The 56,738-nt window shown below is 64.0% G+C and carries 52 protein-coding genes and 1 tRNA gene (1 of these 53 running past the window's edge); 32 read left to right on the forward strand and 21 right to left on the reverse strand.

Going from position 1 to position 56,738, the window contains the following annotated elements; translation table 11 throughout:
* Window positions 1–276 precede the first annotated feature (276 nt).
* The gene (locus RM190_RS20905) at window positions 277–1,764 is read left to right on the forward strand and encodes an aldehyde dehydrogenase family protein (protein ID WP_311761419.1); all 1,488 of its coding nucleotides are present in this window, start codon (window positions 277–279) and stop codon (window positions 1,762–1,764) included.
* Here the strand turns inward: RM190_RS20905 and RM190_RS20910 are convergent.
* Window positions 1,761–3,152: an amidase gene (locus RM190_RS20910; RefSeq protein WP_311761420.1), complete on the reverse strand. Its 1,392-nt coding sequence runs from the start codon at window positions 3,150–3,152 to the stop codon at window positions 1,761–1,763. The genes RM190_RS20905 and RM190_RS20910 overlap by 4 nt on opposite strands.
* A gap of 109 nt (window positions 3,153–3,261) precedes the next feature.
* Here RM190_RS20910 and RM190_RS20915 point away from each other — a divergent pair, with 109 nt between their 5' ends.
* The 10 genes from RM190_RS20915 (at window position 3,262) to xylB (ending at window position 14,148) form a co-directional block, all read left to right on the forward strand.
* Window positions 3,262–4,167, forward strand: coding sequence for a LysR family transcriptional regulator (locus RM190_RS20915; protein WP_311761421.1), 906 nt, complete (start codon window positions 3,262–3,264; stop codon window positions 4,165–4,167).
* A gap of 98 nt (window positions 4,168–4,265) precedes the next feature.
* On the forward strand, window positions 4,266–5,573 hold the full coding sequence (locus RM190_RS20920; protein ID WP_311761422.1) for an ABC transporter substrate-binding protein: 1,308 nt from the start codon (window positions 4,266–4,268) through the stop codon (window positions 5,571–5,573).
* A gap of 69 nt (window positions 5,574–5,642) precedes the next feature.
* On the forward strand, window positions 5,643–6,512 hold the full coding sequence (locus RM190_RS20925; protein WP_311761423.1) for a carbohydrate ABC transporter permease: 870 nt from the start codon (window positions 5,643–5,645) through the stop codon (window positions 6,510–6,512).
* 4 nt (window positions 6,513–6,516) lie between these two features.
* Window positions 6,517–7,347 (forward strand): carbohydrate ABC transporter permease, encoded by an 831-nt coding sequence (locus RM190_RS20930; protein WP_311761424.1) that lies wholly within the window; start codon window positions 6,517–6,519, stop codon window positions 7,345–7,347.
* A gap of 10 nt (window positions 7,348–7,357) precedes the next feature.
* Window positions 7,358–8,356, forward strand: coding sequence for an ABC transporter ATP-binding protein (locus RM190_RS20935; protein ID WP_311761425.1), 999 nt, complete (start codon window positions 7,358–7,360; stop codon window positions 8,354–8,356).
* Window positions 8,353–9,117 carry an L-iditol 2-dehydrogenase gene (locus tag RM190_RS20940; RefSeq protein ID WP_311761426.1) on the forward strand — a complete coding sequence of 255 codons (765 nt, stop codon included), beginning with the start codon at window positions 8,353–8,355 and terminating at the stop codon, window positions 9,115–9,117. The genes RM190_RS20935 and RM190_RS20940 overlap by 4 nt, the downstream gene beginning before the upstream one ends.
* 1 nt (window position 9,118) lies before the next feature.
* Window positions 9,119–10,582 carry a mannitol dehydrogenase family protein gene (locus RM190_RS20945; RefSeq protein WP_311761427.1) on the forward strand — a complete coding sequence of 488 codons (1,464 nt, stop codon included), beginning with the start codon at window positions 9,119–9,121 and terminating at the stop codon, window positions 10,580–10,582.
* A 3-nt stretch (window positions 10,583–10,585) separates the two neighbouring features.
* On the forward strand, window positions 10,586–11,245 hold the full coding sequence (locus RM190_RS20950; RefSeq protein ID WP_311761428.1) for an HAD family hydrolase: 660 nt from the start codon (window positions 10,586–10,588) through the stop codon (window positions 11,243–11,245).
* 9 nt (window positions 11,246–11,254) lie between these two features.
* Window positions 11,255–12,709, forward strand: coding sequence for an FGGY-family carbohydrate kinase (locus RM190_RS20955; RefSeq protein WP_311761429.1), 1,455 nt, complete (start codon window positions 11,255–11,257; stop codon window positions 12,707–12,709).
* A 2-nt stretch (window positions 12,710–12,711) separates the two neighbouring features.
* Window positions 12,712–14,148, forward strand: a complete 1,437-nt coding sequence (xylB, locus tag RM190_RS20960; protein WP_311761430.1) for a xylulokinase — start codon at window positions 12,712–12,714, stop codon at window positions 14,146–14,148.
* Here the strand turns inward: xylB and RM190_RS20965 are convergent.
* Complete coding sequence (locus RM190_RS20965) at window positions 14,145–15,080, reverse strand: sugar-binding transcriptional regulator (protein WP_311761431.1); 936 nt, start codon at window positions 15,078–15,080, stop codon at window positions 14,145–14,147. The genes xylB and RM190_RS20965 overlap by 4 nt on opposite strands.
* A 171-nt stretch (window positions 15,081–15,251) precedes the next feature.
* Here RM190_RS20965 and tpa point away from each other — a divergent pair, with 171 nt between their 5' ends.
* Both tpa and pdxR read left to right on the forward strand, forming a co-directional pair.
* Complete coding sequence (gene tpa, locus RM190_RS20970) at window positions 15,252–16,613, forward strand: hypotaurine--pyruvate aminotransferase Tpa (protein ID WP_311761432.1); 1,362 nt, start codon at window positions 15,252–15,254, stop codon at window positions 16,611–16,613.
* Between the two features lie 22 nt (window positions 16,614–16,635).
* The gene (gene pdxR, locus RM190_RS20975) at window positions 16,636–18,114 is read left to right on the forward strand and encodes a MocR-like pyridoxine biosynthesis transcription factor PdxR (RefSeq protein ID WP_311761433.1); all 1,479 of its coding nucleotides are present in this window, start codon (window positions 16,636–16,638) and stop codon (window positions 18,112–18,114) included.
* Here the strand turns inward: pdxR and RM190_RS20980 are convergent.
* Window positions 18,111–18,761, reverse strand: a complete 651-nt coding sequence (locus tag RM190_RS20980) for a GntR family transcriptional regulator (protein WP_311761434.1) — start codon at window positions 18,759–18,761, stop codon at window positions 18,111–18,113. The two genes, pdxR and RM190_RS20980, sit on opposite strands and share 4 nt — an antisense overlap.
* A 252-nt stretch (window positions 18,762–19,013) precedes the next feature.
* Between RM190_RS20980 and RM190_RS20985 the strand changes: the two genes are divergently transcribed.
* From RM190_RS20985 to RM190_RS21005, 5 genes are read left to right on the forward strand one after another with little or no spacing between them, the layout of a single operon-like run.
* Entirely contained in the window at window positions 19,014–20,243 is a 1,230-nt protein-coding gene (locus RM190_RS20985) for an NRAMP family divalent metal transporter (RefSeq protein ID WP_311761435.1), read from the forward strand.
* A gap of 54 nt (window positions 20,244–20,297) precedes the next feature.
* Window positions 20,298–21,068 carry a LamB/YcsF family protein gene (locus RM190_RS20990; protein WP_311761436.1) on the forward strand — a complete coding sequence of 257 codons (771 nt, stop codon included), beginning with the start codon at window positions 20,298–20,300 and terminating at the stop codon, window positions 21,066–21,068.
* A complete protein-coding gene (locus RM190_RS20995; protein ID WP_311761437.1) occupies window positions 21,065–21,856 on the forward strand; it encodes a putative hydro-lyase in 792 nt (263 codons plus the stop codon). The genes RM190_RS20990 and RM190_RS20995 overlap by 4 nt, the downstream gene beginning before the upstream one ends.
* Window positions 21,853–23,415: a 5-oxoprolinase subunit B/C family protein gene (locus tag RM190_RS21000; protein ID WP_311761438.1), complete on the forward strand. Its 1,563-nt coding sequence runs from the start codon at window positions 21,853–21,855 to the stop codon at window positions 23,413–23,415. The genes RM190_RS20995 and RM190_RS21000 overlap by 4 nt, the downstream gene beginning before the upstream one ends.
* The gene (locus RM190_RS21005) at window positions 23,412–25,187 is read left to right on the forward strand and encodes an acetyl/propionyl/methylcrotonyl-CoA carboxylase subunit alpha (protein WP_311761439.1); all 1,776 of its coding nucleotides are present in this window, start codon (window positions 23,412–23,414) and stop codon (window positions 25,185–25,187) included. The genes RM190_RS21000 and RM190_RS21005 overlap by 4 nt, the downstream gene beginning before the upstream one ends.
* On the opposite strand, the gene RM190_RS21010 is transcribed toward RM190_RS21005, so the two are convergent.
* Window positions 25,184–25,843, reverse strand: a complete 660-nt coding sequence (locus tag RM190_RS21010) for a GntR family transcriptional regulator (protein WP_311761440.1) — start codon at window positions 25,841–25,843, stop codon at window positions 25,184–25,186. The two genes, RM190_RS21005 and RM190_RS21010, sit on opposite strands and share 4 nt — an antisense overlap.
* 98 nt (window positions 25,844–25,941) lie before the next feature.
* Between RM190_RS21010 and RM190_RS21015 the strand changes: the two genes are divergently transcribed.
* Complete coding sequence (locus tag RM190_RS21015; protein ID WP_311761441.1) at window positions 25,942–26,967, forward strand: AbrB family transcriptional regulator; 1,026 nt, start codon at window positions 25,942–25,944, stop codon at window positions 26,965–26,967.
* Here the strand turns inward: RM190_RS21015 and RM190_RS21020 are convergent.
* Entirely contained in the window at window positions 26,964–28,865 is a 1,902-nt protein-coding gene (locus RM190_RS21020; protein ID WP_311761442.1) for a potassium transporter Kup, read from the reverse strand. The genes RM190_RS21015 and RM190_RS21020 overlap by 4 nt on opposite strands.
* 159 nt (window positions 28,866–29,024) lie before the next feature.
* Here RM190_RS21020 and RM190_RS21025 point away from each other — a divergent pair, with 159 nt between their 5' ends.
* Genes RM190_RS21025 through RM190_RS21035 form a run of 3 tightly spaced genes read left to right on the forward strand, consistent with a single transcriptional unit; the run spans window position 29,025 to window position 31,854 of the window.
* On the forward strand, window positions 29,025–30,596 hold the full coding sequence (locus RM190_RS21025) for a sensor histidine kinase (RefSeq protein WP_311761443.1): 1,572 nt from the start codon (window positions 29,025–29,027) through the stop codon (window positions 30,594–30,596).
* 2 nt (window positions 30,597–30,598) lie between these two features.
* Complete coding sequence (locus tag RM190_RS21030) at window positions 30,599–31,291, forward strand: response regulator (RefSeq protein WP_311761444.1); 693 nt, start codon at window positions 30,599–30,601, stop codon at window positions 31,289–31,291.
* Entirely contained in the window at window positions 31,288–31,854 is a 567-nt protein-coding gene (locus RM190_RS21035; protein WP_311761445.1) for a HutD/Ves family protein, read from the forward strand. The genes RM190_RS21030 and RM190_RS21035 overlap by 4 nt, the downstream gene beginning before the upstream one ends.
* Here RM190_RS21035 and RM190_RS21040 read toward each other — a convergent pair.
* The 3 genes from RM190_RS21040 to RM190_RS21050 form a co-directional block, all read right to left on the reverse strand.
* Window positions 31,851–33,620: a monovalent cation:proton antiporter-2 (CPA2) family protein gene (locus tag RM190_RS21040; RefSeq protein WP_311761446.1), complete on the reverse strand. Its 1,770-nt coding sequence runs from the start codon at window positions 33,618–33,620 to the stop codon at window positions 31,851–31,853. The two genes, RM190_RS21035 and RM190_RS21040, sit on opposite strands and share 4 nt — an antisense overlap.
* A gap of 109 nt (window positions 33,621–33,729) precedes the next feature.
* Window positions 33,730–34,749 (reverse strand): LLM class flavin-dependent oxidoreductase, encoded by a 1,020-nt coding sequence (locus RM190_RS21045; RefSeq protein ID WP_311761447.1) that lies wholly within the window; start codon window positions 34,747–34,749, stop codon window positions 33,730–33,732.
* A 1-nt stretch (window position 34,750) separates the two neighbouring features.
* Window positions 34,751–35,761, reverse strand: a complete 1,011-nt coding sequence (locus RM190_RS21050; protein WP_311761448.1) for a LysR family transcriptional regulator — start codon at window positions 35,759–35,761, stop codon at window positions 34,751–34,753.
* Between the two features lie 63 nt (window positions 35,762–35,824).
* Between RM190_RS21050 and RM190_RS21055 the strand changes: the two genes are divergently transcribed.
* Window positions 35,825–36,769, forward strand: coding sequence for a ring-cleaving dioxygenase (locus RM190_RS21055; protein ID WP_311761449.1), 945 nt, complete (start codon window positions 35,825–35,827; stop codon window positions 36,767–36,769).
* Between the two features lie 18 nt (window positions 36,770–36,787).
* On the opposite strand, the gene RM190_RS21060 is transcribed toward RM190_RS21055, so the two are convergent.
* Complete coding sequence (locus RM190_RS21060; protein ID WP_311761450.1) at window positions 36,788–37,540, reverse strand: gamma-glutamylcyclotransferase; 753 nt, start codon at window positions 37,538–37,540, stop codon at window positions 36,788–36,790.
* A 254-nt stretch (window positions 37,541–37,794) separates the two neighbouring features.
* Here RM190_RS21060 and RM190_RS21065 point away from each other — a divergent pair.
* The 4 genes from RM190_RS21065 to RM190_RS21080 all read left to right on the forward strand — a co-directional run bounded on the left by RM190_RS21065 (window position 37,795) and on the right by RM190_RS21080 (window position 39,112).
* Window positions 37,795–37,884, forward strand: a tRNA-Ser gene (locus RM190_RS21065).
* A 213-nt stretch (window positions 37,885–38,097) separates the two neighbouring features.
* Window positions 38,098–38,328: a helix-turn-helix transcriptional regulator gene (locus RM190_RS21070; protein ID WP_311761451.1), complete on the forward strand. Its 231-nt coding sequence runs from the start codon at window positions 38,098–38,100 to the stop codon at window positions 38,326–38,328.
* A gap of 155 nt (window positions 38,329–38,483) precedes the next feature.
* A complete protein-coding gene (locus RM190_RS21075; RefSeq protein WP_311761452.1) occupies window positions 38,484–38,708 on the forward strand; it encodes an AbrB/MazE/SpoVT family DNA-binding domain-containing protein in 225 nt (74 codons plus the stop codon).
* The gene (locus tag RM190_RS21080; RefSeq protein ID WP_311761453.1) at window positions 38,705–39,112 is read left to right on the forward strand and encodes a type II toxin-antitoxin system death-on-curing family toxin; all 408 of its coding nucleotides are present in this window, start codon (window positions 38,705–38,707) and stop codon (window positions 39,110–39,112) included. Before RM190_RS21075 ends, RM190_RS21080 begins: the two co-directional genes overlap by 4 nt.
* A 19-nt stretch (window positions 39,113–39,131) precedes the next feature.
* Here the strand turns inward: RM190_RS21080 and RM190_RS21085 are convergent, their stop codons facing one another.
* The 5 genes from RM190_RS21085 to RM190_RS21105 all read right to left on the reverse strand — a co-directional run bounded on the left by RM190_RS21085 (window position 39,132) and on the right by RM190_RS21105 (window position 46,553).
* Window positions 39,132–39,302 carry a hypothetical protein gene (locus tag RM190_RS21085; RefSeq protein WP_311761454.1) on the reverse strand — a complete coding sequence of 57 codons (171 nt, stop codon included), beginning with the start codon at window positions 39,300–39,302 and terminating at the stop codon, window positions 39,132–39,134.
* Entirely contained in the window at window positions 39,299–39,697 is a 399-nt protein-coding gene (locus RM190_RS21090) for a helix-turn-helix domain-containing protein (protein WP_311761455.1), read from the reverse strand. Before RM190_RS21090 ends, RM190_RS21085 begins: the two co-directional genes overlap by 4 nt.
* A 345-nt stretch (window positions 39,698–40,042) precedes the next feature.
* On the reverse strand, window positions 40,043–42,673 hold the full coding sequence (locus RM190_RS21095) for an AAA family ATPase (protein ID WP_311761456.1): 2,631 nt from the start codon (window positions 42,671–42,673) through the stop codon (window positions 40,043–40,045).
* On the reverse strand, window positions 42,670–43,797 hold the full coding sequence (locus RM190_RS21100) for a metallophosphoesterase family protein (protein WP_311761457.1): 1,128 nt from the start codon (window positions 43,795–43,797) through the stop codon (window positions 42,670–42,672). The genes RM190_RS21095 and RM190_RS21100 overlap by 4 nt, the downstream gene beginning before the upstream one ends.
* Window positions 43,798–43,892: 95 nt before the next feature.
* Window positions 43,893–46,553: an AAA family ATPase gene (locus RM190_RS21105; RefSeq protein WP_311761458.1), complete on the reverse strand. Its 2,661-nt coding sequence runs from the start codon at window positions 46,551–46,553 to the stop codon at window positions 43,893–43,895.
* Window positions 46,554–46,568: 15 nt separating this feature from the next.
* Here RM190_RS21105 and RM190_RS21110 point away from each other — a divergent pair, with 15 nt between their 5' ends.
* On the forward strand, window positions 46,569–46,829 hold the full coding sequence (locus tag RM190_RS21110) for a hypothetical protein (RefSeq protein WP_311761459.1): 261 nt from the start codon (window positions 46,569–46,571) through the stop codon (window positions 46,827–46,829).
* Window positions 46,830–48,233: 1,404 nt separating this feature from the next.
* The gene (locus tag RM190_RS21115) at window positions 48,234–49,049 is read left to right on the forward strand and encodes a hypothetical protein (RefSeq protein WP_311761460.1); all 816 of its coding nucleotides are present in this window, start codon (window positions 48,234–48,236) and stop codon (window positions 49,047–49,049) included.
* A gap of 230 nt (window positions 49,050–49,279) precedes the next feature.
* Here RM190_RS21115 and RM190_RS21120 read toward each other — a convergent pair whose 3' ends face one another.
* Window positions 49,280–49,483, reverse strand: coding sequence for a hypothetical protein (locus tag RM190_RS21120; protein ID WP_311761461.1), 204 nt, complete (start codon window positions 49,481–49,483; stop codon window positions 49,280–49,282).
* Window positions 49,484–49,882: 399 nt separating this feature from the next.
* Between RM190_RS21120 and RM190_RS23450 the strand changes: the two genes are divergently transcribed.
* The gene (locus RM190_RS23450; RefSeq protein ID WP_390908803.1) at window positions 49,883–50,143 is read left to right on the forward strand and encodes a hypothetical protein; all 261 of its coding nucleotides are present in this window, start codon (window positions 49,883–49,885) and stop codon (window positions 50,141–50,143) included.
* A 103-nt stretch (window positions 50,144–50,246) separates the two neighbouring features.
* Here RM190_RS23450 and RM190_RS21125 read toward each other — a convergent pair whose 3' ends face one another.
* The 4 genes from RM190_RS21125 to RM190_RS21140 all read right to left on the reverse strand — a co-directional run bounded on the left by RM190_RS21125 (window position 50,247) and on the right by RM190_RS21140 (window position 54,426).
* Complete coding sequence (locus RM190_RS21125) at window positions 50,247–50,780, reverse strand: hypothetical protein (RefSeq protein ID WP_311761462.1); 534 nt, start codon at window positions 50,778–50,780, stop codon at window positions 50,247–50,249.
* 8 nt (window positions 50,781–50,788) lie between these two features.
* A complete protein-coding gene (locus RM190_RS21130; protein ID WP_311761463.1) occupies window positions 50,789–51,274 on the reverse strand; it encodes a hypothetical protein in 486 nt (161 codons plus the stop codon).
* Window positions 51,275–51,351: 77 nt separating this feature from the next.
* Window positions 51,352–52,605, reverse strand: a complete 1,254-nt coding sequence (locus tag RM190_RS21135) for a DNA methyltransferase (protein WP_311761464.1) — start codon at window positions 52,603–52,605, stop codon at window positions 51,352–51,354.
* 594 nt (window positions 52,606–53,199) lie between these two features.
* Complete coding sequence (locus tag RM190_RS21140) at window positions 53,200–54,426, reverse strand: tyrosine-type recombinase/integrase (protein ID WP_311761465.1); 1,227 nt, start codon at window positions 54,424–54,426, stop codon at window positions 53,200–53,202.
* 415 nt (window positions 54,427–54,841) lie between these two features.
* On the opposite strand from RM190_RS21140, the gene RM190_RS21145 reads away from it, so the two are divergent.
* Together RM190_RS21145 and RM190_RS21150 are read left to right on the forward strand one after the other, a co-directional pair.
* Window positions 54,842–55,447 carry a hypothetical protein gene (locus tag RM190_RS21145; RefSeq protein WP_311761466.1) on the forward strand — a complete coding sequence of 202 codons (606 nt, stop codon included), beginning with the start codon at window positions 54,842–54,844 and terminating at the stop codon, window positions 55,445–55,447.
* Window positions 55,448–55,619: 172 nt separating this feature from the next.
* On the forward strand, window positions 55,620–56,075 hold the full coding sequence (locus RM190_RS21150) for a YbjQ family protein (protein ID WP_311761467.1): 456 nt from the start codon (window positions 55,620–55,622) through the stop codon (window positions 56,073–56,075).
* Here the strand turns inward: RM190_RS21150 and RM190_RS23455 are convergent.
* Both RM190_RS23455 and RM190_RS21155 read right to left on the reverse strand, forming a co-directional pair.
* Window positions 56,059–56,136 (reverse strand): hypothetical protein, encoded by a 78-nt coding sequence (locus tag RM190_RS23455; RefSeq protein ID WP_390908805.1) that lies wholly within the window; start codon window positions 56,134–56,136, stop codon window positions 56,059–56,061. The genes RM190_RS21150 and RM190_RS23455 overlap by 17 nt on opposite strands.
* A 4-nt stretch (window positions 56,137–56,140) precedes the next feature.
* Window positions 56,141–56,738: the 3' portion of a recombinase family protein gene (locus RM190_RS21155; protein WP_311761468.1), read on the reverse strand. Its footprint extends 50 nt past the window's final position; the window shows 598 of its 648 coding nt (coding positions 51–648); the start codon falls outside the window, past its right edge; its stop codon occupies window positions 56,141–56,143.

Below are 56,738 nucleotides of genomic sequence, written 5' to 3' on the forward strand. Positions count from 1 at the left end.
GCCCGGTAGCTCGTCAGGCTCATAACCTGAAGGTCGCAGGTTCAAATCCTGCTCCCGCAACCAAATCTCCTACACTCTCCACAACCTCCTGTGCGCAGGAGGCGTTCTGCTGTCCGGACACCAGTCCGCATTCAGGCTCAAGGACAGAATCCCCGCAACGCGAAGCAATGCGCCGGGCCAATTCCGCCGCCGCCAGAAACCACGCGGTGATGCCAGCAGCCCTTGAGCCATCCCCCCGATCCTCTCAATATCCAGATCGCAAGGCGGAGGATGGGCATGGCAGAATGGGGAACACGCGGCGACGCGCTTTATGATGGTGGGTTCCTGCCCATGTTCGTCGGGGGCAGATGGATACCGGCGCTTTCGGGCGCGGTGATCGAGGCACGCAATCCCGCGAATGGCAGGCTTCTTGCCACCGTGCCACGCGCCGACGGGGCCGATATCGACCAGGCGGTCGCCGCGGCCCGACGCGCTTTCGAAGGGCCGTGGTCGCGCTGGACCCCGTTCGAGCGCCAGGCTCTGCTGCTGCGCATTGCCGAGCGCTTCGAGGCCGAATGGGAAAGCCTGTGCCTGTCGGATACCCTGGACATGGGCATGCCGATCACCCGCACGCTGGCCAACAGCCGGCGCGTCCTGGGGATGCTGCGCTTTTATGCCGGACAGGCGGTCGCGCTGCACGGCGCCACAATTCCGAACTCGTTCCCCGGAGAGATCCTGTCCCAGACGGTAAAGGAACCGATCGGCGTGGTTGGCGCGATCATCCCCTGGAATGCACCCATTGCGGGTTCGGTCTGGAAGATTGCGCCCGCGCTTGCGACCGGCTGCACGGTGGTTCTGAAGCCCTCGGAGGAAGCCTCGCTGACCGTGCTGATGATCGCCCGCCTGATGGCCGAGGCCGGATTGCCCGATGGCGTCCTGAACATCGTCACCGGAACCGGGGCCGAGGCGGGTGCGGCGCTGGCCGCCCATCCGGGTGTCGACAAGATCGTCTTCACCGGATCGACCGCGACCGGGCAGGCCATCGCCCGCGCGGCGACCGGAAATCTCAAGCATGTCTCGCTGGAACTGGGGGGCAAGTCGCCGGTCATCGTCTGCCGGGATGCCGATCTCGACAAGGCGGTTCCGGTCGCCGCCATGTCGGTCTTTGCCAATTCGGGCCAGATCTGCATCGCGGGGTCGCGGTTGTTCGTCGCGCGCGAGATTCATGACGAATTCCTGACCCGCCTGGCGGCATTTGCAGGGGCATTGAAGATCGGCGATGGGGTGCTGCCCGAAACCGAGTTGGGGCCGATCATCTCGAACCGCCAGGCCGAGCGTGTCGAGCATTTCCTGGGTGTGGGCCGGGACGAAGGCGCGCGGCTGGTGACCGGGGGCGCCCGCTTGCAGGGTGAAGGCTATCACGGCGGGAATTTCATTGCCCCGACCGTCTTTGGCGATGTTACCGACGACATGACCATCGCGCGTCAGGAAATCTTTGGGCCTGTCATCTCGGCCCTGCCCTTCGATGATCTGGAAGAGGTCGTGCGGCGCGCGAATGATACCCCCTATGGCTTGGCCGCGGGGATCTTCACCAACCATCTTGGCACGGCGCATAAGCTGGCGCGGCGGATCAAGGCGGGGACGGTCTGGGTCAACATGTATCACGCCATCGACCCCGCCGTTCCCTTTGGCGGGGTCCGAATGTCCGGCTATGGCCGCGAGGGCGGGATCGAACACATGCAGGAATACCTGGACACCAAGGCGATCTGGATCAACACCGACTAGCGGTCGTGCCGCGGCCAGGTGGTGATCGGGCCGCGCCATTCCTCATAGGCGCGCGCCACCCGCATCACGCCCAGATCGTCGAAGCGGTGTCCGACGATCTGCAGCCCGATCGGGATTCCGGTCGAGGTCATACCACAATGGATCGACGCAGCCGGTTGCTCGCCCATGTTCCAGGCCACCGTGAAGGCGATATGCTCGAAGGGTCGCGCCGGATCGTTGGTGGGCGAGGGCCAGTCGGCCGGATAGCTTTGCATCGGGTTGACCGGGGACAGGATGAAATCCAGCCCGTGCAGCGCCTCGTTTGCGGCACGGCGCATGGCAAAAGTCTGGTCGAATCCTTCAGCCACCGCGACCGGAGAGGCGCTGGCCCCGACCTCGGCCCATTCGCGGATATAGGGCAGGATCTTCTCGCGCGCCTCGGTGGGCAGCTTCAGCATCTGGCCCCAAAAGCGCGCGCGCCACGCGATGTCCAGCCCATCCAGCATCTCGCGCGTCAGCACGCCCGGAAGCGGGACGATGATTGCGCCATTCGCCTCGAACTGCCGGGCGGCGGCGGCGATGGCGGCGGCGACCTCGGGATGGACCGGCAAGCCGCAGCCGGCATCGACCATCAGGCCGATCCTCATGCCCCGGACATCGGCTGGACCGGCATCCCAGTCGATCTCTTCGGGTTTGACAGCGGTGGCGTCGCGCCAGTCGGGGCGGGTCACGGTCCGCATCAGCAGCGCCGCATCATCCACCGCGGGGGTCATCGGCCCCACCGCGCGCCCGGTGTAATAGGGATCGATCGGCACGCGACCCAGCGACGGCTTCAGCCCGAACAGGCCCGTCCACCCCGCCGGAAGCCGGATCGAGCCACCGATATCGGTTCCCAGGTGCAGCGGTCCGTAACCCGCCGCGCCAGCCGCAGATGATCCCGAGGAGGAGCCGCCGGGGTTCTGGCTCAGATCCCACGGGTTCCGGCTGAGATGGTGGAACGAGGACAGGCCCGAGGTCAGCATCCCGTAATCGGGGCAGGTGGTCTTGGCGAACATGATCGCCCCATCCTCGCGCAGGCGCGCGGCCGATGGCGCGTCTTCGGCAGCCGGACTGTGCGGCGTCGCCGCGGTGCCCAGGGGCACATGATCCCCCTGCGTCGCGATCAGTTCCTTGACCGTGACAGGCATTCCGTCCAGCAGGCCCAGCGGCACCCCCTGCGCATAGCGCGTCTCTGACGCCCGCGCTTCGGAGAGCGACCGTTCGGGACGGAACAACCACAGCGCCTGAACCCAGGGCTCGGACGCCTCGACCCGCGCGATCAGTGCCTGCATATATTCCACCGGCGACAACTCGCGCGATCTGAACGCGTTCAGGATCTGGCGCGCGCCAAGGTCCAGGATCTGGGACATGTGGGTATTCTTCCTGCTGGTTTTTGCCCATGAACGGCCAGCGCCGGGCGAAATGGAAGTCGCCATGTTGTGCACACGCTGCTACGCTTTCCGTTGCACTGGGGGCGCCATGGATCTGAACAGCATTGCGACTTTCAACGAACTTGTCCGGTCCGGCTCAATCCGGCAGGCGGCCGAGGGGTTGAACACGTCGCCCACCGCCGTCGTCCGTCAGCTCGACAAACTGGAACATGCGTTCGGGACCGCACTGGTCGAACGCTCACCCAGGGGGATCCGGTTGACTGCGGCGGGCGAAGTTCTGGCCGAACGGGCGCGTTTGGTGGCACGCGAGATGACTGCGGCGCGACGTCAGATCGACGATCTGCGCGGGCTCAAGCGCGGTTCGGTCTCGCTGCACCTGCCGGGGGTCGCGGCAAGTTCGATGCTGGCACCCGCGCTGGCCGAATTTTCGGCGCTGCATCCCCATATCCAGATCGAGATCACGGTGACTTCGGCCGCCGCGGCCTTCGAGGCGGCGGCGACGGGCGTATCAGAGATTGCGGTCGCGATGTTCATGCCACCCGATCCGCGGGTCGAGGTGCTGTTGCGACTTCCCATGCGGCATGAGCCGGTCATGGCTTCGACCCATCCGCTTGCCGCCTGCGAAATGGTCACGCTTGAGGATCTGCTTCACCATCCCTTGACCCTGCCGGACCGGGCCTTTGGCGTGCGCCGCGCCTTTGATGCCCGCGTGCGCGCGGCCGGGCTGGACGCGCCCGAGATCGCATTCACCACCTCATCGCTGGAACTTCAGAAGGAATTGGCCTGCCGTGGGGCTGCGGTGATGATCCTGCCCCGCCAGACCGTCGCGCGCGAAATTCTGGCCGGACTGCTGGTCCTGAGGCCCTTTTGCGCCCGCGACCGGATCGAGACCAACCTGGAACTGTGCCGCCCGCTGGGCCATCACCAAAGCGCCGCGGCCCGCCAGCTTTCCGACTTCCTTGTCGATCACCTGCGCCGCCTGAAGCGGGACTGAAAGGCGTGCCCGCGCACGCTTCTTGACAGAATTGCGACTCTGTGTGAGCATTTGCCCATCGAATTGGCAAATGCCGATCCGCAGGGAGGAAGATCAGAATGAGCATGATGATGCGCGGCCTGCTGGGGGCATGCGCCCTTTCGGCCCTTGCCGTGCCCGCCACGGCCGAGACCCTGACCATCGCCACCGTGAACAACGGTGACATGATCCGCATGCAGAAGATGACCAAGCCCTTCACCGACGCGAATCCCGACATCCAGCTGGAATGGGTCACGCTGGAGGAGAACGTCCTGCGCCAGCGCGTGACGACCGACATCGCCACCAAGGGCGGGCAATATGACATTGTCACCGTCGGCAATTACGAAGTGCCGATCTGGGCCAAGCAGGGCTGGCTGATGCCCTTGGACGACATGGGCGCGGATTATGACGCCGATGACATTCTGCCGCCGATCCGCGATGGGCTGTCGCAGGACGGCAAGCTTTATGCGGCGCCTTTCTACGGCGAATCCGCGATGATCATGTATCGCAAGGACCTGTTCGAGAAAGCCGGGCTGACCATGCCCGAGCGTCCGACATGGGATTTCGTCTTCGACGCTGCGCGCAAGATCACCGACAAGCCGAACGAGGTCTATGGCATCTGCCTGCGCGGCAAGGCCGGCTGGGGCGAGAACATGGCCTTCATCACCTCGATGGCGGCCAGCTATGGCGCGCCGTGGTTCGACATGCAGTGGAAGCCGCAATTCGGGTCGGAGGCGTGGAAGAAGGCGCTGACCGACTATGTCACCATCATGACCGAGGCCGGACCGCCCGGCGCGTCCTCGAACGGTTTTAACGAAAACCTCGCGCTGTTCCAGACCGGCAAATGCGGCATGTGGATGGATGCGACGGTCGCCGCCAGCTTCGTGTCGAACCCCAAGGAATCGACGGTGGCCGACAAGGTCGGCTATGCGCTGGCACCCGAGGGTGAAAAGCCCGCGATGTGGCTTTGGGCCTGGACGCTGGCGATCCCTTCCTCGACCGATGCGCCGGACGCGGCCAAGAAGTTCGTCGCCTGGGCGACTTCCAAGGCCTATACCGAACAGGTTGCGGCAGCCGAAGGCTGGGCCAACGTGCCCCCGGGCACCCGGACCTCGCTTTACGAGAACCCGGAATACCAGAAGGCCGCGCCCTTCGCCAAACCGACGCTGGACAGCATCATGTCGGCCGATCTGAAGAACCCGACCACGGTCCAGGTTCCCTATATCGGCACGCAATGGGTCGGGATCCCCGAATTCCAGGCGCTTGGCACCGCGGTCGGCCAGCAATTCTCGGCAGCACTTGCCGGGCAGGCCAGTGTCGAGCAGGCGCTGCAAATGGCCCAGCAGAGTTCCGAGCGTGAAATGGCGAAGGCCGGCTACCCGAAATAGCCTCCCCGGCTAGGCGGGGGACGATCAAGCCCCCCGCACTCCATTCCCCCGCGACAGGGAGGCGCGGTCATGGCGACGAGACACCAGAAAACCCTTGCGCGCTTCATGGTTGCGCCCTCGGTCCTGCTGCTGCTGGGCTGGATGATCGTGCCGCTGGCGATGACGCTGTGGTTCAGCTTTCAAAGCTACAACCTGCTCTCGCCCGGCATGGAGCAGTTCATCGGCTTCACCAACTACAAGTATTTCCTGTCCGACCCAGCCTTCTGGACGGCGATGGCGAATACGCTGATGATCGTGGGCGGCGTCCTTGCGATCACCGTGATCGGTGGCGTGGTGCTGGCCCTGCTGCTGGACCAGCCGATCATGGGGCAGGGGATCGTACGGATCCTGATGATCGCTCCCTTCTTCATCATGCCGACCGTGTCCGCGCTGGTGTGGAAGAACATGTTCATGAACCCGGTGAACGGGCTTTTCGCGTGGATGGCCAAGGCTGTGGGCGCGCAGCCGATCGACTTTTTCGCGCAATACCCGCTGATGTCGATCATCCTGATCGTCGCCTGGCAATGGCTGCCCTTCGCGACGCTGATCCTGCTGACCGCGCTGCAATCGCTGGACAGCGAGCAGATGGAGGCGGCCGAGATGGACGGCGCCGGCGCATGGTCCAAGTTCACCCATCTGGTCCTGCCGCATCTGTCCCGCGCGATCACCGTGGTCATCCTGATCGAGACGATCTTCCTGCTTTCGGTCTTTGCCGAGATCCTGGTCACCACCAATGGCGGGCCGGGCTATGCCTCGACCAACCTCACCTATCTCGTCTATTCGCAGGCGCTTCTGCAATACGACGTGGGCGGTGCATCCGCCGGCGGCATCATCGCCGTCATCCTGGCCAATATCGTCGCGATCTTCCTGATGCGGATGATCGGAAAGACGCTGGAGTAGCGCCATGACCCGCCGAGTTTCCGAACGCCGCCGCTGGTCCTTCACCATCCTCGCGTGGCTGGTGGCGCTGGTGATCTTCTTCCCGATCCTGTGGACCATCCTGACCAGCTTCAAGTCCGAGGCCGACGCCATCGCCAGTCCACCGAAGTTCCTGTTCTTCGACTGGACGACCGAGAATTATGCCGAGGTTCAGGCGCGCTCGCCCTATTTCCGGCACTTCACCAATTCGGTCATCATCTCGATCGGATCGACGCTTCTGGGCCTGCTGATCGCGATTCCGGCGGCATGGTCCATGGCCTTCCAGCCCGGCAAGCGGACCAAGGATCTGCTGATGTGGATGCTGTCGACCAAGATGATGCCGGCGGCGGGCGTGCTGATCCCGATGTATCTGCTGTTCCGCTCCTCGGGGCTGCTCGACACGCGCTTCGGGATCACCTTCGTCCTGATGCTGATCAACCTGCCGATCATCATCTGGATGCTCTACACCTATTTCCGCGAGATCCCGTCCGAGATCCTTGAAGCCGCGCGCATGGACGGGGCCAGCCTGAAGAACGAGATCGTTCACGTCCTGACGCCGATGGCGGTGCCCGGCATCGCCTCGACCATGCTGCTGAACGTGATCCTGGCCTGGAACGAGGCCTTCTGGACGCTGAACCTGACGACCAGCAAGGCGGCGCCGCTGACGACCTTCATCGCCAGCTATTCCAGCCCCGAAGGGCTTTTCTACGCGAAACTTTCGGCGGCGAGCACGATGGCCATCGCCCCGATCCTGATCCTTGGCTGGTTCAGCCAGAAGCAACTCGTGCGCGGCCTGACCTTCGGCGCGGTGAAATAGGGGGAGAATGATGGGTAGCATCACCTTGAAGCAGGTCCGCAAGGTCTTTGGCGAGGTCGAGGTCATCCCCGGCGCCGATCTCGAAATCAACGACGGCGAATTCGTCGTCTTTGTCGGCCCCTCGGGTTGCGGCAAATCCACGCTTCTGCGGCTGATCGCGGGGCTGGAGGACGTGACCTCGGGGCAGGTCCTGATCGACGGGCAGGACATGACGCAGGCGGCGCCGGTCCGGCGCAAGCTGGCGATGGTGTTCCAGTCCTATGCGCTTTACCCGCATATGTCGGTCCGGAAGAACATCGCATTTCCCCTGAAGATGGCGGGAATGGCCGCGGACGAACAGGCGCGGCGCGTCGCCCATGCCGCGGGCATCCTGAACCTGACCGACTACCTCGACCGCAAACCGGGGCAGCTGTCGGGCGGGCAGCGACAGCGCGTCGCCATCGGCCGTGCCATCGTGCGCGAACCGGTCGCCTTCCTGTTCGACGAGCCGCTGTCGAACCTTGACGCGGCCCTGCGGGTGAACATGCGGGTCGAAATCTCCGAACTGCACAAGAAGCTGGCGACGACGATGATCTATGTCACGCATGACCAGGTCGAGGCGATGACGATGGCCGACAAGATCGTCGTCCTGCGGGCGGGACGGGTCGAGCAGGTGGGAAGTCCGCTGGAACTTTACCGCAGCCCCGCCAACCGTTTCGTGGCCGGTTTCATCGGCAGCCCGAACATGAACTTCCTTGAGGGCGAGGTGGCGGCCCGGCATGGCGCCCATGCCATCGGCGTGCGTCCCGAGCATTTCCAGATGTCCACATCCGAGGGGCTGCTGCCCGGCACCGTCGGCGTGGCCGAGCATCTGGGATCGGACACCTTCCTGCATGTCGATCTGGACAGTGGCGAGCATGTCGTCGCCCGCGCCGCCGGAGAGTTCCCGATCAGCCACGGCGACCGCATCTGGCTGACGCCGGTCGATGGACGGATCTATCGTTTCGATCAACAGGGGCTCGCGCTATGAGACTTTCTGGCAAGTCCGCCATCATTACCGGGGCCGCGCGCGGCATCGGACGCGCCTTTGCCGAGGCCTATATCCGCGAGGGCGCGACGGTCGCCATCGCCGACATCAACGAAGCCGCGGTGCGCCAGACCGCCGCCGAAATCGGCGCGCATCCCGTCGTCATGGACGTGACCCGGCAGGACAGCATCGATGCGGGCGTGGCCGAGGCGGTGCGGCTGATGGGTGGCATCGACATCCTGATCAACAATGCCGCGTTGTTCGATCTGGCCCCGATCACCGGCATCACGCGGCAAAGCTATGACACGCTGTTCGCGATCAATGTCGGCGGCACGCTGTTCGTGATGCAGGCGGTCGCGCGGCACATGATCGACACCGGTCGCCGCGGCAAGATCATCAACATGGCCTCGCAGGCCGGAAGGCGGGGCGAGGCGCTGGTCGGGGTCTATTGCGCGACCAAGGCCGCCGTCATCAGCCTGACCCAGTCGGCCGGGCTGAACCTGATCCAGCATGGCATCAATGTGAACGCCATCGCGCCGGGTGTCGTCGATGGCGAGCACTGGGACGGGGTGGACGCGAAATTTGCAGAATACGAAGGCAAGCCGCGCGGCCAGAAAAAGGCCGAGGTTGGTGCCGCTGTGCCCTTCGGCCGCATGGGCACTGCCGCGGACCTGACCGGCATGGCGATTTTCCTGGCCACGCCCGAGGCCGATTACATCGTCGCACAGACCTACAACGTCGATGGCGGGAACTGGATGAGCTGACATGACCAGATTGAACCAAGCCAACCTGTCCCGCCTTCCCGTCGCCGCGCCCGGCTATGACCGTGGCGCGCTGTCGGGGGGCATCGTCCATTTCGGGCTGGGGAATTTCCACCGCGCGCATCAGGCTGTTTACCTGGACCGGCTGATGAACCTGGGCAAGGGCCATGACTTCGCCATCGTCGGCGCGGGCGTCATGCCCTCGGACGCGAAGATGCGCGAGGTGCTGGCCGCGCAGGATTGGCTTTACACGGTGGTCGAGCAATCCGCCGAGGCGTCCGAGGCGCGGGTGATCGGCGCGATGATCGACCATCTGCCCGCCGCCGATGCAGTCGCCATCGTCGCGAAGCTGGCAGACCCGGCAATCCGCATCGCCAGCCTGACCATCACCGAGGGCGGCTATTTCATCGACGCCACAACCGGTCATTTCGATCCTGCCCATCCCGCGATTGCCGATGATGGCAGGAACCCCGACACACCGAAGACGGTCTTCGGCATGCTGGTCGCGGGACTGAAGGCGCGCCGCGATGCGGGCGTTCCGCCTTTTACCGTCATGTGCTGCGACAACATCCCCCATAACGGCGTTGTCACGCGCGAGGCGGTGGTCGAGACTGCGCGCCTGTCCGACCCCGCTCTGGCCGAATGGATTGCCGCGAACGTGGCCTTTCCGAACGGCATGGTCGACCGCATCACACCCGCGACCAGCGACCGCGAGCGCCGCATGATCCGCGAGGATTTCGGAGTCGAGGACGACAGTCCGGTCTTTGCCGAGGATTTCATCCAATGGGTGCTTGAGGACAACTTCCCCCAAGGCCGCCCCGCGCTGGAAGAGGTCGGCGTCGAGTTCGTCGAGGACGTGACCCCGTGGGAACTGATGAAGATCAGGATTCTGAACGGCGGGCATGCAGTCATCGCCTATCCCTCGGGGCTGATGGACATCCATTTCGTGCATGAAGGAATGGAAAACCCGCTGGTTCGCGCATTTCTTGACAAGATCGAGGCCGAGGAGATCATCCCTGTCGTGCCGCCGGTTCCGGGCACCGACCTGCATGGCTATTACCAGAAAGTCGCCGAACGCTGCGCCAATCCCAAGATCGGCGACACCATCCGCCGGCTTTGCCTTGACGGGTCGAACCGACAGCCGAAATTCATCATCCCGACCATCAAGGACCGGCTGGCCCGGGGGCTGACGGTCGAGGGGCTCGCACTGGAATCGGCGCTGTGGTGCCGTTACTGCGCGGCCACGACCGACAGCGGCGCGGTGATCCAGCCAAACGATCCGAACTGGGACCGCCTGACCGCTGCCGCCCGGGCAGCCCGGACCGATCCCGGAGCATGGCTTGGCATGGCCGAGATATATGGCGCGACGGGGCTGGACCCTCAGTTTGCCGAACCGTTCGCGCGCTGGCTGGGAATGCTGTGGCGCGAGGGTACGGCAGCGACCCTGACCGCCTATCTCAGGGGATGACAGGTGGCGGGCGCGGTGATCTTCGACTGCGACGGCGTGTTGGTCGATTCCGAGCCGCTGGCCGTGATCGAACTGGTCGCGATGTTGGACGCAATCGGCGCGCCGGTCGATGCAACGCGGATCTATGACGAATTCCTTGGCCGCTCGGTCCAAACCATCATCGACACAGTGTCGCGCGATCACGGCATTGATATCCGCCCGGCCTTGCCCGGATACGGTGACGCTCTTGCCCGACGCTTTCGGGCCGAGCTGCGCGCCGTGCCCGGTATGGCCGAGGTGATCGGCGGCATCGTCGGTCCGCGCGCCGTCGCCTCGTCCAGCGCGCCGGAACGGTTGGCTTTGTCGCTGGGGCTGACCGGGCTGGCGCCATTGTTCGGCGCGCATGTCTATTCCGCCGCGCAGGTGACGAACGGCAAGCCCGCACCCGACCTGTTCCTGCTGGCGGCGCGAGGCCTTGGGGTGCCGCCCGGTGACTGCGTCGTGGTCGAGGACAGCCCCGCGGGCATCCTTGCCGCGCAGGCGGCGGGAATGCGGGTCATCGGCTTTCTGGGCGGCAGCCATGCTGCCCCGGCGCGGCTGCGGGACCGGCTTGCCGAATTGCGGCCCGACGCGCTGATTGAACATGCGCGCGATTTGCCCAACACTCTGGCTCGACTGGGCTAGGGGGATTTCGTGCTGATTGCTGCCGTTGATGTGGGCTCGGCGCGGGCGCGCGCGGGATTGTTCACGACCGATGGGCGCCTGGTCGCACGGGCCAGCCGCGGTTTTGCGACGCTTTCGCCTGAATCCGGCCAAGCCGGGTTCGATTTTGCCGAGATCTGGCAGGCCGTCGCCGATGCCCTTGCCGAGGCGCGGCGGATGGCGGGCGCAAGCCCCGCGCAGGTGCAGGCGCTGGCCTTTGATGCGACATGCTCGCTTGTGGTCGACGCGCCGGGATTCGCCCCTGACGTGATCGCCTGGCATGATCACCGCGCCGTGGCCGAGGCCGAGGAACTGGGCCGCCTAGCGCATGAGGTGGTGGTCCGGGCCGGTGGCTCGGTCTCGCCCGAGATGCAGACACCGAAGCTGATGTGGCTGGCCCGCAGGCGTCCCGAGGCCTGGCGGATGCTTCGCGGGGTGCGCGACCTTTGCGACCACCTGGCGTTTCGCGCGACCGGAACGCCCGCCCGGTCGCTGTGCGCGACGGCGGCGAAATGGCCCTATCTGCCTGATCGCGGCGGCTGGGCCGAGGATCTTTTGGCGGCGCTGGGTATCGCGGGCTTCCCGCATGACGATCCGGTCCTGCCGCCGGGCGCGGCCATCGGCCCCCTGTCCCGGCAGGGCGCGGCCGAACTGGGGTTGGACCGCGAATGCGTGATCGCCGCCGGGTTGATCGACGCCTTTGCCGGCGCCCTGGGCGCGGCCCCCGACATGCCCGCGTTGATCGCGGGTACATCGAACTGCGTGATGGCGGGCGGGGTCGCGGCTGCACCGGCGCTTTGGGGACCCTATCCCGGCGCGATCATGCCCGCCGAGGCGGTCAGCGAGGGCGGTCAATCCGCGACCGGCGCGCTTCTGGAATCGATCCGGCGGCAATATTCTCAATCAACGACGCATGACGAGATCGTCGCCCGCATTGCCGCGGGGCCAGAGCCGGGGCCGGGGATGCATGTCCTGCCCGATTTCAAGGGCAACCGGGCGCCCTTTGCCGATCCACTGATGCGCGGCGTCATCCACGGCTTGTCGCTGGAGCGCGGGGTCGCGGCGATGGATGCGCTTTACTGGCGTGCAGCGGTGGGGATCGCGCTGGGCACGCGGCAGGTCATCGGGCATATGCGCCTTTGCCCACAACGCATCGCGATGGCTGGCGGGCAGGCGCGCGCGCCGCTTCTTCGCCAGCTTTACGCCGATGCGACCGGGGCCGAGATCCATTGGCAACCCGAGGATGCGGTCCTTCGCGGCACCGCCATTGCCGCCGCCGCCCCGCAGGCGGGCGGGCTTGCCGCCGCGCGGGCGCGCTTTGCCCGCGACGTCGAGATCACGCGCCCCGACCCCCAGGCCAGACTGCGCCGCGAACGGGACTGGAGCGTCTTCCTGCGAATGCAGGAACAGCGCGCGGAAATCACCAAACTTACCGCAGGGGATTGAGCATGTATCTGGGCATCGATCTGGGCACCTCCGGCGTCAAGGCGACGCTGATCGACGACAACCAGCAGGTCTTGGGGTCCGAGACTGCGGGCCTGACCGTCAGCCGACCGCATCCGAACTGGTCCGAGCAGGATCCCGCGGACTGGATCCTTGCGACCCGGCATGCGGTGGGCGCGCTTGCCCGGTCCCATGACCTGTCATCCGTTGGCGGCATCGGGCTTTCCGGGCAGATGCATGGCGCGGTGGCGCTGGATGCGGCGGGCGCGGTCCTGCGCCCCGCGATCCTGTGGAACGATACCCGCTCTCATGCTGAGGCGGCAGGGCTGGACGCGAAGCCCGAGATGCGCCGCCTGTCGGGCAATATCGTCTTTCCGGGCTTTACCGCGCCCAAGCTGGTCTGGATGGCGCGGCACGAGCCCGATCTGTTTGCCCGCGTGGCCTGCTTGCTGCTGCCCAAGGATTATCTGCGGCTGTGGCTGACGGGCGAGCGGGTCAGCGAGATGTCGGACGCCTCGGGGACAAGCTGGCTGGATGTGGCCGGGCGCGACTGGTCCGGGGCGCTGCTGTCGGCCAGCGGCATGAGCCGGGCACAGATGCCCGCGCTGGTCGAGGGGTCCGAGGTCTCGGGGGTGCTTCGCCGCGAACTGGCCGCGGAATGGGGCATCACCGGGTCGGTCGTCGTCGCGGGTGGCGCCGGGGACAATGCCGCGACAGCCATCGGCGCGGGTACCGTGGCCAAGGGGCAGGGCTTTGTCAGCCTTGGCACGTCAGGCGTGGTCTTCGCCGCCTCGGACCACTTCCTGCCAGCGCCGGAAACGGCGGTCCATGCCTTTTGCCACGCGCTTCCGGGACGCTGGCACCAGATGGGGGTGATCCTGTCGGCCTCGGCTGCGCTGGAATGGCTGGCCGGCGTCCTGGACACCAGCCCGGCCGAACTGACTTCGGATCTGGGACCGCTTCACCCTCCGGGCAGCGCGATGTTCCTGCCCTATCTCTCGGGCGAGCGCACGCCGCACAATGACGCGCTGGCCAAGGGGCTGCTGGCGGGGCTGACGCCGCTAACCGACCGCGCCGCGCTGACCCGGGCCGTGCTGGAGGGCGTGACCTTTGCCCTTGCGGACAACCTGACCGCCCTGCGCGCAGCGGGGGCGGAACTGGACGGGCTTCTGGCGCTTGGCGGGGGTGCGCGGTCGGATTACTGGCTGCGGCTGATCGCCTCGGTCCTTGACCTGCCGGTGATGCTGCCGGTCGGGGGCGATTATGGCGCGGCCTTTGGCGCGGCGCGGCTGGGGATGATGGCCGCGACCGGGGCAGGCAGCGACGAGATCTGCGCCATGCCCGCGATTGCTGCCGAGATCCGGCCCGATCCCGCGCTGGTGCCAGCCTTTGCCGAAAGCCATGCCCGTTTCCGCGCGCTTTACCCCGCCAGCCGGGCCTAGCCCTCGCGCATCAGGCGTTCTGCGGTGGCGGCATCCGTGATCAATCCGCTAATCAGTCCGCCTCGCAACGCGCCCAGCAGGGCTGGCAGCTTTTCGGGGCCAAAAGCCGCGCCGATCACCAGGGTCGTGTCGCGCGGGGGGATCGGGGCCGAGGCAACGCGGTCATTGGTCAGGCCCTGGATCACCCTGCCGTCGCGGTCATAGGCCCAGCCGGTGATTTCGCCCACTGCGCCCGCGGCGATCATGCGGTCAAGGTCGGGGCGCGTCATGAAGCCGTCCAGCATCAGCGCGGCGCTGTCGTTCATGGTCCCGATGCCGACGAAGGCCACGGCGGCCTGCGACGACATCTCGATCACGCGCTGGATGCCGGGCTGCCGCATCATGGCGTGACGCTCCTCCTCGGTCGGGACAAGCACGGACAGCGGCAGGGGAAAGCTGCGCGCCGTGACCAGTTCGGAAAGCGAGAAGAGTACGTTGTAATAGGCTGTCGACCCATCTGTCGCGATATTGCCGGTCAGCGACACGATGCGATGCTGCGGGCAGTCGATATGCGGAAGCCGCGCCACGCCGGCGCGCAGCGTCCGTCCGGTGCCGATGGCCAGCGTCAGGGGGTCTTCGCGCCGCAGCCAGCGTTCCATCGTGTCGGCAAGGTGATGGGCGACGCCGGCCTCGGGTGCATCGGCGGGTGCGATTTCGCAGAATTGCAGTCCCCAGCGGGCGCGCAATTCGCGTGCAAGCTCCATGCAGTCGGCAAAAGGGTGGTCGATGCGGATCTTCACCAGCCCTTCGGCCATGGCCTGCGCCACAAGCCGCTGTGCGGTCTGGCGCGAGACGCCCATGATCCCCGCGATCTCGTCCTGGGTCCGGCCCGCGACATGGGCAAGCCATGCGGCGCGTGCGGCCTGTTCCAGCTTGCGGCCCTGATCGGACATCCGCCCCCCAATGCGTTCATCTGGATCCGGTCTAGTCCGGCCCGGCCCACCCTGTCCAGCAGCGCCGATCTGGACCTATAGATGACCTGATTTTGGATCTATTGCGTCCCCGCCGCCAAGCGTAGTCTCGGCCCGTCAATGAAGCCCCCCTCCTATCGTCAGAGGCCCAAAATGAACGACCTCAGCCCGGTCATCGCCGCCGACAAGGCCCATGTCTGGCACCACCTGAGCCAGCACAAGCAATACGAAACCATCGACCCGCGCGTCTTTGTCGAAGGCAAGGGGATGCGGCTTTGGGACGCCACCGGGCGCGAGTTCCTGGACGGGGTCTCGGGCGGGGTCTGGACCGTGAACGTGGGCTATGGCCGCGAAAGCATCGCAAATGCCGTGCGCGACCAGCTGCTGAAGCTGAACTATTACGCGGGAGCCGCCGGGACCGTCCCGGGCGCGATCTTTGCCCAGCAGCTGATCGAGAAGATGCCGGGCATGAGCCGCGTCTATTATTCGAACTCCGGCTCGGAGGCGAACGAGAAGGTCTACAAGATGGTGCGCCAGATCGCGGCGCGCCATTACGGCGGGAAGAAATGGAAGATCCTGTATCGCGACCGCGACTATCACGGCACGACCATCGGCACGCTTGCGACCTCGGGGCAGGACCAGCGGGCGATGCAATACGGTCCCTATCCCGATGGGTTCGTGCGCGTCCCGCATTGCCTTGAATACCGCAAGCAATGGGATGTCGAGAATTACGGCGAGCGTGCAGCGGATGCCATCGAAGAGGTGATCCTGCGCGAAGATCCCGACACCATCGGTGCGCTGGTGCTGGAACCCGTGACGGCGGGCGGCGGCGTCATCACCCCGCCCGAGGGGTATTGGCAGCGCGTGCAGGAAATCTGCCGCAAATATGACATCCTGCTGCATATCGACGAGGTCGTCTGCGGCGTCGGCCGCACCGGCATGTGGTTCGGCTATCAGCAATACGGGATCGAGCCGGATTTCGTGACCATGGCCAAGGGCGTCGCCTCGGGCTATGCGGCGATTTCCTGCACGGTCACGACCGAGCGGGTCTTCGACATGTTCAAGGACGATGCCAGCGATCCGATGGGCTATTTCCGTGACATCTCGACCTTCGGCGGCTGCACCTCGGGTCCGGCGGCCGCGATCGAGAACATGCGCATCATCGAGGAAGAGGGCCTTCTCGACAATTGCACTCGCATGGGCGCGCGGCTGGTGGGCAACCTGAACGCGCTGATGGAGCGGCACCGGATCATCGGCGACGTGCGCGGCAAGGGGTTGTTCTGCGGCGCGGAACTGGTCGCCGACCGCGCGACCAAGGAACCCGCGGACGAAAAGAAGGTCCAGGCTGTCGTGGCAGATTGCATGGCGCAAGGCGTCATCATCGGGGCGACCAACCGCTCGGTTCCGGGCTTCAACAACACGCTGTGCCTGTCGCCCGCGCTGATCTCGACCGAAAGCGACATCGATGCGCTGACGGATGCGATCGACGGGGCGCTGACCCGGGTCTTTGGTTAAGGCAGGATGGCGGCCGACAGCCATGGCCGCCATGCAGATCCCGCCCGAGACATTCCTGATCGACCGCAAGTCGGTCCTGCCGCTGCAAGTTCAATTGCGGCGGCAGATCGTTCTGGCCGTCCATGAGCGCCGCCTTCAACCCGGCGAGCGGATGCCGTCAAGCCGCGCGCTTGCGACCCATCTGGGGGTCGGGCGGATCACCGTCACGCAGGCCTATGGTGATCTGGTTGCGACCGATTACCTGAGCGCGCGGGGCAGGTCGGGCTATTTCGTCTCGGACCGGGTCGAGGATCTGGCCGACGACCCGGCCCCCGCGCCGCCTCTTGCGCGTTTCGACTGGGCCGCCCGGCTGGATGGCCGCAACCTTGCCGCGCGGCGAAAAGACCGCCCGACCGACTGGCGCAGCTATCCCTTTCCCTTTCTTTACGGGCAGACGGACGACCGGCTGATCGATCTTGCCGCCTGGCGTGAATGCGCGGTGCGCGCGCTGGGCCGTCGCGATTTCGGCGCGCTGTCCCATGACCAGTATGACGGCGACGACCCGGAACTGGTCGATTTTATCATCCGCCACCTTCTGCCCCGGCGTGGCATCAAGGCCCGGCCCGAGGAAGTGCTGCTGACCATGGGGGCGCAGAATGCGCTGTGGCTGATCTGCGCGATCCTGCTTGGTCGCGGCGAGACGCTGGCGATGGAGGAACCGGGCTATCCCGGCCTGCACGAGATCCTTGCCACGCTGCGCGCAAATCTTGTGCCGGTGCCGATCGATCAGGACGGCCTGCCACCCGAGGCCGTGCCCGAGGGTGTCTCGGTCGTCTTTACCTCGCCCAGCCACCAGTGCCCGACCAACCGCACCATGCCCCGCGCCCGGCGCGAGGCGCTGCTGGGGATGGCGGCCGCGCGCGGCTTCGTGGTGATCGAGGACGACTACGAGTTCGAGATCTCGTTTTCCGGGGCGACCTCACCCGCGCTGAAGGCGATGGATCGCAGCGGCGCGGTCATCTATATCGGCTCTTTCTCGAAATCGGTCTTTCCGGGGCTGCGGCTGGGCTACATCGTCGCCGATCCGGCCTTTGTCGCCGAAGCGCGGGCGCTGCGGGGCATGATGCTGCGCCATCCGCCCGGCCATGTGCAGCGGACCATGGCCTATTTCCTGTCGCTGGGCCATTACGACCGGCAGTTGAAGCGGATGCGCGAAGCCTATGCCGAACGCCGGCAGGTCACGGCGGCCGCGCTTGACCGGCACGGTCTGGACAAGGGGACGCCGGTTGGGCGCGGTGGATCCAGTTTCTGGCTGCGGGTGCCGACGGGGCTGGACAGCGACGTGCTGGCACGCACGCTGAAGCCGCAGGGTGTGCTGATCGAGCCGGGGCGGCCTTTTTTTCGCGGGGGCGAAGCGGGGGCCGCGTTCTATCGTCTGGCCTATTCCTCGATCGCGGCGCAAGAGATCGACGAAGGCATCGCCCGCATCGCCCGCACCTGCCGTACGCTTGCCGCGGACTAGGCCAGCCGCGCGAAAGCCTGCAGCACGACCCGTTCGGACTGCCCGAGATAGTCGTCCAGCATCGCCGCGGCGCCTGCGGGATCTCCGCCTTCAAGCCGGACAAGAATATCGGCGTTTCGGTCGATATAGGGTTCATGCAGCAGTTCGGGACTGTCGAGCAGTCCAAACGCAAGGCGCAGCTCGGCGCTGACCTGCGCGAAAAAGCCCATCAGCCGCGGGCTGTCGGTCAGCGCGACGATGGCGGCGTGAAATTCCATGTTCGCGCTGCCGATGCCGCGCCAGTCGCCCAGTTCGCGCAAGTTCTGCGCGCGTTCGACCGCCGCCCGCATCCGCGCCACTGCCGCGTGGCGGTGCCAGGCCTGGGCCAGCGCCGGAACCTCGATCAGGCGGCGGACACGATAGATGTCCAGAATCGAGGCCATCGACGGTTCTGCCACAAAGACGCCGCGATTGGGTTCATGGCGCAAAAGCCCCTCGCGCGTGAGCAGCCGGAACACCTCGCGCAGGGTATTGCGTGAAATGTCGAGATCGCCGGCAAGCCGGGCCTCGGACAGGCGCTGGCCGGGGATCAGCACGCCTCCGGTGACATGATCGCGGATCCGCGTCGCGATTTCTTCGGTCAGGCTGGGACTGGGTGCTGATGACATTGATGATCCGTCCAGAGTGCCGTGCATCATGTCCGAGGGGCGGGGCGCAGACAAGCGGAAGCGGGCCGGCCCCTGCCGCCTTAGGGGCAGTCTGTGCGATTCATGCCTACAAATTGCGCATATTGCCCGGCGTATCGGTAATAACTGTTCAACAATCTATACGATGATGTCAGATAATTATTGACGAAACCGCCTGTCAAATTCACAGTCCCGTCATCCAAAAATCAGAATCCCTCCACCAGGAGCATTTAGATGAGCGCATCCGCTCCCACCGCCGCCAATGCCAGCCTTCGCGGCGGGTTTCTGGCGGCGATCTTCCTGATGGCCACTTCGGCCATCGGCCCCGGCTTTATCACCCAGACCGCGACCTTTACCCAGAAACTGGGCGCGGCCTTTGCCTTTGCCATCCTCGCTTCGATCGTCATCGACTTCGTGGTGCAGTTGAACATCTGGCGCATCACCGCGCTGACCCGTCGCAATGCGTCCGAGACGGCCAACGCCGCGATCCCCGGCGCGGGCTATCTGCTGGCCATCCTGATCCTGATCGGCGGCCTCGCCTTCAATATCGGCAACATCGCCGGGGCGGGTCTGGGCATGAACGCGATGTTCGGCCTTGATCCCAAGATCGGCGGCGCGATCTCGGCGCTGCTGGCCATCGGGGTCTTCCTGTCGAAACGCGCAGGGCTTCTGCTGGACCGGTCGCTGATCGGGCTGGGCATCCTGATGATCGTGATGACGCTTGTTGTCGCCATCACCTCGAACCCGCCGGTGGGCGATGCGTTGCGCCAGACGATCCTGCCCGACGTGATCGACTTCCCGACCATCACCACCATCGTCGGCGGCACCGTGGGCGGCTACATCACCTATTCCGGCGCGCATCGGTTGCTGGACAAGGGCCTTGTGGGCGAGGAGAACCTTGCCGCCGTCACCCGTGCTTCGCTGACCGGGATCTTCGTCACCGGGGTGATGCGCTTCGTCCTGTTCCTGGCGATCCTGGGCGTTGTCGCGTCGGGCGTGACGCTGGATCTGTCCAGCCAGGCCGCGAACCCGGCCGCGCAGGCCTTTGCCGCCGCGCTTGGCGACATGGGGATGCGGATTTTCGGCGTGGTCCTGTGGGCCGCGGCCATCACCTCGGTCATCGGGGCGGCCTATACCTCGGTCAGCTTCCTGAACGTGTTCTCGACCCTGACCGAGCGTAGCCGCAACATCGCGACGGTGATCTTCATCGCGATCTCGCTGGCGGTCTATATGGCGATCGGCACCGCGCCCGCGGCGATCCTGGTTTTTGTCGGCGGCTTCAACGGGCTGATCCTGCCCATCGGCCTGTCGATCTTTACCTATGTCGGCTTCGCCCGGCCCGACCTGATGGGCGGACATGTCTATAACCGGGCGCTGCTGACGCTTTCGGCGATCGTCTGTGCCCTGACCTGGTATATGGGTTTCAAGTCGATCGGCCCGATCTTCGCCTTCCTGGGCGCATGACGAATTGCGGCGGCGGCCCTGCGGTCGCCGCCCCTTGGAATTTCGGAGGATAACATGACCCACAAGATCGACCTGAACAGCGACCTCGGCGAAGGCTATGGCGCCTGGAGCATGGGCGACGATGCGGCGATGCTGGGCATCGTCAGTTCGGCCAATGTGGCCTGCGGCTTTCACGCGGGCGATCCGCTGACGATCCTGGCCACGCTGCGCGATGCCGCCGCCAAGGGGGTCGCCGTGGGGGCGCATGTATCCTATCCCGACCGCGTGGGCTTTGGCCGTCGCCCGATGGATGTGACCTCGGCTGAACTGACCGCGGACGTGATCTATCAGATCGGTGCACTTCAGGGGCTGGCGGCCTCGGTCGGGACACGGGTCAGCTATGTCAAACCGCATGGCGCGCTTTACAACACCATCGCGAACGATGCCCGCCAGGCTGACGCGGTGATCGCCGGGATCAAGGCGATCGATCCGGCGCTGGTGCTGATGGGGCTGGCGGGTGCCCCGATCCTGGAACGCGCCCGCGCCGCGGGACTGACCACCGTGGCCGAGGCATTCGGCGATCGCGCCTATACCCCGCAGGGGCAACTCGTCTCGCGCCGCGAAGCGGGTGCGGTGCTGCATGACCCGGAACTGGTGGCCGCGCGCATGGTCCGTCTTGCGCGTGAGGGCGTGATCGAGGCCATCGATGGCTCGACCCTGACGCTTCACGCCGACAGCATCTGCGTCCACGGCGACAGCGCCGGCGCCGTCGACATGGCCCGCCGCATCCGCGAGGAGCTGGTCCGGGCCGGTGTCGCGATCGCGTCCTTCACGGAGGGTCTGTGATGCTGCGTCCCGATCTTGCCGCTGCCGCCGCTGCGCGTCTTGGGTGCCGCAAGGGGCTGGTCGCCCCGACTGCTGGCATGGCGCCCGGCTTTACCCAATGCAACATGATCTCGCTGCCGCGCGACTGGGCCTGGGATTTCCTGCTTTACGGGCAGCGGAACCCCAAACCCTGTCCCGTCCTTGACGTGACCGATCCCGGCAGCCATCGCACTGCGCTGGCCCCAAATGCGGACCTGCGCACCGATCTGCCGCTTTACCGGGTCTGGCGGGACGGCGTCCTGGCCGAGGAACTGGCCGACGCGACCGAGGTCTGGGCCGAGCATTCCGATCTGGTGACCTTCCTGATCGGCTGTTCCTTCACCTTCGAGACTCCGCTGATGCAGGCCGGGATCGAGGTGCGTCACGTCGCTCAGGGCTGCAACGTGCCGATGTACCTGACCAATCGCGACTGCCGTCCGGCGGGACGTCTGCATGGCAAGATGGTCGTTTCGATGCGTCCGGTGCCGGCCGACCGCGTGGCCGAGGCCGCGACGATCACCGGTCGCTTCCCCGCCGTCCATGGCGCGCCCGTCCATATCGGCTCGCCGGAAACGCTGGGGATTGCCGATCTTGCGCGCCCCGATTTCGGCGATCCCGTCCAGATCCGAGACGGCGAGGTGCCGGTCTTCTGGGCCTGCGGCGTGACCCCTCAGGCCGCCGTCATGGCCTCGAAACCGCCCTTCGCCATCACCCATGCGCCGGGTCACATGTTCATCACCGACGTGCCGGATACGCAGTGGCAGATATGAGCATGAAATTCCTGCCCGTTGGACCGCGCACCTTCCTGGTCGAGCTGGCCGATCTGGACCAGACGCTGGCCCTGTTCGACGCGCTGCTGGCCGATCCCATCGACGGCGTGGCCGAGATTGTGCCTGCGGCCCGCACCCTGATGATCCGCACCGCGCCGGGCTTTGTCGCCGATGCTAAGCTTGCCGCGCAGGTTCTGGCGCGTCAGCCCGCGCCCGGCACAAGGCGCGAGGAAGGCCCGGTCGAAACGGTCGAGATTCCCGTGACCTATTCGGGCGAGGACCTGGACGATGTTGCCCGCCATATGGGCCTGACCGTCCCCGAGGTCATCGCCGCCCATCAGGCGACCACGTGGCAAGTGGCTTTCTGCGGCTTTGCGCCCGGCTTCGCCTATATGACCTGCGACGATCCGCGTTTCGACCTGCCGCGCCGACCCGCGCCGCGCACACGGATTCCGGCGGGTTCTGTGGCACTGGCGGGGCGGTTCTGCGGCATCTATCCGCAGGAAACCCCCGGTGGCTGGCAGCTGATCGGCACGACCAAGGTGCCGATGTGGGATCTGTCCCGCGACCCGCCCGCGCTGCTGCGTCCGGGCGTGCGCGCCCGCTTTGTCGAGGGTGCGGCTGATTTCCACCCTTCGGCCGCGATTCCTGCACCAGTCACCGAACCCGCCCTGACGATCCTGTCCTCGGCCTTTCCGATCGTCTTTCAGGACGAGGGACGGCCCGGGCAGGGCGGGCAGGGCGTCTCGGCCTCGGGCGCGCTGGACATGGGCGCGCTGCGGCGGGCGAACCGTGCTGTCGGCAACCCCTCGGGAACACCCGCTCTTGAGATCACGCTTGGCCCCGTTCGCCTGCGCGCCGACCAGCCGGTGACGCTGGCGCTGACCGGCGCGGCCACGGCCAGCGTCGCCGGGCTTGCGCAACCCGCAGGCGTGGCCTTTGCCCTGGATTCCGGGGACGAGGTTACCATCCTGCCGCCCGAAGCCGGGATGCGCAGCTATCTGGCACTGCGCGGCGGTTTCGATGTCGCCCCGGTGCTGGGTTCGGCCGCGACCGATACGCTGGCCTTTGTCGGTCCCGATCCGTTGAAACCGGGCACAGCACTGGCCTGCGCGCAAAGTCCGGCCACCGCGGTGGCCGTGCCGCAGGACCAGCCTTCGCTGCCCAAGGCGGGCGATCTGGTCGAATTGCCGGTGACGCTGGGCCCCCGCGCGGATTGGTTCACGCCCGCGATGATCGCCCATTTCCTGACGCAGGAATGGATGGTCACGCCGCAAAGCTCGCGCGTTGGTATCCGGCTTGAGGGCGCACAGCCGATGACGCGCGAGGACGCGTTGGAGCTACCCTCGGAGGGGACCGAAACCGGCGCGATCCAGATACCCCATTCCGGTCAACCGGTCCTGTTCCTTGCCGACCACCCGCTGACCGGCGGCTATCCGGTGATCGCGACGTTGCTGCCGCAGGCGCTGGACCTTGCCGGCCAGATACCGCCCGGCGCGCGCATCCGCTTTACCGCCGCCCAAGATTTTGCCCTGATTACTCCTGCGAGGTCCGCATGACCCTTTTCGCCCCCGCCGATGCCGCCGAAAAGCCGATCCGCCGCCTGCTGATCGCCAATCGCGGCGAAATCTCCGTCCGCATCATCCGCGCCTGCCGTGACGAAGGGATCGAGTCCATCGCCGTCTTCGCCGACAGCGACCGCGACGCGCTTTTTGTCCGCATGGCCGATCAGGCCCATGCGCTGGGGGGCGACCGGCCCGCCGACAGCTATCTGAACGCTGACAAGATCATTGCCATTGCCCGCGAGGCTGGGGCGGACGCGGTCCATCCGGGCTACGGCTTCCTGTCCGAGCGCGCGGATTTCGCGCAAGCTGTTCAGGATGCCGGGTTGATCTGGGTTGGCCCCGATCCTCGTGTGATCGAGGCGCTTGGCGACAAGATCGAGGCGCGGCGCATCGCCGAGGCCGTGGGTGCGCCCCTTGTGGCGGGAACGCCCGGACCCGTCGAGACCCCGGCCGATGCGTTGGCCTTTGCCAAGGTGCATGGCCTGCCCATCGCGATCAAGGCCGCTTTCGGCGGCGGCGGGCGCGGCCTGAAAGTCGCATGGCGGCTGGAAGAGGTCGAAGAACTTTTCGACAGCGCCACGCGCGAAGCGCTGACCGCCTTTGGCCGCGGCGAATGCTATGTCGAGCAATTCCTGGATCGCCCCCGCCATATCGAGGCGCAGGTGCTGGCCGACAAGCATGGCACCGTCAAGGTCATCGGCACTCGGGACTGCTCGCTTCAGCGCCGCAACCAGAAGTTGGTCGAGGAAGCCCCGGCTCCCTTCCTGTCCGACGAACAGCGCACCCGCATCCATGACGCGGCGCGCGCGATCTGCGCCCATGCCGGCTATTCCGGCGCGGGCACGGTCGAGTTCCTGTTGTCGGCGAACGGCACGATTTCCTTCCTTGAGGTCAATACGCGCCTGCAGGTCGAGCATCCCGTGACCGAGGAAACCACCGGCATCGATCTTGTGCGCGGCATGATCCGGGTCGCGCAGGGCGCGCGTCTGGCGGATGAAACCGTTCCCGAACCGCGCGGCCATTCGATCGAGTTCCGCATCAATGCGGAAGATCCGGCCCGCGGGTTCCTGCCCACGCCGGGGCCGATTGAGGTCTTCGATGCGCCCTCGGGGCCGGGTGTCCGGGTCGACAGCGGTGTTGCCAGCGGCTCGGTCGTGCCGGGCAGCTTCGATTCCATGATGGCCAAGCTGATCGTGACCGGTGCGACCCGTGCCGAGGCGCTGGCCCGCGCGGCCCGCGCGCTGCGCGAGTTCCGTATCGAAGGCGTGGCCTCGGTCCTGCCATTCGACGCGCTGGTGCTGGAGCAGCCCGATTTCCGGGCCGAGGATGGCGAATTCCGCGTCCATACCCGCTGGATCGAGACCGACTTCGCCGAGACGCTGGCGGCCGCGATGGAACCTCATGCCCGGGTGACACCGGCCGCGCCCGCGAAAATGCTGCGCCTTGCGGTCGAGATCGACGGCAAGCGGCATGAACTGGGCCTGCCCGCGAACCTGCTTGCCGCACTGCCCACGGGCGGCGGATCCCTGGTCGATGACAGCACGCCCGAGGCCGACGACGCCACCGTCACCGCGCCCGTGGCCGGGACGCTGACCCTGTGGCAGGCCGAGGACGGGGCCGAGGTCGAGGCCGGTCAGGTCATCGCGGTCATCGAGGCGATGAAGATGGAGACCCGGATCGAAGCGCATCGCGCTGGCAAGCTGTCGCGGCTGGTCGAGGCGGGTGCGACGCTGGGCTTTGGCGCGGCCGTCGCCCGGATCGCCTAGCCCGAGATCGCATAGGCCTCGCGCATGGCGCCATTCGTCGACGGGATCTGGCGCTTGCCGATCCAGCCGACATGGCGCGCCAGCGTGGCGCAGGCCTGCGTCACGTTGCCCCGGCGCAGGGCGGCAAGGATGGTCCGGTGATCGTGGTCCGTCTTTGCCTCCCAGTCCGAGCGCCAGGCGGCGAACAGGAAGCGGGCCGAGGCCGTGTGCAGGTCGTCAATCGAGGACAGCAGCCGCGGCATCTCGGACGGGGCCAGCAGCATCCGGTGAAAGCCGCGGTTCGCTGCCTCCCATTCGCGGACGCTGGCCGCATTGTCGACCCTGACGGCGGCATCCGTGGCGCGGTCAAGCAGCGTGGGCGTCAGGCGCGGGGCGGCGTGGCGCAGGGCAAGCGCCTCAAGCGCGGATCGCATCTCGGCGACTTCGCGCAGCTCGTCGATGGAAAAGGTGGTGACGCGCATTCCGCGCCGTGGTTCGCTGATCGCCAGCCCCTGCGCCTCAAGCCGCAGCAGGGCTTCGCGCACCGGGACATGGCTTGCGCCGAATTCTGCGGCAATATGATCCTGGCGCAGCTTCTCTCCGGGGGAAAGCTGGCCCTGGATGATCCGGTCGGCGAGGACGCGGGCGATGCGGGAGGTCAGGGTTTCGTCAGCCATGGATCATAGATAATTTCGATCATCGGCGGCGTCGAGGGGTCGATTTGACATCCCGGCATCTGCGCGGGACAAGGCAACGCCTTGTTTCGGAATGCACGATGACCCTGACCGGACGACGAATCCTGACCTGCGCGCTCGCAGCGGCCGGTGGCGCGCTGTTCCTTGTGGCGGGATTGCCGCTGCCCCTGCTGCTGGGTCCGATGCTGGCCTGCCTGTTGGCCGCACTGTCGGGCGCGCCCCTTGCCGATACGGGGTGGCTGGGCACATTGATGCGCACGATCCTGGGGGTCGCGGTCGGGGCGTCGATCACGCCGGGGGTGCTGGCTGGCCTGCCGGACATTGCTGCCTCGCTGGCCTTCGTGCCGGTGTTCATCGGTGTCATCGCGCTGATCGGCTATCCGCTTCTGCGCCGGGCCTTCGGGTTCGACCACGCGACGGCATGGTATGGCGCGATGCCGGGTGGGTTGCAGGACATGCTGGTATTTGGCGAGGAGGCGGGCGGCGACATCCGCGCCCTGTCGCTGATCCACGCGACGCGGGTGCTGGTGATCGTCACCGTCGCGCCGCTGATCATGACGAGTTACTGGTCGGTCGACCTGTCGCAGCCCCCGGGCCAACCGCTAAGCTCGGTCGCCCCGCACGAGCTTGCGCTGATGGCGGCCTGCGGCGTGCTGGGCTGGAAGCTGGCCGAGCGGGCCAAATTGTTCGGGGCCTCGATCCTGGGGCCGATGATCCTGACTGCCGCCCTGTCGCTTTCGGGGTTCATCCAGCACCGCCCCCCGGCCGAGATGATCCAGGTCGCGCAATATTTCATCGGCATCGCCGTCGGGTCGAAATATGTCGGCATCACGCCGCGCGAATTGCGGCTGCATGTCACGGCAGGGCTGGTCTATTCGCTGGCGCTGGCGGCGATCAGCCTGGCCTTCATCGAGATCATCGTGCAGCTTCGACTGGCGCCGGGGCTGGACGCCTTCCTGGCGTTCCTGCCGGGCGGGCAGGCCGAGATGATCGTGATCGCGATCATCGCAGGCGCCGACCTGGCCTATGTCGTCAGCCACCACCTGCTCAGGATCGTGCTGGTGATCTTGCTGGCGCCGGTCGTGGCACGGGTCTTTCGCCGCTAGATGTTCATCTGGCTGCCGATCTCGACCACGCGCCCGGCCGGGATGCGGAAATAGTCCGAGGCGGCGGCGGCATTGCGCGACAGCGTGATGAAGAGGTTCGCCTGCCAGCGCGGGATGCGGCTGCGGGTCGAGATGCGGATCCGGCGCCGGGACAGGATGAAGGAGGTCGCCATGATGTCGAATTTCCACCCCTGCCGGCGGCATTGCAGCAGCGCCTGCGGCACGTCGGGATCCTCGGTATAGCCATAGCGCAGCTCGATCCGGCGGAAGCGGTCGTTGAGCTCCTCGATCCGCACGCGCTGATCGGGCTGGATGCGGGGCACGTCGGCGGTGGCGATGGTCAGGATCACGTTCTGCTCATGCACCGACTTGAAGTGCTTCAGGCTGTGCAGAAGCGCGCCGGGCGTCAGGTCGGGGGTCGAGGTCAGGAAGACCGCCGTGCCGGGCACCGTGGCGATCGAGCTGGATTTCTCGATTTGCTCCAGCAGGGTTTCCAGCGGCAGCTCGGCCTCGCGGTCCTTGGCGGTCACTGCAGCGGTGCCACGCACCCAGCTGCCCATGATGACAAGAGATACGCCGGCGATTCCCAGCGGCACATAGCCGCCCTCGGCGATCTTCATCAGGTTCGCGCCCAGAAACACCAGGTCGAGCAGCAGGAAGGGCAGCATGATCGTGACCGATAGCCATAGCGGCAGTTTCCAGTGCTTGTGCGCGACGATCATCGCCAGCGTCGCGGTGATGACCATCGTCCCGGTGACACTGATCCCATAGGCCGAGGCAAGGCTGGAGGAAGAGCCAAAGATCAGCACCAGCGCCAGCACCGAGATCATCAGCCATTGGTTGACGCCGGGCATGTAGATCTGGCCCTGGTGCTCGTCCGAGGTGTGACGGATCTTCATGCGCGGCAGCAGTCGCAATTGCACCGCCTGCTGGGTCAGCGAATAGGCCCCGGTAATAACCGCCTGGCTGGCGATGATGGTGGCCAGCGTCGCCAGCAGCACGACGGGCAGCAGAGCCCAGTTCGGGAACATCAGGAAGAAGGGGTTGTCGATCGCGGCGGGGTTTGACAGCAGCAGCGCGCCCTGTCCGAAATAGGTCAGCAGCAAGGCGGGGAAGGCCACGAACAGCCACGCCATCTGGATCGGCTTGCGCCCGAAATGGCCCATATCGGCGTAAAGCGCCTCGGCCCCGGTCACGGCCAGGAAGACCGCGCCCAGAACGACCAGCCCAAGCTGGCCGTTGGTCGCGACGAAACGGACGGCATGGACCGGGTTCAGGGCCGCCAGCACCTCGGTATCCTGCACCAGCCAGTGACAGCCGCCGGCCGCCATGACGAAGAACCAGATCAGCGTGACCGGGCCGAAAAAGCGCGCGACCGCGTCCGTGCCGCGGTTCTGGACCAGGAACAGGCAGATGATGATGGCGATGGCCAGCGGTTCGATGAAGGGATCGACGCCGTCGGTGACAAGCTTCAGTCCTTCGATCGCAGACAGGACCGAAATCGCGGGCGTAATCGCGGCGTCGCCATAGAACAGCGAGGCCCCGATCATCCCGAGGATCAGGATCGCCATGTTCGGCCGCCCCATCGCGCGTTGCGCCAGCGCCAGCAATGACAGGGTCCCGCCCTCGCCCTCGTTGTCGGCGCGCATGAGGATCAGGACGTATTTGACCGTGACAACCAGCACCAGCGCCCAGACGATCAGCGACAGCACGCCCAGCACGTCTTCGCGGTTGACGCCGCCATGACTGGCGCCTGCGGCCAGCATCGCCTCGCGGAAGGCGTAAAGCGGCGAGGTCCCGATATCGCCATAGACCACCCCGATTGCCGCCAGCGACAGTGACAAAAGCCCGGCGCGCCGCGGCTCGGCATCGGAAATGTGAGTATCCAGAGTGGTCATTTCATGCTTCCTAGGTCGCGGCACGACTCGCCGCAGACCCGGGACATTGCCGCAGAGCAGCATAAAGGTTCGACCGCGATTTCACGCGGGTGTGTAAGTTTTTCATAAAGGCAATGGACAAGCATCGCGCCAACCCGCCAGAATCCCATTATGAACCAAATGGATACTTCCCAGCTGAAGAATGACCGCCGATGGATGACGGCGCCCAGCCTGAGCGGGCTTTTTGCGGCTGCGGCCATCCTGATCGTGGTCGCAATGATCGTCGGTTCCGCGCGCGACGTGCTGCCGGAATCGGTCGCTATCCTGTTGTTTTTGACCGCTGTTCTGATCTGCGCGGCGGGCTTCGGGTTCTGGGTCGGCATCGCCAGCGCCTTCGGTGCGCTGGCCGGGTTCAACTTCATGTTCGTCGAGCCGCATCTGACGTTGCGCATCGCGCAGCCGCAGGATGTCATCAAGCTTGCGGTCTTTCTGCTTGCGGCGGCCATTACCGGACTGATCTCGGGTCGCCTGCGTGAACAGGTGGACGCCGCCGAGGCGCGGGCCGCCGCGCTTGAGGCCTTGTCCCGCGTCTCGTCCGAACTCTCCGGAGCCACCACCGCCTCGGAGGTGACGCGGATCGCGGTCAGGCACCTGAATGATCTGGCGCAGGGGCCGGCGCTGGCGCTGGGGCCGGTCGATGGCCAGCTTCGTCTGCTGGCCGCCGCGCCCGAAGGCTATCTGCCCGATGCCAGCGAGCTTGAGGCCGCGGATGTCGCGCATCGCCGGGGTCGCCCCGAATTCGCCTCGGCCCAGGGGTGGAGCGGGTCGCGGCTGACCTTCTATCCGGTTGCCGGATCGGGCGGGCGCGGCGACGGTCTGGTTCTTGGACACAGGCGCATCCCGGCGGATCGGCGGGATCACGGCTGGCGCGACCTGGCGATCACCGTGATCGTGCGACAAAGCGCGCAGGCGTTGCAACGTCTTGCCCTGACGCAGGAGGCCGAGGCCGAACGCCGCCGCGCCACCAGCGAAGAACTGCGCTCGGCGCTGCTTGCCTCGTTGTCCCATGACCTGCGCACGCCACTTGCGACGATCCTTGGCTCGGTCACGACGCTGCGCCAGCTTGGTGGCACCCTGTCGCCCGAGGCGCAGGACGACCTGCTGGCCGCAATCGAGGAAGAGGCCGAGCGTCTGGCCCGCTATGTCGAAAAGCTGCTCCAACTGACCCGGTTGCAGGCGGGGATGCAGATCCACACCACCTGGGTCGATGCAGGCGATGCCGCGCTGGCCGCGGTGAACCGGGCCAGACGGTCCTGGCCCAATGCTCGGATCGAGGCGGCGATCCCGGCGCTGCCGATGATCCGGGCCGAAGCCGGGTTGCTGGAGCAGGCGATCTTCAACCTGATCGAGAACGCGGTGAAATACGCGCCGGGTGTCATCCGCGTATCGGGTCGCGTGCAGCCTCCGCCGGCGGTTGGCGCTGAGGCGGACGGCGCTGAGGCGGATGGGGCCGCACCGGGCGGTTCGATCATCTTGTCGATTTCGGACCGCGGCCGCGGTTTGCCCGGACCCATCGGGGATTGGCTGTCCTCGGACAGCATGACGCGCGGCCCGCAGTTGATCGGGCTGGGCCTGCAGATCAGCAAGGGCATTGCGATGGCGCTGGGCGGCTCGATCTCGGCCAGCCATTCCCCGGTGGGTGGCGCGGTGCTGGACATCCGGCTGCCAGTTCCGCAGGACGGCGGGTCGTGAACATGCGGCAGACCATCCTGATCGTCGATGATGAACCCCAGATCCAGCGCTTCCTGGGCCACGCGCTGACCGCTGCCGGCTATGATACCCGGCTGGCCACCAATGGCTCCGAGGCGCTGGCGAGCGTTTCCTCGCAGGAACCCGACCTGATGATCCTGGATCTCGGCCTGCCCGACATGAATGGAAAAGAGGTGATCGAACGGCTGCGCCTGCGTTCGGACCTGCCGGTGATCGTTCTGTCCGCGCATGATCAAGAGATGGAAAAGATCATGGCGCTGGATCTGGGCGCGGATGATTTCATCGCGAAGCCCTTTGGCATTGGTGAGCTGCTGGCCCGGTTGAGGGTCAGCCTGCGTCCGCGCCGCGCCGCCCGGATCGAGGTCATCCGCCAGGACGGGCTGGTGATCGACCTGGACGCCCATCAGGTCAGCCGCGACGGTGAACAGCTTCGCCTGACCCCGAAAGAGTTCGATCTGCTGGCAGTGCTGGCCTCGAACGCGGGGCGGGTGATGACGCATCGCCGCCTGCTTCAGCAGGTCTGGGGCCCGGCGCATGTCGAGGACGTGCCCTATCTGCGTGTCTTCATCGGCCAGTTGCGCCAGAAGCTGGAAACGGACCCGGCACGGCCCGCGCTGATCCTGACAGAGCCCGGCGTCGGCTATCGCTGGGCACAACCCGAGGGAGGCAAGGCATGAGCATCGCGATCCTGTCCGCGACCGGCCATCGCCGGATGCCGTGGAAGAACGGCCGCGGCGTGACGACCGAGATTGCGGTCCACCCGCAGGGCGCCGGATTGGCCGATTTCGGCTGGCGCGTCAGCATGGCCGCCGTGGACGAGGATGGCGATTTCTCGATCTTTCCTGGCATCGATCGCAGCCTTGCGGTGCTGAGCGGGGACGGCATCGCGCTGAGTATCCATGATGAGCCGCCGCAGCTTCTGGGACCGGGCGGTGCGCCGCTGTCCTTTCCGGCGGATGTCCCGGTTTCGGCGCGGCTGCCGGGTCGTCCGATCACGGACCTGAACGTGATGACGCGGCGCGGCCATTTCTGGCACAGCCTCGCGCGGGTGGATCAGGCCGAGGATCTACCCGGCGCAGACTGGCGGCTGGTCCTCGCGACCGAGGCCACGCGCCTGCAGCTTGGCGCCGAGGCGCTGGCGCTGGGGCCGCTGGATGCGGTGCTGTGTCAGGGGCAAGACGCGCTGAGCCGGCTTTCCGCGACTGCGCCGGTCTGGCTGATCCGCATCGGCCAGATCTAGGACGCGCCGCGGTTTCCCAGGATCAGGTCGCGACCGGCAAAGATGCCGCCGACGCATTCCATCTGGAAACGCTGCATGTCACGGGCGCGGATCCCGGCGATGACTTCGTCGGCTTCCTCGGGTTCGTCGCCCAGTTGCAGCAGCGCCTCGCGCCCCATGCTGAACGCACTTTCCAGCGTCTCGCGCAGCTGGAAATCGACCCCGGCATTGGCCAATTCCAGCGCATGTTCGCGGTCAAAGGCGCGCGCCATGATCGGGACCAAGGGGAATTCGTGCTTCACCAACTGGGTGATGCGGGTGACGGCGTCCTTGTCTCCGGCGACCGCGATGATCAGGCTGGCCTCGGCCGCGCCGGCGGCGTGAAGGACATCCAGCCTCGCGCCGTCGCCATACCAGATCTTGAAGCCGAATTCGTCGGCGTTGCGGATCGTTTCGGGATCCTTCTCGATGATCGAGATGGAATGGCCCCGCGCGATCAGCGGCTGGCTGATGATCTGGCCCATGCGGCCGAAACCGATCATCAGCACCCGCGCGCTGAGGCCGTCGGCTGCCTCGACCCCGTCCAGCGAAGGGATCTCGTCCGGGGTCATCCGGTCGTGCAGGATCATCATCAGCGGTGTCAGCGCCATCGACACGATGACGATGGCCGTCAGCACGGCGTTGTCCTGCGTCGAGATGATGCCGACCTGCATGGCGCTGGCATAAAGGACAAAGGCGAATTCGCCGCCCTGCGCCATCAGCACTGCGCGCTCCAGCGCCTCGCGGTGGTCGGCACGCCAAAGCCGGGCGACGCCATAGATGAGCAGCATCTTCAGGATCATGTAGGCCGGGACGCAGATCGCGATCAGGGCCCAGTTCGAAACGATGGTCTGCAGGTCCAGCGCCATGCCGACGCCCAGGAAGAACAGGCCCAGCAGCAGTCCGCGGAAGGGTTCGATATCGGCTTCCAGCTGGTGACGGAAGGTGCTTTCCGACAGCAGCACCCCCGCCAGGAACGCGCCCATCGCCATCGATAGTCCACCGGCCTGCATCAGCACGGCTGCCCCGAGCACGACCAGAAGCGCGGCGGCGGTCATCACTTCGCGCCCGCCGAACCGGGCGAGCAGGCCGAACATCGGGTTCAGCAGATAGCGTCCGGCCACGACCAGCGCCGCGATGCAGCCCAGTCCGATGGCGATGCTGACAAAGCGTTCGGCCAGCGTGACCTCGCCCCCGCCGGGGGCAAGGAAGGCGACAAGTGCCAGCAGCGGGACGATGGCCAGATCCTCAAGCAGCAGGATCGAGATGATGCGCCGCCCCTTGGGCAGCGACATCTGGTTCCGTTCGTCCAGCATCTGCATGACGATGGCGGTCGAGGTCAGCACGAAGCCCGCGCCCGACACGAAGCTTGAGGCGACCGGAAAGCCCAGGGCCAACCCGACGCAGGTCAGAAGGCCCACCGCCAGCAGCACCTGGGCCAGCCCAAGGCCGAAGATCTCGCCTCTCATCGCCCAAAGGCGCGAGGGCTGCATCTCCAGCCCGATGATGAACAGGAACAGGACGACGCCCAGCTCCGCGACATGGATCACGGATTGCGGGTCGTGGAAGATGCCCAGCCCGAAGGGCCCGACGGCCAGCCCCGCCGCAAGATACCCCAGCACCGAGCCAAGGCCCAGCTTGCGAAACAGCGGGACCGCGATCACCGCCGCGGCAAGCAGGATGACCACGCTGTCAATGCTGGTTCCGGCCATATGGGCGGCCCCCGCCGCGGCTTCGGTCGCTGCCATCTGTGCCGTCCCTCTTTTTATGTTGTTCGCGGCAGACTAGCGCAGGCAATGCGCCCCTGCATCCTGCGATTGTCGGAAATGCCGGCCCCGGGCGGGACCGGCGACGCGGTCAGCGCCAGCCAAGGGCCGGGGCGACATGTTCCAGGATCGAGCCGATGACATGGGCGTTGTATTCGACGCCCAGCTGGTTCGGGACAGTCAGCAACAGGGTATCGGCCTCGGCAATGCCTTCGTCGCCACGCAATTCCTCGATCAGCCTGTCGGGCTCACCGGCATAGCCGCGGCCAAAGATCGCGCGCATGTTGTCGATCTGGCCGATCTGGTCGTCTTCCTTGCCGCCGCGCCCGAAATACATGCGGTCGCGGTCGTTCATGATCGGAAAGATCGACCGGCTGACCGAGACGCGGGGCGCGCGCTCATGCCCGATCTCGGCCCAGGTCTCGCGATACAGCCGGATCTGCTCGGCCTGCTGGACGTGGAAAGGCTTTCCGCTCTCATCCTCTTTCAGGGTCGAGCTTTGCAGGTTCATTCCCAGCGTCGCCGCCCATTTTGCGGTCGCGTTCGAAGCCGCGCCCCACCAGATCCGGTCGCGCAAGCCCGGCGAATGCGGCTCCAGGCGCAACAGGCCGGGCGGGTTCGGGAACATCGGGCGCGGGCTTGGCTTGGCGAAGCCGTGGCCCTGGATCACGTCCAGGAACACCTCGGCATGGCGGCGGGCCATGTCGGCATCGGTCTCACCCTCGGTCGGGGCATAGCCGAAATAGCGCCAGCCATCGATCACCTGCTCGGGCGAGCCGCGGCTGATCCCCAGTTGCAGCCGCCCTTGCGAGATCAGGTCGGCCGAACCGGCATCCTCGGCCATGTAAAGCGGGTTTTCATAGCGCATGTCGATGACGGCCGTGCCGATCTCGATCCGTTTCGTGCGCGCGCCGACGGCGGCCAGCAGCGGAAACGGGCTGCCAAGCTGGCGGGCAAAGTGGTGGACGCGGAAATAGGCGCCGTCCGCACCAAGTTCCTCGGCCGCGACGGCAAGGTCGATGGATTGCAGCAGCACGTCCTGCGCGCTTTGGGTTTCCGAATGGCCATCGGGCGACCAATGGCCGAATGAGAGAAAGCCGATGTTTTTCATTCTATCCTCGGGGGGCTTGCGTGGCAGGGTCCTGCCACGGGGGATCCTTCAGCTCGGCCGCGACATGGTCGATGAAGCGGCGCAGCTTGGCGGGCATGGGGGCGACCGGCGGCCAGACCGCCACGATGGGCATCCGGCGCGTCGGAAAGCCGGTCAGGATACGTTCAAGCAGCCCATCCGCGACGGCCGAGGCGACGATGAAGCCGGGCAGCATGGCCAGCCCCAACCCCTGAACCGCCATGTCGCGGATCGCCTCGCCATTGTTCAGCGAGATGCGCCCCTCGACCAGCGGCGCGACAAAGCGATCGCGGTCCTGGAACTGCCACAGCTGGCTGTTCGGCATGTGGCTGTATCCGATCACCTGATGGTCGCGCAGATCCGCCAGACTTTCCGGGCGGCCGTGCGCGTCCAGATAGGCGGGACTGGCGCAGGCGACGCTTTCATCCTCGCACAGCTTGCGCTGCATCAGGGCCTTGTCGCGCAGCTTACCCACGCGGATGCCGATGTCATAGCCTTCGCGGGCAAGGTCGCGGGTCCGGTCATCGTAATCGACCTTGATCTCAAGTTCGGGGTTCTGCGCGGCGAAACGCGCGATGATCGGACCAAGATGCAGGATGCCAAAGCTCATCGGGGCCGAGATCGACAGGCTGCCGCGCAGGGGTGCGACGCCATCCATGTCCCAGGCCGTGCTTTCGGCGGCTGCGACCAGTTCGTTCAGGGCAGGGCGCAGACGCTCGGCCAGATGCATCGCGGCCTCTGTCGGGGTGATACGCCCGGCATTGCGGCGAAACAGCGCGGCGCCCAGCGTCGCCTCAAGATCGGTGATCCGCTTGCTGACCACCGATTTCGACAGGTTCATGCGGGCGGCCGCGGCAGTCACGGTGCCAAGCTCCATGACGGTCAGGAAGGTTTCAAGGTCGTTCAGATCATAGCGCATGGCGGGAAGATAGCCGGTGGCCGCCGCCGCGCAAGCCCAAGACCGTTCGTCAGCGCAGAACGCAATGTTCGACACTGCCTCGGTGGCGGAAACGGCTGACCTGTCCGATATTGGCTGGCAGAGAAAAGGAGGCCCACCATGGAGCTCACCGGAATTCACCACCTGACGGCCATCACCGCCCAGGCCCGCGAGAACAAGCAGTTCTATACCGACGCGCTTGGCCTGCGTCTCGTCAAGCAGACGGTCAACCAGGATGACACCAGCGCCTATCACCTGTTCTATGCCGACGGGCTGGCACAGCCCGGCACCGACCTGACCTTCTTCGACTGGCCGGCTGCCCGCGAACGCCGCGGCACCCATTCGATCAGCCGCACGGGTCTTCGCATCGGCAAGGACAGCTTCGATTTCTGGGCGGGTCGGCTGGCCGATCGCGGCCTGACCGCGGGCAAGGTCATTGACCTTGACGGCCGCACCAGCCTTGATTTCGAAGACCCGGAAGGCCAGCGTTTCCGCCTGACCGAGGATGCACCCGGCGTCACCGCCGCGGCCTGGGAAAAAAGCCCGGTCGCCGCTCAGCACCAGATCCACGGCCTGGGGCCGATCACCATTTCGGTTCCCGATCTTGCGCCGACCGAACTGGTGCTGACCCAGGTGCTGAACATGCGCAAGGTGCGCGAATATGCCAGCCCGGACGGGCAGGGCAGCGTGCATGTCTTTGAAATGGGCGCGGGCGGTCCCTCGGCGGAACTGCACGTCGCGGTCCAGCCTGACCTGCCCATCGCACGCCAAGGTGCCGGAGGGGTCCACCACGTCGCCTTCCGCGTGCCGAACAAGCCCGCGATCCACGACTGGGCGCAGCGCCTGAACGAACTGCGCATTCCCAGCTCGGGCGAGGTTGAGCGGTATTACTTCCGCTCGCTCTATTTCCGCGAGCCGGGCGGCAACCTGTTCGAGCTGGCTTCGGACGATCCGGGCTTTGCCGTCGACGAGCCGCTGGAAACGCTGGGCCAGTCCTTGTCGCTGCCGCCCTTCCTGGAGGGGCGCCGCGCCCAGATCGAAGCCGGACTGAAGCCGCTTGACTGATCTATCGGGGCCGCCGGTTCAACCGGCGGCCCCTTTCCGTTCGGCGGCAAGGTCGCGGGGATGGCCATGCAGCTGATCGATTTCCTGTGCCACCAGCTTTTGAAGGGTCCACAGGTTCCGGTCGCGAATCCCGAATTCCTGCAGATGCAGCACCGTGTTGAACAGGTATTCGGCGCAGGACCCGGCAGAGCCGCAGGCGCGTGCCAGGATATGCGCGACCTCATGCAGCGGCAGCTTGCTCAGGATCCGCTCACCGCTCGGCCCGGCCCAGAAGACCAGCGCGCGCATCCGACCGCGGGCGGTGTGGACCGGGATCCAGCGCATCATGTCGATATTCTCGTGATAGCGGATCTCCCGCGTGACCATGCGCCGGATCTGCGCCAGCCGGTCGCCTTCGCGCACGCGATAGATCACGCCATCGCATCGCCCGCCGCGTTCCAGCGCCATCATCAGACCCAGCTGCTGGGGCGAGCCGCGCCAATGATGCATCTTGAGGCAGAACGACCGGTGCCAGCCATATGCGCTGGCCCGGCAATGATCGACAGCGTCGAAATCGGGCTTCCAGATCAGCGAGCCATAGGCAAAGACCCAAAGCGGATCGCTGCCCAGATCCTCGTGATACTGGCGCGACAGCGCCTCGATCGCGCCTTCGTCCATCTGGCGCCAGCCCGGTTCGGGTCCAAGGTCGGGTTCGTCCCTGAGCGACAGGGCGACATGCTGGGCCGTCAGCGACATCGTCCGGGGGGCCGGCGTGGGGGCAGGGGTCTTCATCGCTGTCTTCCGTCTTCCTGACCTTCGCTTTCGGCATGTGTCGATCAGCTTCAGGGAACGCCATCCCGCCCGCGGCCGCAAGCCGGATGATGGCTTGGACCGCTCTGGCGGCGCCAGGTAAGCGGTTGAGGGCGCAGGCGACGCTTTGTGCGCCAGATCGCTGACGCGCAAGGCAGGGGCAGTTCGGCCTTTCCATGAGGATCGTGACGATTGGGCCTTGTTTTTGCCATCGCTCCGCTGCTAGACCGCTCGGCGGAGACGTGGCCGAGTGGTCGAAGGCACACCCCTGCTAAGGGTGCAGACGGGGAACCGTCTCGAGGGTTCGAATCCCTTCGTCTCCGCCACTACCTCATGTAAGTAGCAGAATTCTCTGGATATTCCGAACAGTGCTGTATCGGGACCTACTTCCTTACCAACAACAGTCTGGCGCTTGGCTGATCTCTCGACACAGCTTTCGCTCATCAAGATTTTTTCTCATCCCACGGGATGAACAGTTCAGTCCTCCGTATGAGTGAGTTGGGCGGCATCTTCGGCGCCACTGTTCATTGGAGAGGACTATGACTACACCGTTCGAAGCTGAAAACCTGTTCCTCTCGGTGGTGCAGGTTGCGAAGCGTTACGGCGTGTCCACTGACAGCATTTGGCGCTGGACGAAGCAGGGAAATTTCCCCGCTGCGGTTCGTGTCGGACCGAACTGCACCCGGTGGCGCTTGGCGGACCTGAATGAATACGATCAGCAGTTGCAGGCATGCTGTGTGATGAGCGCGTCGTGGGCCCTTGCGGCCTAATCGGCCGCGCCTGCTCCTCGTGAATGTGGACCACTCTGCAGCCTCATAACGGCTGCCGGGTGGTCCAGGTTATATCGTCGTCGTGAAACCTATAACTCGACTTGTTGCGGCTTTCGCCAGGGAGTATATACAAATAAGCATACAAAGAGGACCCCATGATCGAGACCAAGATCCGAAAGGTTGGCAACTCCGCCGTGATGACGCTCACGACCGAAATGCTGACTCTGCTCGACGCCAAGGAGGGCGACACCCTCTATGTGGTCCGCACTGATGACGGCGGGTTGAAGGTCATGGTCGAAGATCCGAACCTCAAAGCAGCTCTAGCGGCTGCCGAGGTCGTCATGGACGAGAACAGGGATCTGCTGCAGGCCTTGGCGTGACTGACTGGATTTGGGTGCCCTTGGGCGCACTCACGGTGATCCATGACCGTCAGATCTCGCGACATGGCGGTGCTTCAGGCATGCGTGACGCGGCGCTGTTGGAGATGGGCTGTGCGCGGGCGATTAACTTGGCCGCCTACGGGTCGCCGGACGTTTTCGACATAGCCGCTGCTTACGCTTTCGGGATCAGCAAGGCACACGCCTTCGTCGATGGTAACAAGCGCACCGCCTTCGTCGCGAGCTTCACCTTTCTGCGGCTGAACGGGCTGAAACTGCGCCCGGAGCCGCTTGAGGGTGTTAGGATGATGGAGGACCTCGCCTCGGGCGCCGCTACCGAGACGAGCTTCGCCAGTTGGCTGCGTGCGCTATCGGTGCAGCAGGAAGCCAAGGCGGAGAACGGCTGACCGTTCCCCTGCCGACGCCTCATCCCGCGTCCAGAAGCGCGCACAGCGCGCTCACGCGCGCCGGAGAGGGCTTCGGGTCACGTCCACCCGAGATGACCCTGATGAACTCGATCCAAGCCTTCTCGTTCGCGCTCAGCTGGTCCCACGGCCCCACCGGTCCCATGGGGACAGTGAACAGATCCTCACTCATTTGCCGAAGATTCCTCTTAGCGCGGTCCGAGAGCGCGAGGTCAGGCGCGGATCAGAGTTCTGTGACGCGTCACGGATCTCGTCGAGCCAGGCGCGCTCGTTTTCGGTGGCGGGTGTGCCGAAGATCTCGGTGATCGCCTTCGCGGCGGTAGTGCCGACAGCCTGGTCGAGCGCCAGCCGCATCAGGTAAGCCGGATCAACCTCGAGCGCCTTCGCCAAGGACGGCACGCGATCCAGAGGGATCTTGTTCTTCCCGGTCTTGAGGAAGTTCATCATGTTCGGGTTGGCGAAGCCCGCTTCGCTGGCGATCTCTGCCTGCGTCTTGCGGTGGGACAGGTCGCGAACGCGGTCAGCGACAAGCTTGGCTGCCGGTGTCGTTGCGTGCGGTGCGGTCATCTTAATCTCATCTGTTGTTGACTGAGATCGACCGTAAAGACCGCTGTGCGCTGCGTCGGGTGGGGACTTCACCCGATGCGAAGTCCTAGAAATATCGTGAGCAGGTGACGGGGATGCAGCCAGTGCCCGCGACGTTGGGGCCGCGGAACCCTCCGGGTTTTTCGCCGCAATGCGGACCTAGCTATGCTCGTTGCACGTGCAGGCTACTGCTGCTGTGAAAGTGTGATGTCCCTAAAGCAGCCATAAGTGGTGGTTTGGTTCGATAGGTGCGAATATCTAGTTCAGGGCCGGATGCGGCTAGGCAGCTTCTCACAAAAGTGAGGACATGTGCGCTACTGCTATCGATCACGGAAGGGTGATCCGATTGCCATCGACGTGTCGGAACGCCTTCGAACGGCAGGTCAGGAGTATGACCTGCATGCGCTGCGATGCCTCCTGCAGAATGTCAGTCATCGTCTCCAGGCGGGCGTCGTCGGAATAGACGAGCGGGTCGTCGAGTATCAGCGAGATCGGTGCACCGTCCTCCAGCAAGAGGTCGGCGAAAGCCAGCCGCGTCAGAATCGCGAGTTGCTCCTGCGTCCCCCGGCTAAGATCGACGCAGTTCTCGTCGATGCCGGCGCGTGTGACTCCTGCCAAGCTAAGCCCATCGTCGAAGGAGAGGTCGCAACCGGGCAGTAGGCGCCCGACATAGCGCGCCGCTCGCCGTGTGACGGGCGCGAGGAACGTCCGCGACGCCTCGTTCGCCGCGTCGGTCAGCGCCTTGCGGAGTGTCTCGAGCGTGTCAGCCTCCAGGCGCAGCCGATCGCATGCTGCGGTCGCTGCAACTTCCTCCTCCCTCGCCTCGGCGAGACGGCCCGCCGGGCCGGACTGGCCCTCGCGTGCGATTGTCGCTTCGAGGGTTGCGATCATGCGCGTTAACTCGAGCCTCTCCTCGCCAGCTCGGGAGGCCGCCCGGTCGATGTTCTCCATGCGACGTCGGATCGCCGCGAGGTCGAAGGCGCTCGCACCCTCACGCGCTTGCTCCAGCGCCTCAAGCTTGGCCGCCCGGTCGCGCTGAGCCTCGTGGAGCGCCGCCTGCAGGGTGGCTCGATCGCCGTTCCCCAGCACAGTGCGCAGGTTCTCGGCCGCAGTGTCCAGCTCGCGCGTGGCGGACATGAGGTTGGCGGCAGCCGTAGCGAGCAGGTTTTCCGCCTTGGACAGCACCGCCCTACTATCCTCGTGCGTGGCGGCGGCCGACACTTCTTTCAGCCGAGCTTCAGACACCTCTGCCTCGATGACGGGGAGATCGTCGGCTGGGGCTACAGCCTCGGCCAGGTTGCCCCCGAGCCCTGCAACGAAGGCTCGGAGTGCGTCTGCACCGGGAGCAAGATTAATGGCAAGGTCGCCGGGACACGCGACCGCGATCTGCGAGCGCAGCGCCTTCAGTTCGCGCTCGGCGCTCGCTGCGCGCTCGTTGCGGGCCACACCCGCGGCGTGCGAGAGGATGTCAAGAGAGCGAAGGCCGGTTGCAAGCCTCGCGCGTGCCGCTGACAGGTCCACCTCCATCGAGCGGCCGGTTGCCTGCGGCGGGTGCACGGTGATGCTGCCGGCGTCGCCGATCTCGAAGCGGGTGGGGGTGAGGACATCGATGCTTTCTACCTCGCTTACCACGCCGTTGATCCGGAGCTGCGTGCCGTAAGCGGTCTTGAGGTCGACCCTGACGATACCGGCCTCAAACCGGGCGAGCGCTGCCATCTCCTCGCGCTCGAGTTGCGCGATTTCGTCCAACGCCTTCCGGTCGAGGGCGAGCGCGACATCGCCGGCCAACATGCGCTCACGCTCCTCCAACTCACCCAGTGCCCTCCGGGCGTCGACGGCGCGGCGCGCGCCAGCGGCCGCCGCGAAGTCTCGCGCACGGTCCCGCGCGGCGGTCAGCGCCGCCTCGGCATCCTCGCGAACCTTGCGTGCAGCCTCAAGCGAAGAGCGCCTTGCCCTTTCATCGACGCTTGCTTCGTTGACGGCCGCCTGTGCGTCCGCCTTCTTCGACTGGCTCGCAACGATTTCCTCGTCCGCCTTCTCGACGCGGGCCTCCGCTTCGTCCAGCCGCTCGATGCGGGCAGCGGCAGCCTTCGCCAGTTCGTCCGAACGGCCGTGCTGCGCCTCGGCCGCCGACGAACGCAGCGAAGCAGTTTCCGCGAGCTTGACGTCCGCTTCCAACTCTCGTCGCTCCTCGACCGTCTCTGGATCAAGAAGATCCCGCTCTACAATCCTGAGACGCGCCTTGGCGTTGTCGAGGTCGCTCAATAACTGCTCATAGTCACGGAATGCCCCTTCAGCCTCGTGACATGCCGTGTTGGCGGCTGCGACGCGTGCTTCCGAGGCGGCGAGCTCGCCGCGCGACTTGCCGGTGGTAAGCGTTCGCAGAGCGGCGTAGGCGGCGTCGACACTGGCTCGTATTGCATCGAACCGTCGGCCGCCAGTGACTGCGCCGACCTCCGCTTCGAGCACACCGCGAACCGAATCTCGGACAATCCTGTTTGGGCTCTCGACCTCGAGCGCCTTGGTTTGCTCCACCCACAGCATACCGAGGGGACCCCGTGTCTCGGGATCGGTGCCGCGATTGTTGCCGCGCTCGAAGCCGAGCAGCTCCTGAAGCGCTTCCTCAGCCGCCTCGCTTTCCCTGCGACCGGACGGTCCGACTAGTCGCACGCTAGGCGCCTTGATGAACTGCTTGTCGAGCGTCCATTGCTGACCCTTGAGGTCGAAGCCCACCGAGACGCGAGGCGCCACGTCGTCGCCGATCGGCACATAGGAGCGAACCAGTTCGGTCTTCGCCGAGTAGCGGATGAAGAAGGCCGCGCGCAGCGCCTCCAGCAGCGTCGATTTGCCCGTCTCGTTCGGCTCCACAACAATGTTGAGACCGTCTGTGAAGCCGTCGACGCGCAGAGGGTCGCGGAACTTGCGGAAGTTGGAGACCTCTAGTGAGCGGATGATCATCGCTGAGCCTCAGTTCCCTGACGCATGGCCTCCACGTAGAGCCGTTGGAGCGCTAACGCAGCGATGGCCGCATCTAGTCCTCCTCCCATGGCGCGCGCCCGGAGTGCCGCCGCCGCACCAGCAAGCGCACCCTGGACGTCGATGCGTGCGACATCCTCTTCAGTCGGCTGTGTGGCCAGTCCGCTCGCATCCAAGTCGAGGTGCCTTACCTCGTGCGCCAATCGGTCCTCCAGCGCCGCAGTCGCGGCGACGCGGTCTGCCACGCTTGCCACCCCAGAGAGCTTCAGTTGCAGGAGGACATCGGACAGGCGCGCCTCAGACCTCAGGCCTGCCGCTTCCCGTTCGATGTTTTCCGCGGTCTGGATCTCCCACCGTCGGCTCAGCCAGCGGTATCGCCCGGTCTCTGTCGGCGTGAGTGAAGGCGCGTCCCCGCTGCGCACATCGACTGCGATGCACGAGCCTACCTCCTCCCGGCCAAACCGGTCTATCTCCGGTGTGCCGCTGTAGGCAGTGCGATCGCCGACGACGAGGTGCCCATGCCAGTCTCCGAGAGCGAGATAGTCCAGCCCGGCCGAACGGGCCCGGTCAGGGGGAATAAGGTTGGAGCTTTCCCCGGTCGCCCCGAATTCCGTGATCGAGCCGTGCGCGATCCCGATCCGCAACGCACCTGCCGGCGTCGCCATCTCGACCATGGCGGCGGTTGGGTCCGAGACCGTCTTTCGATGCTCGAGCGGTGCCGGCAGGAGCCAAGCGCCTTCCTCGATCTCGCGAGGCTCCGGTGAGTCGACGATGCGGACCTGCGGGGCTGCGAGCCGCCTCACCCGGCTCCATAGCCCGCCGGGACGTGCATGGTCGTGATTTCCCGGCATGAGCCACCACGTGACGTTCGCTCCCTCCATTCGGGACAGGGCCTGCGTCACGACCCTGTCGCCGGGATCGACGTTGTCGAACACGTCTCCAGCCACGAGGATGTGTCTCGCACCCTGCCTTGCCGCCGCCGAGGCCAACCTGTCGACCGCATCGAGACGTGCCTCGGACAGCGCATTGGCGACCTCGACGGGAAACCGTCCGAACGGCTTGCCGAGCTGCCAGTCGGCGGTGTGGATGATCTTGAGCCTCGACACGAATAACTCCGCGTTTGTCAGTCTGGTGGGTTTCGGACGGGATTTACAAAACCTGTCCCTCTCATACCTATTTTCTGCATGGTCGGAGCATCTCGTTAGAGCAGCGTTGCGCCCGCCGGGTTCTCGAGTGCGGATCGCACGGCGGAGATCTCCCTCCTCCTTTTCACGAGTCCGATCTTGAAGTCGTCGAGCACCTTGAAGTCTGCCTCCATTTCTTTCGGGGACGGCTGCGGTATGTCCCTGCCCGCAGACATGTCGTGGCCCGACCGTTCCGACGTCCGCTTCATCGCGAAGAAGATGGTTCGGTAGTCTTCGTCGGTGACGGTCACTTCCCTGAGACTAGTTGTCTTCACGTCAGGCACGAGCCTTACCACGGTCTTCGCTAGGAGGATTTCCTCTACGGTCCGCTCCCAAGTTTCGCGTAAGTCCGAATAGAAGTCCTTAGCATGCCGACGGTATTCGTCCGTATCGAAATCCGTCACAGCCTTGAGTTCCTTGGCGCGCTTCCGCAACATCTCGATCCTTGCGTTCAGATCGGCGCCCCACGGCGCGCTGTTCTCGCGGACAACACCGAAGCCCTCGGACTGCGTCTTGGCGACAACCGACTTGATCAGCGGCGCGGCGTCCCCGGCCCGAGCGGCCTCCGAGACCACCTCGTTGAAGAACACCAGGTTGTGCGTGAAGATGATGACCTGCCGCCCCTTCTTCGCCTCGGCGACCAGACGCTGGGCGACCTTGCGAATGCGTAAGTGATCGAGCGAGGACACCGGGTCGTCGACGATGATGCCGTAGCGCGCATCGTCGCCTCCGATTTCGGCCAAGAAGCACGCGAGCGCCAGCGCCCGCTGCTCGCCCTCCGAGAGGACCTGATTGTTCTTCACCGCACCGGCGCCCTGCAGACCCACCGAGAACAGACTCTTGCCGCCCGAACTCGAATCGCTGACCTTGAACGGGAGGTGGGTCAGGTCGAGCAAGCCGATCTCCTCGGCTATCCGGCGCTCCAGTTCCTCGGTCACGAGCTGCTTGCGCAGGGCGGTGATCTGCTTCGAGATCGGTCGCGTCGCCACCTGTGTCCGGCAGGAGGTCAGCGACCTTTGCTCCGTTACATCCCGCAGACGCTGAAGGACCGTCTCTAGGTCGTTCGCGAGCTTCGCCCGGTCCTTGAGTTCGGCGAGCCGCGCTCGCATGGCGTCTAGAGTTTCGGTATGGGATGCGCTTTGCCGCAGTGATGCGGCCTCCTCCTCAAGGCGGGCGAGTTCGGCGGTGACCGTCGCGGAGAGCGCGGTGACATTCGGAGCGGGGGCTGGGTTCGCGCTCTCGTCCAGCAGCGCGGCACGCCGCGACTCGAAATCACCGAAGATCCTAATGATCTCGGCCACGATGTTTGCACGCGTGGCGTCGAGCTGTCCGTAGCCTGCTAGGCTATCCTCAACGACCGCGACCTCAGGCACTTTCACCTGCGCGACCTGCTCCAGGAGCGCCTTCAGCGCGTTGCGTGCTCCATCGGCTCGCTTTGTGGCCTCACCACTCACGAAGTCGTTGAAGCGCGCAAGTCGAGCGGCACCCGGCGAGGTGAGCGGCTCGAGGCACAGAAGGCAGAGGTCGCCGGTCGCCTCCGGGAGACGCTCAGGCGGCGCCTCCGCTCCAGCAGCCGCGAACGCACGCGCCGCCTCGAATAGAATGCGCCATGCCGGACTGCCGACGTTTGCGACGGGTTCGTCTGCGAAGCTGGCGGATGCTACGATCCGTTCGGCCTCCGCGGCCTGGTCCAGCTCCCGCCGTGCCAATGCGATCGTCTCGCCAACCGTCTCTGAAAGCCCCTCCCGAAGCTTTCCCAGCACTACGCCCACGCGATTCAGCAGCGCGGCGGCGCGGCCGCGCATCGCCGCCAAGGCGACAGGATCGGCGGCGAGATCCACCTCGAGTTGGGCGAGTTCCGCGAGTTCAATTTCAGAAAGTTCGGACAGCTTGCGGAGATCGTCCTCGCTAGGCAGCGAAGGGGCCTTTGGGTCAAGCTTGGCGAGCGTCACGGAGACAGAGCCACCTTGGGTGTAGCCAGCGGGAAGTGGGACGCGAAGCCGCGGTGCGAGGACCTTCTCGTCCGCCAAGAACTTCTCAGTCATTTGGTCGCACAGTTCGCCATGGTGCTCGAGGATCGCGAGCTCGCGGGGCAGATAGGCGATCCTATTCTCGCTATCCACGTAGAGCCGGGCGTTGTGACTGTCGAAAACCGAGAGCTGGCGGAGTTGCGAGGGTGCCGGTGTCGCGGGATCCCACTCGATATCGGTCACCGGGTCGTCGCCGACCTGATAACGCACCTGCACCCGCATTGGTCCGGCGCTCGCTTCGAAGACGTTACCTCGCAGCTGGTCCGCGGTCAGGCTGCGGCACAGCCGCTTGGCGATGCGTGTGTAGCCGCTCTTCCCGCTCCCGTTCTCACCATAGACCAGCGTGATGCCCACTGGGGCCATGCGCAGCTTCTGACCACCGGCAAGCCGGTCGATGTTCTGCACGGGACCGAGCTGCGCCAGCACGGTCCGCCGCGTCTCCCCTGAGCCGCCTCCGAGATGCGAGGCATCGATGGAAGTAATGGGGTGAACGGACGAGCCAGCTCTAGCCGTCGCACGCACGTTGTCGAGGATACAGTCGGCATCAGCCTGCTCGACGGTATGGTCCGCCGCGACGGCGATCCGCCGCAAGCTGTCCTTCACCCAATCGGGCTGTTCGGCAGCCCAACCCATTAGATCCTTGGCCATTTTCTCTCCCCAGTGATGAGAGAATGCTTGCTTACCCTAGCGGACGCAAGCGGCGCTCCATCCGATCTGACGGGCCACTACCTCGTTTGGGCCGGCGAGAGTCAAGATGTCGAGCAGCGCCGTCCGCTGCACCTCTCGCGCGACCAGCTGCTGTCCTTCGAGACCCACCAGCAGGCGATGGACAAATACCATGAGAACCGCACAGCCGAGGAGGCTTCCAAAGCCTACAAAAAGGCTGCCGAGCATCTCTTCGGGGAGTTTGCTAGAGCCTCCTGAGAGCCGCGCCTTTAACATTTGTGCCCTCGCCGGTCCGAAAATGTTAAAAACGAACCCCATAATGTTAACCGGCGAGCCGATTTTGTTACATTTTGGGTCACCCGACGTAACATCCGCGTCCCAAAATGTAACAAAACCGAGCTAGGATGTTATGTCCAAACCCAGCAAACGCTGGGGCTTCTGGGGCTACTTACCAAAAGTGCGACGTTTTGGACCCCCAAAAACCGTTTTCCTAACGAAAGACGGATCGTGGGACGCGCACGACTAAACGAAAAGCGCCGAACCTAGATCGAAACGAGAAGCCTCGAGGACACCGAGGTGGATACCGAGGACGATGGGACCGAAGCACCGAGGACGAGTCCGGGCACAGAGTTGAGCCGGAAGAACGAGATCACGTCATCCCAGTCCGTCTCACGTCTTCTTAGTAAGTATCTTTCAGTAATAGCTATATGGTATAGAGGAGAGACGGACTGGGATGAGCACTGTCTCGGCTGTCAAGCGAAGCGCTCAGTTGCTTGTGGAGCGCGTTCCCGGTCTCCCGCTACCCTCGCGCCAGAGAACACCACGGACGCGCTCAGCGCGCGCCTTGGCGAGTCTCAGGTGATGTTGCGTGGTCAATCGCGGTCGATGATGTCAGGTCATGGAAGACTGATGGTCAAGGCCAAGCGATTTTGGCTTCCGGGGCGGGTATCGCGACCGTGGAGGAGGGGTAGCGCGGCAGACGTTTGGCATCGGTCGAGTTTCTATCGGCACCTTCCGGTATGAGCTGGAGCGTATCAACACCCTGTCGATGGTGCACCTGCGTGCGAATGATGGCAGATGCTCTGTCGGGCTGAGAGGTTGATCTGAACTGCCGATTCTTCCTACGGATCGACTCGGGCGGCAGTTGGGGCAGAAGTGGTTCAGATCTCGCTCTGGGCGGACGGAATAAGACGTCCACGTGCCCGATGCGCTGGGAGACTCGCAGGAGGCCGTGGAGCGCCCTTGCGGGCACTTCTGGTGGGTGGACATCAGGCGATGCGTCATGCGGCTGTGGGGCCCAACCCAGAGGCTCTGCGAAGGTGCGCGACGGGTGCCGGACACATACTTGAAGTTTAGGCTTAACGCGCGGGCGACGCCCACGAATACCCGAGGAGAGAACCTCAGTGCTGAGCCGGCTTCGCCTTACATACCGAGAGTGTGAGACACTTTTCTCAGCCTGTAGTATGTGTATTCTTTAAGTATGTATATAAAGACGGAGAAAAATGTCTCACTACCGACTGTTCTTCATGGAGCTAGCGGAGATTTCCCTCTTACCTTCAATATTATACGCGACTGTGAGACGCTTTTCTCGTTGCGCCTTCCCTCGGCAGCTCTTATCTTCGGCTCACTGCTGATATGCTCACAGGCGCAAGACCCAAACACATGCCCGCAAACGCCACAACCGTTCCCGACCTGACACCCCTTCCTGGTCAGTCTGACGCCGACATCGAAGCGTGGATCAAGTGGAAGTATCCTGCAGGTCCTGACAGCAAAACAGCGCGCACATATGCCGGTGAACTCTATCGGACAAGACCATCGCGGGATGACGATCCCAAGGGTGAAAGCGAATGGTATGGCCTGCTGACCGACGGTCAACGGAAGATACTCGCTGAGTCGAAGCAGCAAAAAGACGCTGACCCGGTCGTGAAGGCAGCTCGTAAAGCCGCTCGCAAGGCAGATCCAGAATACCAACGCCAGTTGGTTCAGAAGCGCGTCGAATACGCTACCAAGATCCAGGATGAAGAGGGTCGCCACGTGCGGGCCTACCGAAAGGGCGTAATGGCCGACACGAAGAAGTCCGAGAGGAAGGCCCGGAACGAGCAGAGGCGTGCGCGCATCCGAGAGGCGTTGTCGCTTCGCCGTAACCCGTTCGACGTCTACAAGTTCGACGGCTGTGATGTTTCGGCAGAGACAGACCTCCGAAACACCATCAATCACATCGTTTGCCGTCAGTTGCTCAAGAACGGGGAGTTCGACCCTCAGTGCGATCCGGTTATTGATGCTGAGATCGTGCCATTGGCGGATGACATTGATCTGTCGGACGAAGAGATGAACAAAATGATAGCAGGCGCAGTCGAGACGTTGAGGACCGCAGGTGCCATACGCAGGTCCGGAGGAAAGGTGTTCCTTCATCGCGATATCGAGAAGGCGCACGACGATCTCGAGATGAGCAGCAACCCTTTCTTCGCGATGTTCTAGGCGTAAGAGGCTCGGACAGGGTTAGAACGATTGGTCTTCGACTGAGAGCTACTCGGTGCAACCATCGAATGGCTCGGTAGAAAATCTACCGTTCTGCCACATCGAGACGGATCATCAAGCTTCCGCCATCTCCGGCCAAAGGGGAACGGCAGCACTGCGGGACCGATCGGCTGCGGATGACACAGTCCTTGCCACAAGCCGCTGGCCCCAGCGCGCCACCGCCGCTGGCATCAGTCCATAAGATAGGCGAGGGTCTGCTTGTATTGCTCCTTGGTGCGTGCCATCGCCTCGGCCGCAGACAAGCGCTTGCGCGGCGCGTCTGGGGGCACCAACTTGCCGTTGAGGTTTGCCGAGAGAACAGGCGCGCCGTTTTCGGCGAACGAACCAACAGTCTGGAAGCCGCCGCACATCTTCCCCTGTAGGTAGATCATCATTTCGGTCTTTCCACGGAATGGACGCCCTTCGGTTGGAGCCCTCGATACCGATCAAGCCCCTCATCTGTCTACCGGAACATGTCTGCTTGCTCAGTGATCTCTCGGCCCGTGGCTCGCACTGAACGACGGCCTCGGTATCTCGGTTCACGCACCGGCACATAGGGAACTTCGTCGCACGTCCCACCCGACGATCACGGTTCTGCGCAGTAATACTCAGGTGTAAGCCCGATCCCGACCGGTGAGCAACAGCTATTGGTAGTCGGTGCTCGCAGCCTTGCGCTTCCACTGGTTCGTTTCTTGGCGCATCGGTGCCCGTCAGATCGCACCTCTCGCGTGGCAGATTGTCGAAGGGAAACATCGAACAGATGGTCTTTGTGGCAGAATTTCACGGTGACCTTTATGATCTTCTCCATAGCTATCGGGTTGCGACCGTCACCGAACGAGAAAAGGGCACTTACTACGAGCGCCTCAGAGCCGCATACCTTCACCGAAGAGAGTCCGGTATCGCGCGCGATTCCGGGCGTGCTCGACACGCTGGAAAGCGCGCATCTGGGAAAAGAAAGCCGAGACCTAGACGAGTTCTATCAGAGCGTCCGAAACAACGCGGAGGGCATCATCGGGTCGTGCCCGAGTCATGATCACGCCCGCAGCCCGAGCTAGATTCTCCTTGTCCGGTGATCGCGTCGGCACTGCCTGCTCGCCGATATTTATCAAGGAGCCCAGAGGCCCCGCCGGCATGTGCCGCGCGGGGCTTTCCCATGTATCAGGCTCTATCAACACCCATGCTATCGGCGGCAATCTTTGACTCTAGGTCGGGATATTGGATGTCCGGAACGAGGTTCTTCAAGAAGCGCGACCTGGAGACCCTCGCGTTAGCACCCAACTGTCCGGCAGCATGCCAACGAAGCACGTTCTGCACCGGAACAACATAAACGTCCATTTCTGGAAACTGCATAATGTCGGTCAGTATGAACCCCTTCACCCCACCGAGCTTCGCCTGAAATCCGTCTTCATTGAATTTCCGGCCTGAGCCGACCTGGTTGGACGGGTTGAAATACACACCACCCCCAGTGATAGACCGAACCTCCCACATCCCGCCAGTGGGATCGAGAAGGTCATATCCTGCTCCCTCGGAAGGGGCGAGTTGCCAACCTGTATGATCCCATTTCAGGCGGCGTTCGATGATAAACGAAACCCGGCGACCGTCCATAAAATATTCACGGACGTCTTGGACTTGGACTCGCATGGCCGCGGCCAGTTCTTGCTCGTCCCAGGATATTCGGAACTTGTTCTTCATTTTTATTCTCACTTTCTGGCAATTGGGAACTCATCCATATCACGGAGATTGGAGATCGATATGTGATGGCATTTATAACCACCGCGACCGCCCCAAACATTCCCGAAATCACGTAGAGGCGCCGCGTCGACATCGGCCGACGTAGCCCATCCAGAAATTCTACAGACCCATCCTGCTTCAATGGCTTTAGGGCCGCGGACGGGAGCGTCTATGATTATCTGAACGTAGCATTCCGGCTGACGGGCAGCTGCATAATCCTGGCGGACAAGGAGATTGAGCCGGTCGCTAAACGGAAAGGTGCTCGTCTTAATTTCGATACGGCCATCGAAATCTGGGAAGCCTTTCGTATTGAGGATGTCGTGCTTCTGCCAATCACCGAGAAACCACTCGGCGAAGGCAAGTTCTCCGATGATCCCTGTCATAGTGTCTATGCTCGAGGCTTTTGTGCGCGCGACGGCGACTTTGTCAGCCACAGCGCCCGCGAACTCAAGCATTTGCGGAGTGATAGCTATATCTATGTAGGCCAATGCTCCCCCCTTCGATTCGAGAATGAGAGCATTAGGTCGGCAGATTAGTGCCGGCGCAAGACCACGATCCGGTTCGTATTGGTTCCCTTCGACCCGTTGTTTACACCCCAGCAGTTAGCTGTCTTGGTAAACTCCTGGTCGTTGACCAACACCCCGAGTCTCTCGAAGGGAAGGCCTTCGGTAGCGCGCCACACCAGCTTCTCGAGAAGGACTTTTCCATTACGGACCTCCCCGACTTCGAAAGCCACGTGGCCACCAGAACGGACGATGCGAGCCTGCTCGGCGAGGACGTTATGAACCATTTCCGTCCAGGATTCCTCGGTGCGATGCATCGCGATCTTGACGGTTTCCGGGTCAATACCGGCGAACCAACACCTCAGCCAGTTGTCCAGCGCATACTGGACGATGTCGAGAAACGGCGGAGATGTAACGACCAGATCGACCGACCGCTCCGCGATGCCAGGGGTGTCCCAAGCCGATCCGACATGCAGGGAGTGCCGGACCTGAGACGGTGCCTGGCCATCCTTCAGTAGCGTGCGCGTCTTCTTCGATACGACGGCAGCGATATCACGCGGCGGGGGAGTGACGCCCAGCTTTTCGTTGATCTTCAGTTGCGCCTTGACGCTAACCGCCTGGTTTGGGGGCATCGAGCGGCCCGAGAAGAAGCCGGGCGAGTGCCCGGACAACCGGTTGATCGACACCATCCGGATCCAGTCGGCCACCGGGTCAGGAGTATGGTCACCGATCGGTGCGTGGACATCGATCCAGTCACGGAGCGCCTCAAGTCCGGCGAGGGTCTCAGGGTGATAGAACGCCTTCAGATCGTCGCGTCGGATCTTGCCGGAGTTGTAGTCAACGGACCGGAGCGCTTTATCGACGGCACCTTGGTCAACGGGCGCCAGGCGCGGCCGGGTTAGCAGGACAGAGAGCGGATTGATGTCGTTTCCGAAAGCTTGACGCCCCATGAGAGCCGCCTGCACGGGCGTGGTCCCGCGACCCATAAACGGATCATGCACCACATCACCAGGCCGGGTTAGCCGCTCGATGAAGAATTGGGGGAGTTGAGCTTTGAAACAGGCACGATAGCTGATCTCATGGATGCTGTGCGCCTGCCGCTGCCCTGCAGTCCAGAACTCATTCACAAAGTAGGGAATTTCGTCAATGATATCGCGCGCCGTCTTCGTGCCGAATTGGTCGAACTCGGCCACATTTTCGATGAAATCCTCAACCGCTCGCTCGGAAAGCGGGGCGTCCAGGGTGGCGGCCGGCGGCTCATCGAAGAAAGAGAGCTGGTTCATGGTCACTCCTGATGCGCGTCAATAAGCAAACTATATGTTGAGGCACCTGCGGGCGCAAACCCTACTGGGACGGTCGGCCAGAGTTTTCCCGGATTTTCGTTCCCTTATCGTTCCCACTTTCAGCTGCCAGGGTCGCAACCGAGTCGGGAGAACGTCCCCTTTGAGATTTTTTTTGCACGGCCGCCGACGACCGGTTTGCACATATTCCTTTACTTTCCTCTGCGAACGCTCGATTCACTTCGCATAGCACGGCCAGGAACGGCAGGATCCCCGGTTGTTCCTCCCCGATCAGCTGTGGTATCCTCCGCAGCAACGTCACCGCGAGTTGCGCCGTCGGCGATCCTATCGATTGCGCTATCGGATTCTCGCTCACGGTGGGTGAGCCGTGACAGCACCACCCCGACGGCTCCGGAGTCCGTGATCGTGACCGCGCCCAACAGCAGGACAAGTCCAAGGTCTCACAAGCGGACAGCCGGCTAGAAGGCCGCCTAGATGATCCAGTATGGTGTCGGCGTCAGTGCGCGCAGCAGTTACACGATCTATACGGTCGACGAGGACTACTTCGCTGAAAGCTAGGCCTGCCCAGGCGTCACTTCATTGCGATCGCAAATAAGCGGCCCAGTCTGTCATCATCTTCGTGCGCTTCGCCAGCATGTCGCTCCGGCGGTAGGCGCGTTCCACCGCGCTCCCCACTTTGTGCGCCAAAGCGAATTCAGCCAAGTCACCTGGGTAGTCTGTTTTCTCTGCGACCCAGTCCCGAAAGGTCGAACGCAAGCCGTGGGGCACGGATGGACGCTTCGAGACCGGATCAATCCATCCGAGTTGTCCGTTCGCGACCTCACTCCCATGCATTCGCTTCATAACTGCGGCTATCGTCATGTCGGACATGGGCTTCAGTTGGCGCGAAGGAAAGATGAGGTCCGTTCCGGCCATCTTCGGCAGGTCTTTCAGCAACGCAAGCGCGGGCTGTGACAAAGGGACTCGGTGCTCCCGCCTCATCTTCATGCGGGCAGCTGGGACGATCCACATTTGCTCTTCGAAGTGGATTTCTGACCACTCTGCCTTTCTAATCTCGCCAGACCTTGCTGCGGTCATGATCAAAAACTGTAGGGCACGTGCCGCGGTGCCTTCGCGCTGTGTAAGCGCCGAATACCAAGCAGGGGCATCACTAACCCGAAGCGCCGGCTGGTGGTCCTTGATGGCTGCCGTCTTGAAGGAAGGCATCAGCTCTTTGAGGTTGCCCTTCCAGCGCGCTGGGTTCTCGCCGGTGCGCAGTTCGTTGACAGAGGCCCAGGAGAGCACAGCCTCTAAGCGCGATCGAACGCGGGTCGCAGTCTCGTGTTTCGACTGCCAGATCGGATCGAGAACAGCCTTTATGTCGGCCACATCGACGTCCACGAGTCGCTTTTTCCCGATAAGAGGGACCGCGTAAGTTTCGAGCGTCGAGCGCCACTGCGCTTGGTGCTTGACGTTGCTCAGGGCGTCGAGTTTCCCGCTCGTCAGATATTGCTCGATAGTCTCGGCCATCGTGAGCCCCATCTTCTGGTCAAGGACGAGCTGCCGACGGGCCTCCTTTCGCTTCTCAACTGGATCAACGCCACTTCTGATCTGCTCTCGCGTTCCCCTTGCCGCCTCTCTCGCGGCGGCAAGGGACACGTCGGGAAAGCCACCGAGCCCGATGTCGCGGCGCTTACCATTCACCGTCGACCGCAAGATCCAGGATCGACCGTCGCCATCATTGATGCGAAGGTGAAGTCCGGGCACACCGCCAACCGCGTGAAACCCCGGCTCGACGAGGCGTTTCACCTCGATTGCTGACATCTCCTTGACCCGCCTTGGCATACTCTACCAACATCCTTACCAACGAAAACGTTGCCATTGGATACGGTCCCGTGCAACTGGATGCAAGATGGAACGCAGCAAACGTCCACGAAAACAACAAGATACCTGTGGACTGGCTTCTGGGTGCGGTCGGCTGCAACAGTTGGAAGGCGGACTTCGTCTCCGCCACCTCACTTAAGTTATATTTTTCAGTGTGTTAAGGGTAAGTAACCACACACGTTAGCCACACACGTTGACCACACGCGAAATGAGCTTTTGTCAGTTCCTCAAGACGGTTCCCCGTCTGCACCCTTAGCAGGGGTGTGCCTTCGACCACTCAGCCCGGATCTTGACCTACAGTTGACCCAATCAGACGTACGCGAATCAACGTGTCTGAAAGCAAGTGGAAGTATCAGTGAGTTTCACCGAGCAAAATGCCAAGGAATATATTGATAAGAACATAAACCATATAAATAGGCTAAGACATACAATAATAAACTTGGCGAGCGCTCAACACATTCTTCTCTACATGAAAAGGCTTCAAGAAGTCAGCAAGGAAGCTAGGCTATCTGCAGATATTAACCGAACTATGGACATTGAGGCATTTGTTTCGGTAATCGTCATGTCATACGGACGCTTTTTCACCGAGAGCAAAGGTGCATCTGTTTTTAAGAAGAAACTAATTCCTGCGCATCTTATTAAAGCGCATAATGAAATTATATCTCTTAGAAATGAACGATACGCCCATCACGGCGCTCATGACACAGTAGCTGCTGAGATTGAACTTTTTGTCATGGAGAACGAGGTTCAATTCAAAATACATTGGTGGGCAAGTACTTACGACGGGGCTGCACCTCATTGGCAGGAACTCTTTGAGTGGATGCACAACTACCTTAAGGAGTCATTTCACAAACAAGTAGATTTTTTGAGTAGGACAACAGGAAAGCACTGGCCACGCTTTGATCCACACCTAACTTTAGAACAGGTGTATACTCGTAGCTGCAATCTGACGACAGGATGATACCTATATTTATTTTGTAAAGTTACACTGGCAGTAGCAGAGGCTCTGAATAGACATGGTAAATTTTTATTTTTTATTTTGGAAATGGGTACGGGTACCCGGCCCGAGCGAAACCCTTGACGAGTCTTTTGGGGGGACCCTAGGCTTGCGCAGATTGTGACAGGTCGGGGGAGTGATCGTGGCTGTATGTGCTGCTTGCCAGAATGAGGACTTTACGGTCAATCCGGTTTCCCAACTCTGCCGATCCTGTGAGGATGAGCTAGGAGCAACTGACTACGCTACAGAGGCTGAGGTTTCGGAAGCGGTAAGTTCTATTCTTCTGACCACTGAGGCCACTAGCAACCTAAGGGTGACAAAGCGCCTTGGGATCGTATCCGCCGAGTGTGTTGTAGGGCTTCACATCTTCAAGGACTTGGCTACTGGTTTGAGAGATGTGTTCGGTGGACGTAGCAAGGTGATGCAGTCTTCGCTCAGGGAGATCAAGCAGACTGCCCTTCAAGAACTGCAAGAAGAAGCGTTCAAGCTTGGTGCTGATGCAGTAGTTGCCGTGAACCTACAATACTCTGACATTAATGGGAAAATGCTGCTTTTGGTTGCCTCAGGTACTGCCGTCAAGTTGCAGCACTAAATGCACGGTAGACACTAGCCCGACTTATACTGACAGCCTCAGCGATAGCGTTAGGCTTCATCCCTTCACTCTTGGCTTTGCTGAGTCCAACGCGCTAGTGCTGCTTCTGCTTGTTCAGGATGATCCTTGATCCGAATGACTGCCTGACGTGAGAGGCCATGCGTTCTTGCAATCTCGGATACACTCACAGAGGCACTGAGAGCGTCACACACGGCAAGGAGGGTTTTGCGGCTGTAGGAGGGCTTGCGGCCTAGGTACTTCCCTTCAGTGACCTTCGCATGAGCGATCCCGGCTTTCTGTGCTTCCTTCGTAGCTTCTGCTTGAGCTTGAGACATAGCTGCCATGAACGCAATGAGGCTATCACGAATGGCCTTCTGCACGGCATTGGTAGTGGCTCCGTCGAAAGTGAAGTTGTTGATGACAGTACGGATCACAACGCCCTGCGCCATAAGGGCACGGATAGTGTGGGTCACATCGTCATAGTTTCTGCCAAGACGGTCTACCCAACGCACAACCAGAACATCACCAGGGCGCAACATATCGAAAAGCCGCTTGGCTCCAGGGCGGTCGGCAAAATCGACGGACACTCCGCTAATGCCTTCGTCTGCTACAACTCGATCAATCTTGAAGCCTGCCTGTTCAGCTTGTGTCTTCTGGTGAGCG

This window comes from Paracoccus broussonetiae (assembly GCF_031854425.1).
GTDB classification, from domain to species: domain Bacteria; phylum Pseudomonadota; class Alphaproteobacteria; order Rhodobacterales; family Rhodobacteraceae; genus Paracoccus; species Paracoccus broussonetiae.

Bases quoted from the DNA above. Each gene is read 5' to 3' on its own strand.
- RM190_RS21090 (WP_311761455.1), bottom strand. From the start codon at position 39,697: ATGACCGCACCGCACGCAACGACACCGGCAGCCAAGCTTGTCGCTGAC.
- RM190_RS20940 (WP_311761426.1), top strand. From the start codon at position 8,353: ATGAGACTTTCTGGCAAGTCCGCCATCATTACCGGGGCCGCGCGCGGC.
- RM190_RS21085 (WP_311761454.1), bottom strand. From the start codon at position 39,302: ATGAGTGAGGATCTGTTCACTGTCCCCATGGGACCGGTGGGGCCGTGG.
- RM190_RS21005 (WP_311761439.1), top strand. From the start codon at position 23,412: ATGACCCTTTTCGCCCCCGCCGATGCCGCCGAAAAGCCGATCCGCCGC.
- RM190_RS21120 (WP_311761461.1), bottom strand. From the start codon at position 49,483: ATGATGATCTACCTACAGGGGAAGATGTGCGGCGGCTTCCAGACTGTT.
- RM190_RS21075 (WP_311761452.1), top strand. From the start codon at position 38,484: ATGATCGAGACCAAGATCCGAAAGGTTGGCAACTCCGCCGTGATGACG.
- RM190_RS21025 (WP_311761443.1), top strand. From the start codon at position 29,025: ATGGATACTTCCCAGCTGAAGAATGACCGCCGATGGATGACGGCGCCC.
- RM190_RS21060 (WP_311761450.1), bottom strand. From the start codon at position 37,540: ATGAAGACCCCTGCCCCCACGCCGGCCCCCCGGACGATGTCGCTGACG.
- RM190_RS21055 (WP_311761449.1), top strand. From the start codon at position 35,825: ATGGAGCTCACCGGAATTCACCACCTGACGGCCATCACCGCCCAGGCC.
- pdxR (WP_311761433.1), top strand. From the start codon at position 16,636: ATGGCCGCCATGCAGATCCCGCCCGAGACATTCCTGATCGACCGCAAG.
- RM190_RS20910 (WP_311761420.1), bottom strand. From the start codon at position 3,152: ATGTCCCAGATCCTGGACCTTGGCGCGCGCCAGATCCTGAACGCGTTC.
- RM190_RS20905 (WP_311761419.1), top strand. From the start codon at position 277: ATGGCAGAATGGGGAACACGCGGCGACGCGCTTTATGATGGTGGGTTC.
- RM190_RS21110 (WP_311761459.1), top strand. From the start codon at position 46,569: ATGAGAGAATGCTTGCTTACCCTAGCGGACGCAAGCGGCGCTCCATCC.
- RM190_RS20915 (WP_311761421.1), top strand. From the start codon at position 3,262: ATGGATCTGAACAGCATTGCGACTTTCAACGAACTTGTCCGGTCCGGC.
- RM190_RS21030 (WP_311761444.1), top strand. From the start codon at position 30,599: ATGCGGCAGACCATCCTGATCGTCGATGATGAACCCCAGATCCAGCGC.
- RM190_RS21000 (WP_311761438.1), top strand. From the start codon at position 21,853: ATGAGCATGAAATTCCTGCCCGTTGGACCGCGCACCTTCCTGGTCGAG.
- RM190_RS21015 (WP_311761441.1), top strand. From the start codon at position 25,942: ATGACCCTGACCGGACGACGAATCCTGACCTGCGCGCTCGCAGCGGCC.
- RM190_RS21140 (WP_311761465.1), bottom strand. From the start codon at position 54,426: ATGTCAGCAATCGAGGTGAAACGCCTCGTCGAGCCGGGGTTTCACGCG.
- RM190_RS21070 (WP_311761451.1), top strand. From the start codon at position 38,098: ATGACTACACCGTTCGAAGCTGAAAACCTGTTCCTCTCGGTGGTGCAG.
- RM190_RS20935 (WP_311761425.1), top strand. From the start codon at position 7,358: ATGGGTAGCATCACCTTGAAGCAGGTCCGCAAGGTCTTTGGCGAGGTC.
- RM190_RS20930 (WP_311761424.1), top strand. From the start codon at position 6,517: ATGACCCGCCGAGTTTCCGAACGCCGCCGCTGGTCCTTCACCATCCTC.
- RM190_RS20980 (WP_311761434.1), bottom strand. From the start codon at position 18,761: ATGTCATCAGCACCCAGTCCCAGCCTGACCGAAGAAATCGCGACGCGG.
- RM190_RS20945 (WP_311761427.1), top strand. From the start codon at position 9,119: ATGACCAGATTGAACCAAGCCAACCTGTCCCGCCTTCCCGTCGCCGCG.
- RM190_RS20965 (WP_311761431.1), bottom strand. From the start codon at position 15,080: ATGTCCGATCAGGGCCGCAAGCTGGAACAGGCCGCACGCGCCGCATGG.
- RM190_RS21020 (WP_311761442.1), bottom strand. From the start codon at position 28,865: ATGACCACTCTGGATACTCACATTTCCGATGCCGAGCCGCGGCGCGCC.
- RM190_RS21035 (WP_311761445.1), top strand. From the start codon at position 31,288: ATGAGCATCGCGATCCTGTCCGCGACCGGCCATCGCCGGATGCCGTGG.
- RM190_RS21130 (WP_311761463.1), bottom strand. From the start codon at position 51,274: ATGCTTGAGTTCGCGGGCGCTGTGGCTGACAAAGTCGCCGTCGCGCGC.
- RM190_RS23450 (WP_390908803.1), top strand. From the start codon at position 49,883: ATGATCTTCTCCATAGCTATCGGGTTGCGACCGTCACCGAACGAGAAA.
- RM190_RS20990 (WP_311761436.1), top strand. From the start codon at position 20,298: ATGACCCACAAGATCGACCTGAACAGCGACCTCGGCGAAGGCTATGGC.
- RM190_RS21115 (WP_311761460.1), top strand. From the start codon at position 48,234: ATGCCCGCAAACGCCACAACCGTTCCCGACCTGACACCCCTTCCTGGT.
- RM190_RS21135 (WP_311761464.1), bottom strand. From the start codon at position 52,605: ATGAACCAGCTCTCTTTCTTCGATGAGCCGCCGGCCGCCACCCTGGAC.
- RM190_RS21040 (WP_311761446.1), bottom strand. From the start codon at position 33,620: ATGGCAGCGACCGAAGCCGCGGCGGGGGCCGCCCATATGGCCGGAACC.
- RM190_RS21125 (WP_311761462.1), bottom strand. From the start codon at position 50,780: ATGAAGAACAAGTTCCGAATATCCTGGGACGAGCAAGAACTGGCCGCG.
- RM190_RS20985 (WP_311761435.1), top strand. From the start codon at position 19,014: ATGAGCGCATCCGCTCCCACCGCCGCCAATGCCAGCCTTCGCGGCGGG.
- RM190_RS21010 (WP_311761440.1), bottom strand. From the start codon at position 25,843: ATGGCTGACGAAACCCTGACCTCCCGCATCGCCCGCGTCCTCGCCGAC.
- xylB (WP_311761430.1), top strand. From the start codon at position 12,712: ATGTATCTGGGCATCGATCTGGGCACCTCCGGCGTCAAGGCGACGCTG.
- RM190_RS21095 (WP_311761456.1), bottom strand. From the start codon at position 42,673: ATGATCATCCGCTCACTAGAGGTCTCCAACTTCCGCAAGTTCCGCGAC.
- RM190_RS20920 (WP_311761422.1), top strand. From the start codon at position 4,266: ATGAGCATGATGATGCGCGGCCTGCTGGGGGCATGCGCCCTTTCGGCC.
- RM190_RS21105 (WP_311761458.1), bottom strand. From the start codon at position 46,553: ATGGCCAAGGATCTAATGGGTTGGGCTGCCGAACAGCCCGATTGGGTG.
- RM190_RS21045 (WP_311761447.1), bottom strand. From the start codon at position 34,749: ATGAAAAACATCGGCTTTCTCTCATTCGGCCATTGGTCGCCCGATGGC.
- tpa (WP_311761432.1), top strand. From the start codon at position 15,252: ATGAACGACCTCAGCCCGGTCATCGCCGCCGACAAGGCCCATGTCTGG.
- RM190_RS20925 (WP_311761423.1), top strand. From the start codon at position 5,643: ATGGCGACGAGACACCAGAAAACCCTTGCGCGCTTCATGGTTGCGCCC.
- RM190_RS23455 (WP_390908805.1), bottom strand. From the start codon at position 56,136: ATGAAGCCTAACGCTATCGCTGAGGCTGTCAGTATAAGTCGGGCTAGT.